Below are 57,671 nucleotides of genomic sequence, written 5' to 3' on the forward strand. Positions count from 1 at the left end.
AATGCGGGATACAGAATATGGGCTGTTTGCCTCAAAAGGTGTTTGTTCATCGATAGGTAATCCTTCGTTTTTAAACTGCATGGCACTACCTGATAAAAACACCTTGGCTGTTGGACAATGTAATCGGACACATTCCAGAATATTAAGGGTACCTGTGCTTATTGAATTGTGATTTTCAAACAGTGCTGAATGAGCTGTAGTAGAATTGGCTGCAAAATGAAAAATGTAGTCTGGTTGGTGACTTGTTATTACCTGTTCTACAAAAGAATAATCTGCGACATCTCCTTTAAAATCACCATGGGTGCGGGATATTCCGATTACATCAACTTTTTTATTGACAAGTAGCTTTGACAGATAATGTCCATCTTGTCCTTTAGCGCCAAATATTATTGCTTTCATATATTCTCTTGATGCCATTTTTGAGTGGATATATCATATATCTGATGATTGACAAATTTCTTTTGAATCCAAAAAGAATCAGATTGGATGCCATCTTCCTGTAATTCAAAATGAATTAATTGAAAATCATTATCTAAAAGCATATTCGATATGTGTGTCCATGTCTTTTGTCCAACCCATATTGGTATATATTCCGATTCGAGTTGAATTGCTTTTACCCTCTTAAGTTCATTACCAAAACCATTCAAAACTTCGTAAGCTGCCCCTTCAACATCAATTTTCAGAAAATCTATTTCATCAATATTATTGATCTCAAAAAAGTCATCCATCCTTATTGTCTCGACTTCAACATCGAAATAGTCATCTTCCTTATTAAATTTATGTTTCTTTAACGAAGAAATACCAGTGTTTGAAGATTCTAATTTAATTGCATGAAATGTGATCTTTTCATTTTTATCTGAAATAGCTAATGGATAGCAATTAAATGAAAAGTATCTTTCAGCCTCTGCTATTATTTCTGGGTGTGGCTCGAAAATATACACGTCGGAGTTTTCCAATCCAAATCTTTTCCTCAAAAATTCAGCATCCTGTCCATAATTCGCACCAATCTCAAAAATATTACTTGGTTTAAAAGTGGCAATTCTATCAATGTAATCTGCAATGAGTGCCAAATAAGAGGCACTAAATTTAGGAGCATACTTTATTTTCTTTGTTTTGTATATTCCAAGTTTAACATATATGCTGGTGCCGGTTATCTTTTCAATAAAAGAATGTAAGTTGTTGGTAAATTTACGCATAAGGATTCCCTTGCTTACTATTTTTATTACCTCTTCAGTTCTCAAACAATCTCTATTTTAGGGAGAGGGAAAATGAACTTGCCACCACGCTCCATATATTCTTTTTCACGTTCCAATATACTATCTTTAAAATGCCATGGTAGCACTAAAAAATAGTCTGGTTTCGTTTCCATTGCCTCTTTTTCAGAAACTATCGGAATGTTAGTACCTGGTGTGAACGAACCGAATTTATCTTCATTTACTTCTGCAATACAAGGTATATGCCTAGTTGTTAAATCACAGAATTGAAGCAATACGTTTCCTTTTGTACTGGCACCATATCCAAGTATCTTTTTACCATCTGCTACTAGAGAATCGATAAGTTCAGTAAGTTCTTTCCTATGCTGGAATACTCTTTCTGCAAAATCAAGGTACGGTTTTGGAGTATCTAATCCCATCTCTTCTTCCTGCTTAAGAACCCTATCAATAACTGTTAAATTTGATTTGTATGGGGCATTTTCTTTGCATGCTGTCACTGCAAAACTTCCACCATTGATTTGGTTCATCTCAACATCGATAATTCTCAATCCACAGTTTTGAAGCATATTCTTTATGACTTTTAATGAGTAATATTCCAAATGTTCATGGCAAATAGTATCATATGAGTTGTTTTGGAGCATGCTAGGCATATAACTTTGTTCAAAATGCCATACTCCATCGTCTTCAAGAACATTTCCAATATCCTTTACAAATGATGCCGGTTCTTCCAGATCATAGAACATAGCAATGGATGTTATTATCTTTGCTTTTTTATCAGGGAATTTATCCATGAAAGTTGCAGCTGAAAAGAAGTCCGGGATCAGAGTTATATCATCGGTATAATATTGCTTAAATTTTTTTCCTGTAGGGTCAATTCCTACTTTTTGGAATTTACCTTTATAGGCCTTAAGTGAAGTTGCATCATTACTCCCGATATCAATTACAAGTTCATCCTCATTTGGTTTTGCTAGTTGTTCTAAAGTTTGGATCTTTTGTTGCAGATGTTTCACCATCGAAACATTAAGACCCGAACGGTAACCATAATTATCGCCATACATCTCCTCTAAACTATATGACTGTTTCATTTGTAATAAACCACTATCAGGACACCATACAAGGTCTATTGGTCCCTTCGTAATTAACTCATCAGGGGAGTTTGGGAACACACCTGTAAGGTATTGATCTCCAAGTGACAATACCGTGATAAGATTTCTGCTACCACTAATGCGGCATTTTTCAATTTCTGTATACATTTTACCTGCCATTCATATTTAGTTGGATATATATCTTGCTCTAAATTTTACTAATAAAGTCAATGGTTTCCTGAACAGTGATCTTATTATTTTATACAATAGTTGTCTGATTTCTTTTAGTGAAAGTTCGTATATGTCTCCATCCTCATAAGAAACAACACCATCCCATCTAGAATAATTTGAATTTATCACAATACCAAGGTAGCCTCTTGCAATATCATCTAGAGTAATGCCTTTTTGTAAGTATTCAATATGGTGGTTCTTATGGTGGAAATATTTAAAAATGTGTTCTCTGAATTGTATGTCAATAGTTTTATCTTTTTGAAGCCACATGTTGTACCAAGAATACTCATAAGGTGATATCTCTATCAAATCTTTATACGTTAAGTTGTTTGGCACGAGGTATTTATTGTGTAGTGATTCCAGGACTTTACAGGAAAGTATTGCAAAACCATGACATGTTAGCATTCTTTTATCAACAAGACCAATCTCTTTTTGTATTGTACGGATTAATTTCTCTCTTTCCACCCAGTATTTTTTGTAGTACTCTGGCTCTACTGCTAATTCATTATCTTCAACAAGGATTGTGTATGGAGTATCGGAATCATACATAAAATCAGAGATGTAAAAATCCCGGACAAATTGTCCATCAGAATCCATGCAAAAATAATTCTCGCATAATTTTTTTTCCCAGAAAGCAAGCTTAATGATTTCCTGATTGATATACCCTAATCTAATGCCATGGATACTGTTGTGAGCTAAATTCTTTGTTATTGCCTCTTCCGTGAATAATTCAATACCATCATCGACGAATTTTTGAAATGCTGTTATATCAGAAGATGGAGTGACAATATACAATGGTATTTTATCTCTGTTATATTTCTTGTAGTTTGGTATTAACCGTTCTACATATTCGATATCCTTAATATATGTCACAAGCAAAATTGCAATTTTATGCATCTATACTCCCTTAAGTTGTTAAATCTTAAATATTCTATGTATTTTTAAACGATGTATTATTTAAATGATATTAATATTTAGTATTTCAACTAATCATCTGTAGCATAACTCCTTTTAGATCAGCATTAATTTTTCGATCGAGTTTTATAATCAGGGTCATATATAATGCTCCACCGAGAGCAACTGGAATTAATGTCAACCATACATTCTCTAGTGGTATTAACATTCTATATCCTATGAGCAGGAATCCCATCACAAATGATGCTTTTAATATATTTAGCAAACTATCGGTCTCAATTCTAATTTGCAGTATCTTCGACAATATTATCATTGCCAAAAAAGCATTCAGTGTCATAGTGGCAAGCGTGGCGATTGCTGCTCCTAGAATTCCTATCAATGGTATCAATAAAGCATTCAATGAAATATTTGCAATTACAGATGCAACAGTGACTGTGAACAGATTTTTGAGTTGATTCATTGCAGTTAGGTATGTTGTGAAGAAATAACAAAATATATTGATAATTTGCACAATAAATAATACATTCATTGTCCAATATCCGTTGTCAAAGTCCCCTCCATAAAAGAAATATAGGAGCTTATCTCCAAGTACAAAACCGCCTATGGTCATTGGTATAGCAAGAATGAGTGAGTATGTGAATGCTTTGGATAATGAAGCTTCTATTGATACAATGTCGCCTGTTTTGTCCCATCGACTTACTCTTGGATAGAGAGTTGAACGAAGTACGACTGTCATGAACGTAGCCAGAAGCGTGAATTGTAGCACAACACGATAAATGCCTACATCAGCATTACTAAGAAAATAGCCTATCATGATAGTATCTGCTGTTGAGAACACAATTGAACCACTTGATATTAAAAATATCCATATTGAAAAATTTGCTAGATTTTTGAGATGTTTCAATTTGAAAGGTACAAAGCGTAAATCAAAAAAATACAGTTGCATCAGTGCACTGACAAATAATCCTACAACAAATCCACCAGCAAGACCTGATATCCCATATCCTAAAGCAACTGCAATGATTTGGAAGATTATTCTTGAAATATTATTTATAAATGATGTAGTTGCAGCAATACCTATTTTTGCGCAGCCCAGTATACCACTTGCAACAGATCCATAGAATATTCCAACAATCAGTGCTAAAATTAGCCATATAAATGTTCCTGAATCATTAAGATCAACAAAATACTTTCGAAATACTATTAATACTAACACTACTATCATTACAAAGAAAAAGCGAAGTATGGTAAATGCGCTGAAATATTCACTTTGTTCTTCCCCTTCACTGATACGTTTGATTGCAGCATCACCAAAACCGCCGTCTGCTACCAGATTTATGACACTAATGTATGCAATGAACAGGAAATATCCTCCCAAGACACTTGCACCTACTGTATGCGTGAAGTATATTGTGCTCAAAAATCCGATGAAGGTAAGTGCAACCTGCCAGATGAAGGATACTATGCTCTGACGTTTGATTGCATCTATGTTCATAATGCGTGAAAAGAAAGTGTTTAATTTGAACATAGTTTTTACTCTTTTATTGAGTTAGGTGCCAAATCTGACCGATTATGTATTTTTCATATCCCCTTCTATCATTATTTTAACCAGTTCACGAAGTCCGATTTTTGCTTCCCATCCTAATTTTTCCTTAGCTTTTGTTGGGTCCCCAATCAGAATATCTACTTCAGTTGGCCTGTAATATTTAGAATCTACTTCTATCAGAACATCACCTGTGGAAACATCCACCCCTACTTCATTTATTCCCTCTCCTCGCCATTCAATTTGAATATCTACTTCTTCAAATGCAAGTTCTACAAATTCCCGTACAGAGCGTGTAGTTCCAGTGGCGATTACAAAATCATCTGGTACATCTTGCTGAAGCATAAGCCACATAGCTTCCACATAATCTCCAGCAAATCCCCAATCTCTCTTTGCATCCAAATTCCCAAGATATAATTTCTTTTGAATTCCTTTCTTTATTTTGGAAACGGCCATTGTGATTTTCCTTGTTACAAATGTCTCGCCGCGGATGGGTGATTCGTGATTGAATAAAATACCGTTGCAGGCAAATATTCCATAAGCTTCACGATAGTTAATGGTAATCCAGTATGAATATAATTTAGCCACTGCATATGGGCTTCTTGGATAGAATGGAGTGTTCTCTTTTTGCGGAATCTCCTGTACTTTTCCATACAGTTCACTTGTTGAAGCCTGGTAGAATTTTGTTTTCTTTTCTAATCCTAGAATTCGTATGGCTTCTAAAATTCGAAGTGTTCCAATTGCATCTGCATTTGCAGTATATTCTGGCGTATCAAATGAGATGTGTACATGACTCTGAGCGGCAAGATTGTATATTTCATCAGGTTGTGTTTCCTGAATTATCCTTATCAAATTGGTAGAATCTGTAAGGTCTCCGTAGTGCAAGAAAAAATTCACATTCTTTTCATGTGTGTCTCTGTAAAGATGGTCTATACGTTTGGTGTTGAAAGATGATGATCGTCTTCTTATACCATGGACGATGTATCCTTTGTTAAGCAGAAACTCGGCTAGGTATGCGCCGTCCTGACCTGTGATTCCTGTTATCAGTGCTGTTTTTGCCATATTATTGACCTTCTGATTTGTGATTTTTAATGTTTTGAACTGCCAGTAATCGAACATTGACTAAATTTTGATATTATTGCTCTTTAAGCTCTTTGAAATAATCAATGGTCTGCTTCAAACCTTCTTTCAATCCTATATTTGGTTCCCATCCAAGAACTTCCTTTGCTCTGCTGATGTCCGGCCTCCTGACTTTTGGATCATCAATGGGAAGATTTTCGAAGGTAATATTGGAATCGCTTTCTATTAGCTTAATAACTTCTTCTGCAAACTCTAACACTGGCATCTCAGCCGGGTTTCCAATGTTCATAGGCTCTGTAAAGTCTGACATCATCAATCTGTATATTCCGTCGATGAGGTCAGACACATAGCAGAAAGAGCGTGTTTGAGTTCCATCGCCATATACCGTTATATCTTCACCCCTAAGGGCCTGATTTATAAAATTAGGAACAACTCTTCCATCATTTGCACGCATACGTGGTCCATAGGTATTGAATATACGCACAATTCTTGTATCAATTCCATGATATCTGTGATATGCCATAGTTATCGCTTCAGCATAGCGTTTTGCTTCATCATATACTCCTCTTGGTCCAATTGGGTTCACATTTCCCCAATATGTTTCAGGTTGAGGGTTCACTAATGGGTCACCGTAGACTTCGGATGTGGATGCAATTAACAACTTTGCTTTTTTCTCTTTTGCAAGTCCAAGCATATTATAAGTTCCCAATGCTCCTACTTTAAGAGTCTGTATGGGCAATTCAAGGTAATCTACAGGGGAAGCTGGACTTGCTAGATGGAATATGTAATCTATATTGTCTCCAAAATATATCGGCTTAGTTATGTCGTGTTTTAAATATGTGAATCTATCTGAGGATATATGATCGATATTTCTTGTATTTCCTGTAACAAGATTATCTATACAAATTACCTCATGTCCCTTTTCAAGCAAAAGGTCACACAAATGTGATCCTAAAAATCCTGCACCACCGGTAACTATTGATTTCATTTGTATCACGCTTTAAAACTCTATTGAAGAAGAGTCTCCTATATTTAATGAGTTATGTTTACCAACAACATTTGCATCATCACCTACGATAGATGATTGCAGGTTCACTTTTGATACATGTGTGCGTGAACCAATAACACTGTCTGATATGATTGAGCTCTCAACGATGGTTCCCTCAGCAATGGATGCATATGGGCCAACTACCGAGTTGATAATTTTCACATTTTTCCCGATTGCTACAGGATGTATTATTACAGAATCAACACTTTCATGATTCGGGCTGATGTTCTCTTTCTCATTGAGAAGTACCTGATTTGTTTCAAGGAGTGAGATTGCATGGCCACAGTCATACCAACTGGAAACCTCGAATGTTTTTAGCCTGCTGCCCCGTTGTATCATTTCCTGAAGTGCATCAGTCAATTGGAATTCTCCTCTTGATCTTGTATTGTTCTTGATCATTTGTTCAAGAACTTCAAATAGGGTCGGTGTATCTTTTATAAAGTATACTCCTGCAATTCCCAGGTTCGATGCTGGTTTTTCCGGTTTTTCTTCAAGTTTTTTGATGCAAGGCGAAGCGTTCTCTAGTTCAACGATCCCATATTTTCTTGGCTCATCTACTTCTCTTACGCCAATAGAACCTGCACATTTTTCATTTTCAGTGTGCATTTCATAGAAATCGCGATATCCAGATTTAAATATCATATCTCCAAGAGCTATCATTATATCTGAACCTTCTGCATATTCTCGTGTTATGTATACAGAATGCCCAAGACCAAGTCTACTGGCCTGTTCTACATATCGGATATTAAATATATTGTGATAATGCTCATCTACATATGCTATCAATTGTTCTTTATGGTACCCGACAACAAGGATGATCTCTTCCGGTTCAAGATCGATAATTCTATCAAGGATGTGTCCTATAATAGGTTTCCCTGCAATGTAAACCATTGGTTTTGGTTTGGTGTGCGTGTGTGGGAATAGGCGTGTTCCGGTTCCAGCAGCGGGGATTATTACCTTCATTATTCTCTCCCGTAATCATCATCAAACCTTATAATATCATCCTCTTCCACATAATCGCCAAGTTGTACTTCAATGATCTCAAGAGGTACTTTCCCAGGGTTTGACAATCTGTGTTTCATGCCTGCCCTGATAAATGTACTTTCTCCCTGCCTTAAAAAGTAATGTTCTTCATCAGCCTGGACACATGCCATTCCCTTTACGACCACCCAGTGTTCACTCCTGTGATGATGTAATTGCAAGCTAAGTTTCTTTTGAGGCAGAACAACTATATTCTTGATCTTATGTCCATCTGAATTCTCAAGTATGGTGTATGAACCCCAAGGTCTGTACACAGTCTGGTGTAGTTCTGCACGTTCGTCGTTGGTATCTTTAAGAGCAGAAACAACATCCTTTACTTTTTGACTACTAGTCTTTGGACATATCAACAATGCATCTGGAGTATCCACAACTATCATATTAGTAACATCAATAAGCGATACTACCTTATCCTGCTTTGAGTAGATCAAGTTACCTGGTGAATCGATAAGTACATCATCACAGTTGTATACTAAATTACTATTGGCATCTTTCTCGAACTCTTCGTATATTGAATTGAAATTGCCCAGGTCACTCCATCTTTCCTGGAGTTTAACAACTGCGATACGGTCTGATCTTTCCATGATCCCATAGTCAATAGATATGGAGTATATCTTCTCATATATTTCCTTTATATCTTCAGAATTCGTGAATTCAGCAGCTATATCAGGTTCATATTTTTCAAGTTCCTCAAAAAAAACATCTGTGTCGAAGAGGAACATTCCGCTATTCCATAAGCATCCTTCTTCAATGTATTTTCTTGCAGTGGTTGCATCTGGTTTTTCTCTGAATTCTGATACCTTGTATCCAATTCCAATTTGTTCAGATGGTTTGATGTATCCATATCCTGTGTGGGGTGAAGTGGGTTCAATGCCAAAGGTCAGAAGATACTCTGAAGCTAATGATTCGGACTCCTTGATAGTCAACATTGCATTTTTATCAAGTATGTGGTCAGATGAGAATATACCAACAACAGCTTTACCAAAGAGCATTTTGATCTCATGCATCCCATAAGTGATTGCAGGAAGGGTGTTCTTGCCAACTGGTTCTAAAAGAATATTCTCTTTTGGAATATCATATCCAAGTTCCTCTATTTGTCCGCTAACAAAGAATTTTTGTGATTCATTTGTCACTACAAATATTTCGGATATTCCGGATATCTCCAGACATCTTATTACTGTATCCTGAAAAAGCGAGGTTTCATTTAACTTCAAGAATTGTTTTGGATATTTTTCCCGGCTTAAAGGCCAAAGACGTGTACCTGAACCACCAGCAAGTATAATTGATTTTATAAAATTCCTCCAATTACATACATTATTATGGGTTTCATGTTTTTTGTCAATAAATGGACATCCAAATATATAAGAGAATGGTATTTTTTTAGAGGACCGCCTGTCGGCAGGATGCATTTTAGTATTTAGTGCTCATTATCTCAATTCTTAAGTACTATTAACTTAATCATATCCCAGAAACCCTATTATTTCTAATTTAAACTTAAACCCATTATGTGATCACATGGCATACCAGATCGTAGAAAAAAAAGAGATTGCACCATCGGTGCACATGATGAAGATCCAGGCACCGGATGTTGCTAAAGCTGCAAAGGCCGGCCAGTTCATTATATTACGTATTGACGAAACCAGCGAAAGAGTTCCTCTGACTATTGCTGATTTTGATGCAGTTGAAGGTACTATAACCATTATCTTCCAGGAGATGGGCAAGACCACAAAGCAGCTTGCAAAGATGTCACCATCAGATGCGCTTCAGGACTTTGTAGGTCCTCTGGGAACACCTGCAGATGTCAGGGAACTGGGTACCGTTATCCTTGTAGGTGGCGGAGTAGGTATTGCTCCTGTATATCCACAGGTCAGGGCATATCGCGAGGCAGGTAACAAGGTAATATCAGTTATCGGTGCAAGGAACGAAAGTCTTCTCATTCTTGAAGATGAGATGGAAGAAGCTTCAGATGAACTCCATGTTGCAACAGATGATGGTTCCAAAGGTCACCACGGTTTTGTCACAGATGTCGTAAAAGGCATCCTTGACAGTGGCGAGAAAGTCGCAAGGGTAGTCGTTATAGGTCCTCCTATTCTGATGAAGGTTGCAGCAGGTATGCTGGAGCCTTATGGAGTAGAGACCCTTGTAAGTCTGAACCCTATCATGGTCGATGGTACCGGTATGTGTGGGGGATGCAGAGTATCCATAGGCGGAGAGACCAAATTTGCATGTGTTGATGGTCCTGAGTTCGATGCTCACAAAGTGGACTTCAATCTCCTGATGAGTCGTCTGGCCCTGTACAGGGACGAAGAATCAAAATGTCTTGATGCTCACAACCACAAGTGTACCTGCAGAGGTGAGAACTGATGGTTGACAGACAGGCAATGCCATTGCAGGACCCTGAAGTAAGAGCAAAGAACTTCAATGAGGTCGCACTTGGTTACACTGATGAGATGGCACTCGCTGAAGCTTCAAGGTGCCTTGAGTGTAAGAACCCGAAATGTGTTGAAGGATGTCCGGTAAACATCGATATCCCTGGTTTTATATCCTGCATAAAGGAAGAGGACTTTGACGGAGCTATCGATACCATCAAACTAACAAATATGCTCCCTGCAGTTTGTGGAAGGGTATGCCCGCAGGAAGTACAGTGTGAACTTCATTGTATCCTGGCAAAGAAGGGTGAACCTGTTGCCATTGGAAGACTTGAGCGCTTCTGTGCTGATTATGAAAGGAAGAAGGGTGTAACACCACCAACGCGCTCAGAGTCCACAGGCAAGACAGTGGCTGTCATAGGTGCCGGACCAGCAGGTCTCACAGCAGCAGCAGACCTTGCAAAGGCAGGTCATTCAGTTACTATATTCGAATCACTCCATGACACCGGAGGTGTCCTGACCTACGGAATTCCTGAGTTCAGGCTTCCAAAGGCAATAGTAAAGGAAGAGGTCGAGTACATCAAACAGCTTGGTGTTGATGTGAAAGTGGATTATGTCATTGGTAAGATAAAGACCCTTGATGAGCTAAGGACCGAGTTCGATGCTGTCTTCCTTGGAACTGGCGCAGGATTGCCTAAGTTCATGGGTATCGAAGGTGAGAACTTAAACGGAGTTTACTCCGCAAATGAGTTCCTTACAAGGGTCAACCTCATGAAGGCTTATCAGTTCCCTGACTACGGTACTCCTATCAAGAGAGGTAAGAAGGTCGTTGTAGTTGGTGGCGGTAACGTTGCAATGGATGCCGCACGTAGTGCACTCCGTCTTGGTGCCGATGAGGTAAGCGTTGTCTATCGTCGTGGTGAAGAGGAACTTCCTGCAAGGAAGGAAGAGGTTGAGAATGCAAAGGAAGAAGGTATTGTTTTCAGGCTTCTGACCAATCCTACAAAGATCCTTGAAGGGGAGAATATGTCCGTCAACGGTGTCGAATGCATCAGGATGGAACTTGGTGAGCCAGATGAGTCCGGACGCAGAAGTCCTGTTGCTGTTGAAGGTTCAGAACATGTCGTCGATGCTGATATTGTCATCATTGCTATAGGTACTTCACCAAACCCTATGATCTTTTCAGGATCAGAAGGATTGGAGACGAACAAAAGGGGAACTATCGTAGTCGATGATTCCGGTAAGACCTCAATTGATAACGTCTACTCAGGTGGCGATGCTGTTACAGGTGCTGCAACAGTTATCAGTGCTATGGGTGCAGGTAAGGTCGCTGCACAGGCAATAAATGAATATCTTTCAAACTGACCATATCCGGCTTTGTCCGGGTATTCTTTCTTTTTTCCGGACATCTTTTTAAGCTGGTGTAAGTTACATGGTATCAATGAAAAAAGGTAGCTCTTTTTCTGGCAGGTCTGAAAGGTCCGGTAGCTCAGGTTCACATCTGAAGAGTGCTAGTCTTCCTTCCTCCATTCAAAAAGGACATTTGGGTAGGATGTCCGGGAAGGGTACAGCTCAAAAGAAACAGGTACAAAGGTATGCCAGCAATGAGAAGGACTACATCTTCTGGTGTATGGATTGCAATGTCCCACTTCTTGAAAATGGCTGCAATACCTGTGGAAAAGAAGGCAAAAGGATCGATCTTTCACAGCCTGCTGATGTAAGGTTCTGTTCTCCATATGAAAGGAGTGTTCTCCATGAACTTCTGATGGCTGCCTTTGAATGTGATCCGTTAGGAGACCGTATAATTCTTCTGAACAAGATCCCGGGTGACGATAAGACCGATGAGATATTGGTCGATGGTCTCTTTTTCGGGATATTTCGTTTTGATATTCAGAAGATGGACTATGTTTTTGAGCCCTCTGTACAGGGTGCGAATATCCTTCTTGAGAACACAACCTGTAAAACCGTAGTTCTGAAAAAGAATTCCAAACACCTCAATGGTAAAAAAGTAAAATATGACCTTGTTGAGTCTGTTTCTCCTGACGTCCGTGAAAACGATGTCGTTCTTGTAAGGTCCGGCAATCTCACGGGCTTTGGAATATCTTATTGTGATGCAAAAGATGCATCTTCCACAGATGGTCCTGTACTAAGGGTCAGGAAGATCGACTCGCAGCATGTTCCATTGAGCTCGAAGGTCCCTGTGATGGATGAGGTGATAGCTGCGAATGTGTCCTATATACGCGCCATTGGCAAGAATGCCATCAATACCATAAAAGGGATCGCGAATCAGAAAGAGTACAAAAAGCTCCCTGTGAATGTGTCATTCAGTGGGGGTAAGGATAGTCTTGTTGTACTTGATCTTACTCTGAGTGCGCTTAAGAACAGGGAGGTCAGAGCTTTCTTCCTCAATACTGGGATAGAATTCCCGGAAACAACTGATTTCGTCAGCAAATATTGCAGTGACAATGGTGTCGAACTCATCGAGAAACGGGCAGTTTCGGATTTCTGGGACAATGTGGATACATTTGGTCCCCCTGCAAAGGATTTCCGCTGGTGTTGCAAGATATGCAAACTGGCACCGGCAAATACTGCAATAGAGGAATGTCTTGAAAAAGCTCCTACTTGCATAACAGTCGATGGAAAAAGGCGATATGAATCTTTTTCAAGAGCGAATATATCAACAAGCGAGAAGAACCCATTTGTGCCAGGTCAGCTCAATATTTTTCCTATAAAGGACTGGAAAGCAATAGAGGTCTGGCTGTATATCTACTGGAGAAAACTCGAATATAATCCTCTCTATGATCTTGGATTCGAGAGGGTAGGTTGTTATCTGTGCCCTGCAGCTCTCTCTGCAGAGTATAAGAGACTCCAGGTCCTTCACCCGGAATTACATGACCGGTGGGAATCCTTCCTTGTCCAATGGGCAAAAAAGAACGGGCTCTCAGAGCAGTTCATAGAACATGGTCTCTGGAGATGGAAAGAACTTCCTCCTAAGATGCTGAAGCTATGTGAGGAGATAGGAATTCCTACTTCTGCAACAGCTAGTGGATCTCCATTTAACGTTAACATCACATCAGGTATCTCTCCGTGCAAAGCGGGAGGATACAGCATTGAGGCTTCGATACATGGTCTCTCTATGAAAAGGACCATGGGTGTCATGAATATCATTGGAAGTATGGTCTTCTCAGAGGAATTGGGTCTGCTCATGATAAAAGCAGAACCTTCAACTGTCAAGATATTCTCATCAGGAAGTCTTGTGGTAAATTCAGAAAGTAAGGATGCTGCAGATAAGTTATTCAGGGAAGTATCACGCCAGTTGCTAAAAGCACACAGGTGCACAGGGTGTGGTATATGCATCAAAGCCTGTCCGGTGAATGCTATCGAGCTAAAAGATGGTTGTATCAATGTGAACGACAGATGTATACGTTGCGGAAAATGTAATGATGCATGTGTGGTCCTGAGGTACGAAGGTAAGTTATCATGACCTTTATGCCGCTTTCACAGTAATTATTAATAGCTTAATATATTATATAAAAACAAAAGAAGGTTTGAAGGATACAAATGGCTACAACAGGAAAGGACGGGATATCCCGTATTATCAATGCAAAATGGGAAATAGCCTCCTTTGCTGCAATGTCACTTCTTTTTATATTGTTCATCTACATACTATTCCCGCTTGCAGACGGTATCGTCCTGGGTCTGGTATTTGCATATATTGCACGTCCGATATTCAATAAACTGAATCGTTTCAGGCGTATTGGTGCACTTGTAGCTACGATGTGTATCGTGGTTCCTGTTATTTTCATAATAGGTTCGGGAATGGTGGAAATATTCCGCCAGATAGTATGGATCATTGAGAATCAGGCATTAGTTCTCAATTCAGCTCTTGATCTTTTAAGATCAATAGATGTTCCTGCAAGATACAGTGAAGATGTACAGCAGATGATATGGAATATATCCACCTCTTTCTTCCCATTGCTGAGCAGGATAGGTTTGATCTCATACGCCCGTAATTTCATGATGTTCGGCATAAACCTGCTTTTAGCGACATTTCTCTGCTATTTCCTGCTGGCAGATGGTGGTCGTCTTTATAAGGCAGTTATGAAGGTAGTACCTGAGGGCCATAGGTGTGTGTTCACACGTTTCCTGTTAAACCTTGATGTGATCTTGCAGGGTGTCTTTGTAGGTAATGCTTCAGCTGCGCTCATAGTAAGTGTTCTTTCTCTGGTCGTATTCTATGCATTTGGTTTCAGCCATGTACTTGCGCTGGCAGCTCTCATATTCGTGGCATCTGTCATACCTATGTTCGCAGGTTATATGGTACTGCTTGCAATGTCATTATATCGTTATCTCGATCAGGGTCTGGAAAGTGCGGCTGTGTTCTTTGTGGTGTCATCTATAGTTATCTATGCTCCACCTGAGCTTGTCCTGCGTCCTTATCTTGCCAGTATTAAGTCTCAGATACACCCTTTCCTTATTCTTCTGGCATTCCTTGGTGGTGCTTTTGTAGGTGGTGTTGCAGGTTTCTTCCTGGCTCCTATGGTACTGGGTGCTATCGTTTCGGCATACAGGGTCTATACAGATGATAATGGGACTTTATGTACTCATGTGGATAAATCATTCTGTGATAAAGAAGAATGAGAATGGTATCAGCCTGTTCTTTGTTTGTTCTCTCTTCCAGATGTGCTTGTCTGAGTTGAAAAAGGTTAATAAGGATTGATCTAATTAAGATAGCAGGATCTAACAGGTGAATTTATGCAATTATTACTTATCCATTCTGATTATATTGAATATGAAGTTAAAAAGAGTACTCCGGTAGCCGAAAAAATAGAGGATTCCTTCAAGCAGGGTAGGCTCGAAGAGGCTCTTACTGCATTCATTGCAGTTGAAAAGGTCGATGAGGCAAATGTCGAAGGCGCTATTTCCAAAGCTGTCGATGAGATAAAGAGCGTGGCTACTCAGGTAAAAGCTGAGAACATCATGGTATATCCGTATGCTCACCTGAGCTCAGACCTCTCTTCTCCTAAAGCAGGCGTTGCTGTCCTGAAAGGTGTGGAAGCGGCACTTTCCGGCGAGTTCACTGTTAAGAGAGCACCATTTGGCTGGTATAAGGCATTCAAGATCAGCTGTAAAGGACACCCGCTTTCAGAACTGTCCCGTTCTATTGTACCAGATGAAGCATCCGTGGAGAATACACCGGTATGTGGCGAGGTAGTCAAGGAAGAGGTTGTTTCTGAGGCTCTCAAAGCTGAGGATACTGCAAAGTCATATTGGCATGTTCTGACCCCTGATGGAGTTCTGCATGATGCAACAACCTTTGATTTCACCGGGCATGATAACCTTGGGAAGTTCGTAGATTATGAGATATCCAAGAAGAGGGCTGTTGAGAAGGCACCACCACATGTGGAGCTCATGCGCAGGTTGGAGCTCGCGGACTATGAGCCAGGATCGGATTCCGGTAACATGCGTTACTATCCAAAAGGCCGTCTGATGAAATCACTTCTGGAGAACTATGTGCTTGAGGAAACTTCAAAGATGGATGCAATGGAGGTTGAGACGCCTCTTATGTATGATATGAACCATCCCACTCTTAAGAAGTACCTTGACAGGTTCCCTGCACGTCAGTATTCCATTGAGTCTGACAAGAGGCAGATGTTCCTCAGGTTCGCTGCATGTTTCGGTCAGTTCCTCATGAACCATGACATGACCATTTCCTACAAGAACCTGCCACTGAAGATGGTCGAGATGACAAGGTACAGTTTCAGGAAGGAGCAGCGTGGAGAACTTGTTGGTCTCAGGCGCCTGAGAGCTTTCACAATGCCTGATATGCACAGTCTTTGTGCCGATATGCAGCAGGCAATAGACCAGTTCGATCAGCAGTACAACATGTGTATCTCTGTCCTTGACAAAGTAGGTATCAAGGTGGATGACTTCGAGGTTGCTATCAGGTTCACCAGGGATTTCTACAATGAGAATAAGGATTTCATTACAAACCTTGCAAAGACCGTGAACAAACCTGTTCTTATTGAGATGTGGGATACCCGTTTCTTCTATTTCGTACTTAAATTCGAGTTCAACTTTGTCGATGCTCTTGCAAAGGCAAGTGCTCTCTCAACTGTGCAGATCGATGTTGAGAATGCAGAAAGGTATGATATCAATTATATCGATTCCAGTGGAAATGCGAACAGACCGGTCATCCTTCACTGCTCACCAAGTGGTGCGATAGAACGCTGTATCTATGGTCTCCTTGAGAAAGAAGCGATGAAGGCTGAAGAGGGTGGAGTTCCAATGCTTCCTCTCTGGCTCTCACCAACGCAGGTAAGGGTAATTCCAATAGCTGAAGCACACATGGATTATGCAATAAAGGTGGCTGATCAGCTCAATTGCCGTGTGGATATCGACGACAGGGAAGACACGGTCGGTAAGAAGATCCGTGAGGCTGGTCGTGAGTGGATTCCATATGTCGTGGTTGTAGGTGACAGTGAGGTAGAGAAAGGCACTATCAATGTGACCATCCGTGCAGAATCAGAACCTAAGAAACCTGTAAAGGTAGAGATGACCCCTGAGGAACTGAACGCAAGGATAGCATCCGAGACTGAAGGTATGCCATATAAGGGACTCTGTCTTGCAAAGATGATATCACAGAGGCCAAAATTCTTATAAGGTTATCCTGCACATCTTATATCATGCAGGATGAAATGTCACATGCAGAGGATATATCCTCTGCAACGATACTTGTTAAGGGTAAGGTTCAGGGTGTATATTTCCGCAGGTTCACTGTGGAACGTGCCCAAAAACTGAACCTTGCAGGTTTTGCACAGAACCTGCCTGATGGCAGGGTCAGGGTATTTGCAGAGGGGAAGGCTACATCTATCCAGAAACTCATTGATTTTTTGCATATAGGTCCTGCTCTGGCAGATGTTGAGAATGTCAGTGTCGAGTGGGCTGAACCCACCTCGGAATATTCAGATTTCTCGATAAAACGTTGATCTCGATGATCACTGATACTATTGTTCCCTTTTTTCTTTTCTTCCAAAAACTTATATTCCTATTATACATATGAACTTTCATGCAGGAAAATGAAACAAGCTCAAATACCTTGTCAGCCGCGACTATATTGGTAAAGGTCAGGAATCTTCGGGGAAGTTTTCATGAGTATGCATCTGAGAATGCCCGACAACGTTCATTGACTGGCTTTTCTCAGGAGTTGTCTGATGATCTGTACAAGATCTTCGTTGAAGGGGAGAAGTCTGATATTAGTGCATTGATCGGCTATCTTGAGGTAAACAAGGCTTTTGATAAGGTCGATGCTTTTGTGGTCGAGGATGTCATAGTTTCCTGGTCTTCGTATTCTGGTAAGTACTCTGATTTCAGCATTAATGAATAGGCCACGACAAACTGTAATTGGCCTTTTTTCACTGCTCTTTTGAATAAACTATTATTTGCCTCTTCCGATCAACTTTAATAGTCTTATAACTGATTTCTAACAATGGAAAACGTTATTATTGTGAGATATGGCGAACTTGCCTTGAAGAGTACAGGTGTTCGCAACTGGTATGAGAGAACCCTCGTTAAAAATATATCTGCGATGCTGGACCATCGTGGTATACCTTATTCCCGTATAAACAGGGAATGGGGCAGGATCTTTATCGAGACAGATGACCAGAGGGCTGCAAAGGCTGCAGCAGATGTGTTTGGCGTTGTTTCTACTTCTTTCGCACAGGTAGCGGATGCTACTATCGAATCAGCAGGTGCTTTATGTGCAAAGCTTGCTGAGGGGTATGTTACTGAAGGTCAGTCATTTGCAATAAGGGCCAGACGTACAGGAAATCATACTTTTTCCTCACGTGATGTTGGTATGAAATGTGGTGATGCAGTATGGAAGATGCTTGAATCCAATGGAATTACTCCTTCTGTGGACCTCAGCTCCCCTGACAGGGAGATATTTGTGGAAATGCGGCAGAACAAAGCATATGTTTTTACAGAGGCGGTAGACGGTGTAGGTGGTCTGCCACTGGGCACCCAGGGAAAGATGATATCCCTTGTATCAGGTGGTATAGACTCGCCTGTTGCTACATGGTTGATGATGAAAAGGGGAGTTGAAGTAGTGCTTGTTTACTGCAATAATTCTCCTTATAGTGATGACCGTGCCCACAAGCGCACTATGGATTGTGTAAAGGCACTTCAGGATTGGTGTCCTGGTCATCCATTGAAAATATATGAGATCCCGCATGGTCCTAACCTTGAACAGTTCATTGGTAAATGTTCCAAGAACAAGACATGTCTTCTGTGTAAGAGAACGATGTACAGGATAGCTCTTGAGATCATGGAAAAAGAAGGAGCTTCAGGTGTGATCACTGGTTCTTCACTTGGTCAGGTAGCTTCCCAGACAACATCTAATATGTATGCAGAACTATACGGTCTTTCGGTCCCTCTTTATCATCCGTTGATAGGTCTTGACAAGAACGAGATCATCGATATAGCGAGAAATATAGGAACTTATGATATCTCTATCCGTCAGACTGGTGGGTGTGAAGCTGTACCGATCCATCCGGAAGTAAAAGCTGCCTGTGATTCTATGCTTGTAGAGGAAAAGAAGATCGATATTGATGAGCTGGTAAAGATGTCAGTGGAGAATGCACAGACATCTTATCCGGGTATATGATATATTCCTGATATTCTCAGTTGTGCACATCAGTTGCACATTTATTTATTTTAATGTTTATATTTTTAATATATAGTTCTTTATTCTATGTATGTGGTAGATGTTGATTTCATAATGTGTTGATGATGTATCGGTTTTTCAACAGTTATGCAAAACTCTTATATATAATTACTAACAATGCACATTTAGGCGCACAAACTCACAGCAAAGTGAATTTTTAGCACAAATTTCATCCTTTATCTCTCGTCCATTCCCTCAATTATTCCCGTGCGCCTAAACCCTTTTTAATATTTAATGTATTTTTCTAATATTATGACATCTTTTGTTGCCGATAGTAACTCTTATATAAAAATCCTGCATATAATATTCTTGAATTTATAATAATCCTTTTTGATAATAGTTGGTTTCTATGAGCGAGCTTCCATGGGAGAATAAAAAAATAGCAGAGATTATGTCATCAGCTGGCGATGAAGCTAAGATATCAGATAGCGATGCCTCTGATGCAAAAAACGGTACAACTCCTCAGATCCCTGATATACTGGCAAATGCATTTGCAGATGTGCCAATGGAAGAGGCAAATATCGAGGTTTCAGAATCTACTCCGGATGTTCCTGAAGTAAAAATGCCTGAATTCAATGCACCGGTATTTGGTGATCTGCCTGATCTTTCAACGATAGGCGAGTTAAAAGAAGAAAAGGTCCAGAATGACGTACCTTCTCCTTCCCCGGCAGATATCCCTCCTTTTATGATGGATATAGCATCATCTGAGCCACTGGCTTCTGCTGAGGTAGATGAGCAGGATACAAAACCTCTTTTTGGTCTGTATTCTCCGGAAGCGGGTGGGATCCCACCTATTGATAGTAAGGTTCCTCAAACGGCCAGAACGTCTCCTCCGCCACTATTCGAACCGTTCCTTCCTTCAGATAAAAGTTCGGAAGGATCATTGAACGCAGAAGTACCTTCCTCTATTCCTGATGAAAGTAATCAGCTGCCTACTGGATCCGTATCACCTGATAATTTACTGTCTGGAACATTTCCTCCTTCTGTGGATGGACCTGTAGATATTGCTTTGGACCCATTTGCTTCTGCTGCTGCTCCTGTTGCTAACCCTTTTAGTGGACCTGCTGGTGTTGCTTCAGACCCATTTGCTTCTCCTGCTCCACCTGTTGCTGATCCTTTTAGTGGACCAGGTGGTGCTGCTTCAGACCCATTTGCTTCTGCTGCTCCCCCTGTTGCTAACCCTTTTAGTGAACCAGGTGGTAGTCCTGTGGACCCTTTTGCTGCATCGGCTCCTGGTGTCGGTCCATTCGGTGAGCCTGCTGGTGGTAACCCCTTCGCTGACCAGCTTCCTGAAGCAGGCATAGCATCCACTGGATCAAGCTCTGATGCCAGAAGCCCGAAGCTCAATATTGATATTGGCGGTCTAAAAAAGAATATAGAAGGAATATCTGTTGTTGCACGTGGTTTTTTGAGGAACCTTACAAAAGGTAAAAGTCTTATAGAACGTATGGAGGATATGGGCAATGTCCCCGGTTCCGCTCTTTCTGATAAAGGGGATAATGTAGTCACAACTGTATCCGAATCTTCCTTTGAAACTGAACCAGTATCTCCTTTCGATACACCTTCTGTTGATCCATTTTCTCCTTCACAGGATGACGTTGGAGAGTTTGGTTTACCATCTGTTCCAGAGATGTCAGATGCACCTTTAGAAACTGGAAATCCTGATGATATCAGGAAGGTGACACCTATAGAGAATCCAATATTAAATTTAGAAGATCAGTCTTTCATTGATGAGCTCAGTAATATTTCCGATGACGATGGACTCTCTGATGAGCCATCGACTTCTTTGTCACTTGATCCTGATCTGGTGGAGTTCGTTCCGGTCGGTCAAGGGGCTGGCAATAATACATTTGATGCAGATTCGGATGACCTTACAGAAATGCCTGGAATGGTTGCAGATAAAATTGAAGGGCAAGATATCTCTCCGTCTACAGCAGAGGGCATTAATGTCTCTGCTGAAATATCATCTGAGCTAAAGGCCATGAAAAAGAGATCAGATGAAAAATTCAACAGGTTAGAGGATAATATCATTGACTTCAAGGATGATCTTGGTAATATTGACTCTAAATTTATTTCAATAAAGGATGATGTGGAAAAGTTCTCTTCGAAGATCTCTGAACTGGATGAATCATTATCTCTGGTTGTCAGGTCCCATGAAGAGGCGATTGCCAGCGATGAAGTAAAATTCAGTGGGTTTGAAGATAAGATCGGCTCTGTGGATGTTAAGATCGGTCTTTTCGAATCCGATATAGCTTCCCTTCGTTCTGACAACGTAACTATCAGGTCTGATCTGTCGCGCATAGAGGATGGTGTTTCAGAACTTGTGGATTCATATACTGCTCTACTTATACAACTGCATGAATCCCTGCAGGAGAATGAATCTAATTTTTCCCGTATTGATGCAATTTCGGTAAAACTTGATGAGATCGGAACAAGGATATCTTCTATGGAAAAGACGCAGGAAGGTACGAAGTCAACATCTATTGAGCTTTCCCGGTCCATTTCTTCAATGGTCGATAATCTTGGGAATACTTCTTCTGCCTTCTCTGAATTCAAACAGGATTCTGAGAAGAAGAATGCAGAAATGCTCAAGAAGATAGATTCTGTAACGGAGTATGTTGAAAGTGAACTGACAAAACTGGGTGCTAAAAGTTACAAAGGATTTGGTCAGAACGTGCACCTTTCTAACATAGTCAAGAACTCGGGTAACATGAAGCTCTGTATGGAATGGTTGGAGTTCCTCATGGGTCTTGTAGGTCGCAACAACCTTCCAGATATACTTTCATATTATGAGGAGCTTGGCTGGATAACCGAGAAGGTACGGATGGAGCTACTTCACTATGCAGATGGTATTGATTTCTATATGGAGAAGCCTGACTGGAAGCTCACTCCAGATGACCACGTGAAATCCATATGGTTCATTGAGAGCCTTGCAGGTATGAAAGTTGACAAGAACCGACTCTCTGTTATAGAAAGGGATATTGAAAAGGTCAAGAAAGGTACCGAGATATACGGCATTTGATCGCAGTTTAATCAAGTTCGAATAAATAAATGTTTGAGGCCGGTTGGCCAGCAAACATCTTGCTATTTATTAAAAATATAATTGTATGTTCTAGAACATTGCTTCCAATTTGTCAGCATATTCTGCAATTACTGGTAATCTGTACATTTCACCTTTAAATGCCATGTACATCAGGTATAACCAGAGTACAAATGCTACTAATCCTATTAGCATTGATATCAGTGAAAATATCATTCCAAGATATGGTATGCTGCTAAGGAATCCAAGGATAATGTTCAAAACGAACAGCCCACCATACAATGCAGTGGACTGTGCTGCATGGAAACGCACAAATTTGTTCTCTTTCTCAATGACCAATAAAATTATGCCGGTAATAAGGCCTAATACATAGGCTATTAATCCAGCTATGTTCTCATCGACCCCTATTTTTGTTTCGCTCATTTAAAAACTCTCCATATAAATGTCTATATTCTAAAATATCCAGTTATATCTGTGACATTAATTCATAATGATATTTGCCACATACTGAGTATAATTATTTACAACCGTCTGTCCATCTAGATGGTATATAAATGTGTCTATAATGTTTACAGACTATTAAAAAAGAAAAAAGATGACGCATGGAGCGTCATTAAGTTTATACTTAGAACCTGACATCCATGTCGCCAATAAGCTGCTGGCTTGTAACGTCAATCAATTTAAGGTTTGCTGTTTCACCTGCTGCGACCACGCTTGATACATTAGAATGTGTTGTGTTCTTGTAATTGTCTAAGTAGTAGTCATCATTGTCACCATCGAGACTTACATACATTATTTCACCAGCATCAAATGACTGATTAGTCTCGTCAAGGGCAAGTATTACTTCGTTACCATCAAGTGTGACCTTTGTTCTGGCATCTGTTAATACAATTGCATCTCCGCCCTGATGCTCAAGTTTAATACCTGTTGCACCAGTTTCAATGGTGTCAGCGCTTGCTCTCAGACTTGCCTGTGGTGCCTGTTCTGGTGGTCCCATGCCGAATACGAACGCTGCGATAACTGCAGCAAGGATAACAGTGATAGCGACCATCAGGATAACTCCAATGACCGGGGATACTGCATCCTCTCCCTTAAGGAATTGGTTTGCTTTGCTCATAGTTTGTTCCTCTCTTGTTCAGAAGTTATAATTTCTTCTGTTTCTTCTTTTGGACCACTTTTTCAAGTTTCTTGGTCCACATTTTATCGTCGAGGTCGGTATACTCGCACTCGAGATAATGTTGCACTGCCATACTCAGGGCTTCTTTTGTTGACGACTCATTACATTTCTTCTTTAAAGCCGCCAGTTCATCTTCCGTGAGGACGGTTTGTGCATGTACAATTTTAACCATTGTATCTCCTGATTGTTTGAATCATATGATGAACTTAGTCGTTCAAACCATCATCATAATAATCATAATGAAAATTCTATATAAACTTTATTACCTGAAGCTCACTTCTATAAGTAAAAATCTTAGTTTTGCCTGCCTTATTATATATTTGTATCAATATTTTCTTTGTAATATCATATTGTTTCATACAAAAATAATATGCTCTTGAATTATGATTTATATATGATTTTTATATAATATGCATGTTTTTACTCTTGTTTTGTGTATGTTTGCCTTCGTGGTGCTAGTACCAATTTCCCCCTACTTTTATTAGTGTGCTTTTTATATGTATCTTTTTATCATGATCTTGCCACCGGCAAAGTCAAAATAGTATCTCTCCTATTATGCTACCTTATACTATCATCTAAGTTCAATATATGAAGGAAATATCCATGTCATCCAGCCGTTTTATGATCACTGTTATTGGTATAGATAAAGTTGGTATTGTTGCGGGCATTACTCAAGTTATGGCACAGTACAACGTTAATATTGTGGATATAAGTCAGACCATTATGGATGACCTGTTCACTATGATAATGCTTGCACAGGTGAAAGATGAGAGCTTCGATCTTTCGGCTTTCCAGCAGGCTATGTCTGAAAAAGGTTCTGAGCTGGGCGTTGAAGTAAAGGTCCAGCACGAAGATGTTTTCCGTTTCATGCACAGGATATGAGGTGTCCGTTTATGATGATCCATCCTGAAGAGATCCTTGAGACAATTAACATGGTGAGCAATGAGCACCTTGACATAAGGACCGTCACCATGGGTATAAGTCTGCGTGGATGCAGTCATCCTGATATAGACACTTTCAATGAGAATGTCTACAACAGGATAATGTATTATGCAAAAGACCTTGTGAAAACCACCAATGATATCCAGAATCTCTATGGTATCCCCATAATCAACAAGCGTATATCAGTGACTCCTATCGCTATTGTTGCTGAGAGTTGTGATGCTACAGACCTGACATCAGTTGCCCAGACACTTGACAGGGCTGCTGCGGATGCGGGTGTAGACTTTATCGGTGGTTTCAGTGCGCTTGTTCAGAAAGGTATGACACCAGGTGACCTTAAGCTTATCAACTCCATTCCCAGGGCACTTGCAAGCACGCAGAAGGTCTGTTCTTCTGTGAATGTGGCAACCACCAAGGCAGGAATTAATATGGATGCTGTTGCTCTGATGGGCAGGGTCATCAAAGAGACAGCTGAGATGACAAAGGATAACTCGGGTATCGGTTGTGCGAAACTTGTTGTCTTCGCCAATGCACCTGAGGACAATCCTTTCATGGCAGGTGCCTTCCATGGTGTAGGTGAGCCAGACTGTGTTATCAACGTAGGTGTGAGTGGTCCGGGTGTTGTCAACTCTGCGGTACGCGCGCTAAAAGATCCGACTCTTGGTGACATCTCAGAGTGCATAAAGAAAACAGCATTCAAGATCACCAGAATGGGTGAGATGGCAGGTATGGAAGTTGCACGCAGGCTTCATGCACAGTTCGGTGTCCTTGATCTTTCCCTTGCTCCTACTCCTGCTGTAGGTGATAGTGTTGCTGCTATTCTTGAGGCCATGGGTCTGGAGAGTTGTGGAACTCATGGTACTACTGCCGCACTTGCGCTTCTCAATGATGCTGTCAAGAAAGGTGGAGCTATGGCATCATCTTCAGTAGGTGGCCTGAGTGGTGCATTTATTCCTGTAAGTGAGGATCAGGGCATGATAAGGGCTGTACAAAGAGGTTCTCTTTCTCTGGACAAGCTTGAGGCAATGACCAGTGTTTGTTCTGTTGGCCTTGATATGATCGCTGTACCGGGTGATACACCATCGTCAACCCTGTCTGCTATAATTGCAGATGAGATGGCAATAGGTATGATAAACAAGAAGACAACTGCTGTAAGGGTTATACCTGCACCTGGGACTAAAGTAGGAGATATGATAGAGTTCGGTGGTCTTCTTGGAAGTGCTCCTGTTATGCCGGTACATAATTTCAGCTCAGAGCAGTTCATTTCAAGAGGTGGACGGATACCTGCTCCTATACAATCCCTTACTAACTAAGTAACTACAAAAGTTTCACAAAGAGAATAGTGGTCGTATGATAATTACTCTGATCGGTATGCCGGGGGCAGGCAAAAGTTCTGCCGGACACAAACTTGCATCTATACTGGGATACGACTTCATCGATACGGATAAACTTGTCATTGATGGATCAGGTACGGGTTTGCAGAGCATTGTCAACGACCTGGGTGATATGGCCCTTGTCAGGGCGGAAGAGCAGAGCATACTTGGGCTCGAACTGAAGGACAACTGTATAATTGCAACTGGTGGTAGTGTCGTTTATTCTGAAAAAGCGATGCAGTTCTTTAAAGAAAGATCAGTTATAGTGTATCTTGACGTCCCGTTCGGAACGATCGTTGCCCGACTGTCCAATCTTTCAACAAGGGGTGTCGTAGGCCTCAAGGAAAAAGGGTTGCATGGTCTGTATGAAGAACGTACGGTCCTTTACAGGTCATTTGCAGATCATACTATCGAAGTTGGGAGGAAGGACAAAGTGATGGCCGTTGTAAGAAAGATCATTGAAACTGTTCTTCCGGGATCAGATGTAACGAGCGAATTATGACATTTCTCACTTCTTTTGCGTATTCCACCACATCTTTACTCTTGTGGAACGTGAATCGTAAATGTAATTCCCATTCTCTTTTCTGAGCTTCTTTTCCATATATTCTTCGAGTATTTTCCGCTGTTCTTCTGTTGTCAGTGAGAAATGGTTTGCCACATCATTGATGACCTCATCCATTGAGGAGTATACATCATTCCTTCCAAGTGTAAAGGTTTCCATGTTCGGATAGATGGCCATCTGGTACAACAGATTATAGATAATATCGCATTTTGGTGTGGAATGGTACGGTCTTCCATGTAACAGTGGCCATATTTCCTTTGAATGCATGTCCCATGAAGTGTCTCCGGCAAACCAGTAAAGGTAGATATATCCTGAAGCCACTGCACGCATGTCCTCTATTGCCTTGCGGATGTCGGGCATTCCAAGTGAGAATGAGGCTATGACCACATCATATGGTCCATCAAGGTCTTTTTCAATATCTATGTCCTCCCATCTCTTTTTGACAATGGAGATGTTGTCACGGTTATACTCTGACATGTTCTCTTTCAGGACCTCTATCATGCCCTTTGAAGGTTCCACGGCAGTTATGTGTTTCACTTTTTCTGAAAGTGGGATCGCAAGTGTCCCCGGACCTGCGCCAATATCAAGGACATGTGACTGTGAGGTTATATTAAGGCCTTTGATAGTTTCCCTTGCTCTTTTCTGATCGTCCTTCAGTGACATCTCCCAGAACCTTTTTGCGCTCTCTTTGTCTTCCCATATTGATGTCTTTTCTTTCTTTCCACTCTGGAGGTGTTGTTCCATCTGTTCGATCCACACTTTTCCCCAATCTATGTTCCTGTATTCCATATGGTCCTCTCTTTTTCTTGTGTCCTGCCTTATAGTTGGGCCTTCTAATATACTGGCATTACCATTGATGATCTGGAATTCTTCAGATCGTATCATATTGTTGAAACAGGTCTTCAGTATGGTCTCTGTACCGGACCTGTGTGGGTCTATTGGTCTATTTTGAGCGTCAGGATCAGGTTATTATACACAACTGAATTATTTTTGGATTATCCTGTTTTGTGTCAATTTAGCATGAACTTGAGTCTGATTCTAGATAATATTAATTAGTATTTAATAGTGTGTTATATGTATTTATATTTCACACATAATTGACATACAAATCAATCATTTTCAAAAATACTAAATATTATTAGTTATTTTACTATCATCGCCTTATGGTCAAAGAAAAATATAGGAGATGAAAAATATGTTATGGGGATTTTCCGTACTCAAAGATGAGCAGATGAAAGCCATTGCAGAGCTTGAAGAAAAAATGAATATCACTTTACTTGCATTCTCTGGTATCAATATCAGTAATGCAGAGATCACAAATGGTGACCTTGAACAGATAAGGAAATTGGAAGCTGACCTGGGTCTGTCTCTGGTTGCTGTGAATGTGGAGTAAGATCTGGTAACTTTCCTTCCATTTCCTTTTTTGTATTAAATGAGCAGGTGATATTTCATCTGCTCAAAAACTTCCCTTAACAATTCTCTTTGATATTCTTGTTTTGCATGGTATTTCTGCATCTATAAATTCTACCTTTACCCTCTCATTCACAGATATCTCTCTAATGATCTCTGTGGATATGATCGCCTTTGATGATGCTACCTACTGTAAGTGTCTATGACAGGTCCAGAGCCGGTATAACTGTGGAATTGATGGCATTTCAAAATCTGGGCCTATTTTTGAATTTGCAATGTTTAGGCAGAATAAGAAATAAATTCAGGAGGACTGTGTATTTTTTAATAAACATAAATACAATTATATATTATTAATGCATTTTTTGTGACAGTAAATGTGCAAAAACGCACCATTTGCAGTTATAGAAGATAATTCGGGTTGAAGTGTCACTAAACGGTGATCACAGTCCATGACATCATACTTCATAGGGGGATGTCCTGGGCTGAATAGGCCCATCAAGGTTGATTTTAGATGGATCTAAAAAAAATAACTATTAGTCAAAAGATAATCGCAGTTTCATTATTGCTTACTATCTTACCGGTCACGCTCGTTGGCTTTTATGCTTATGAACAAACATCTTCAGGTACATGGGAGCTATTACAGGAAAGTCTTGAAAATCAGGTATTTCTTGAAAAGCAGTACGTGGAATCCATATTTACAGTTGCCTACGAAAATCTGGATACCAGTATTAAACTTGCAGACAAGGATCTCTATTCCTATGGTGAAGCAAGTATCATCAATGGGGAGCTGGTCCTTGGTGGGGACCATGTGGTCAATAATGACTTCTCACTTGTTGATAATATCAAGAAAGACATCGATGGTGAGATCACTGTATTCCAGGTAAGTGATGATTCTGCAGTGCGGATAAGTACTACCATCACTGACCAGGAAGGTGAACGTATTGTAGGTACCGCTCTTTCTGAAGAGGTCTATGAAACGGTCGTCACTGAAGGTCAGATCTATAAAGGAAGGGCTAATGTACTTGGTTCGGAACATCTTACTATCTATGAACCAATAAAGAACAATGATGGGGAGATCATAGGCATCCTTTCCGCTGCCATTCCGGAAGAACATTATCGTCTCGGCATTAAAGATGAGATGTCAAAGATAACGGTCGGTGAGACGGGTTATGTGTACGTAATGGATTCAAACGGTGATTTCATCATCCATCCTACCAGTGAAGGTGAGAGTGTCATTGATCATGATTTCACACAGGAGATCATTGAGACGAAAGAAGGTACTGTCAGATATGACTGGGAAGGTAGTGAGAAGATCGCCAGTTACACTTATTATGAACCTAATGACTGGTACATTGTATCAAGTAGCTACACAGAAGAGTTCGAAGGCCCTCTGACTGCTATCAGGAACAGTCTTGTGATGGCTATTCTTATCTTTGTGATACTTGGAAGTATTGTTGCATTCCTGATAAGCAGGTCCATATCCGGTGGTATCAGAAAGATAGTTGATGATTTTGAGGATATTTCGAATGCAACACTTCAAGGTAAACTTGACAAAAGGGCAACCACTGATGTATCTATTGATTTTGAAGCTATACCAAAAGGTTTCAACCAGGTACTGGATGCTGTAATACATCCGCTCAATGTTGCCGCTGACTATGTTGACCGTATCTCCAAGGGTGATATCCCTCCTGTGATCACGGATGAGTATCATGGTGATTTCAACGCCATCAAGAACAATCTCAACCAGTGTATCGGTGCGATCAATGCTTTAGTATCTGATGCCAATATGTTATCTGCAGCGGCAGTCGATGGTAAGCTCGATACTCGCGCTGATGCTTCAAAGCACACTGGTGATTACCGTGCTATCGTTGAAGGTGTCAACGATACTCTTGATGCTGTCATCGGTCCCCTTAACGTTGCTGCTGAATATGTTGATCGCATTGCTCATGGTGATGTTCCTCCTCATATCACTGATGATTACAGTGGTGATTTCAATGAGATCAAAGACAATCTTAACCGCTGCATCGATGCTATCAATGCTTTAGTATCTGATGCCAATATGTTATCTGTAGCTGCTGTTGAAGGTAAGCTTGATACCCGTGCCGATGCTTCAAAGCACGCCGGAGATTATCGTGCTATCGTTGAGGGTGTCAATGGTACTCTTGATGCCGTTATCGGTCCTCTTAACGTTGCTGCTGAATATGTTGATCGCATCGCTCATGGTGATGTTCCTCCTCATATCAGTGATGATTACAGTGGTGATTTCAATGAGATCAAGGACAATCTTAACCGTTGTATCGATGCTATCAGTGCTCTTGTATCCGATGCCAATCTTCTTTCTGCGGCTGCTGTTGAAGGTAAACTTGATACTCGTGCCGATGCTTCTAAGCACGATGGTGATTTCCGTGCCATCGTTGAAGGTGTAAATAGCACTCTTGATGCTGTCATCGGTCCCCTTAACGTTGCTGCTGAATATGTTGATCGCATCGCTCATGGTGATGTTCCTCCTCATATCACTGATGATTACAGTGGTGACTTCAATGAGATCAAGGACAATCTTAACCGTTGTATCGATGCTATCAGTGCTCTTGTATCCGATGCCAATATGTTATCTGCAGCTGCTGTTGAAGGTAAGCTTGATACTCGTGCCGATGTTTCAAAGCATGATGGTGATTTCCGTGCCATCGTTGAGGGTGTCAATAGCACTCTTGATGCTGTTATTGGTCCCTTGAATGTGGCAGCTGACTATGTTGACCGTATTTCCAAGGGTGACCTTCCTTCTGAGATCACTGATGATTACAATGGTGATTTCAACGCCATCAAGAACAATCTCAACCAGTGTATCGCTGCCATCAATGCTTTAGTTTCTGATGCCAATATGCTTTCAGTGGCTGCTGTTGAAGGCAGGTTGGATACTCGTGCCGATGCCTCAAAGCACTATGGTGATTATCGCGCTATTGTAGAGGGTGTCAATGGTACTCTTGACGCTGTCATTGGTCCACTGAATGTGGCAGCTGACTATGTTGACCGTATCTCCAAGGGTGACCTTCCTTCTGAGATCACTGATGATTACAATGGTGATTTCAACGCCATCAAGAACAATCTCAATCAGTGTATCTGTGCCATCAATGAGCTAGTTTCTGATGCTAATATGCTTTCAGAGGCTGCTGTTGAAGGCAGGTTGGATACTCGTGCCGATGCTTCAAAGCATTATGGTGATTATCGTTCCATTGTTGAGGGTGTTAACAATACGCTTGATGCTGTCATTGGTCCTTTGAACGTTGCTGCTGACTATGTTGACCGCATCTCTAAGGGTGACCTTCCTTCTGAGATCACTGATAGTTACAATGGTGATTTCAACACCATCAAGAATAATCTTAATCAGTGTATCTGTGCCATCAATGAGCTAGTTTCTGATGCCAATATGCTTTCAGAGGCTGCTGTTGAAGGCAGGTTGGATACCCGTGCCGATGCTTCAAAACATAATGGTGATTATCGTTCCATTGTTGAGGGTGTCAATGGTACTCTTGATGCTGTCATCGGTCCTTTGAACGTTGCTGCTGACTATGTTGACAATATATCGAAAGGTAATATTCCTTCAAAGATCACTGATAGTTATAATGGTGATTTCAACACTATCAAGAACAATCTCAACACCTGTATCGATGCTATCAATACTCTGGTCGCTGATGCAAATACTCTTGCACAGGCTGGTGTTAACGGTCAGCTTGATACTCGTGCTGATACTTCCAGGCATCAGGGTGATTATCTCCGGATCGTTGAAGGTGTCAATGAGTGTCTGGATGCCGTTGTGGGTCCTGTGAATGAAGCTGCCAGGGTTATCACTGCATATGCAGAGGGTGATCTGGGCACAAGGGTCACAATAGATGCGAAAGGTGATTTCAAGGTACTTGGTGATACTCTTGATGGCTTTGGTGATACATTACAGGATATCATCAATGATTCCTGTGAGGTCCTTGATTCGATCTCATCGAACGATCTTACAAGGAAAGTTCGTATTCATGGTGTAGGGGATTTCATACAGCTCACAGAAGGTGTTGAGAATTGCAGGCGTTCTTTGAACGATATCGTTACCCTTGTGACCGGGAACGCTGAGAGTATAGCTTTTACTGCTCAGGAGATGTCCTCATCCAGTGAGGAACTGGCAGCAAGTGCAGAACAGATCACCAGTACGGTAACTGAGATCTCGCGGGGTACTCAGGTCCAGTCCGTCAAGGCGGAGGATGTGTCGAATGCGATGAATGATATGGGTCGCACTGTTCAGGAAGTAGCGACCAATTCAGAGATGGCTGCACAGAATGCGGTCGAGTCAAATACTCTTATACAGGGTCTTGGTGAGATGTCCCGTGAACTTAAATTCAAGATGGAAGGGATAAGGTCTGCAGTAAGTGATTCATCAGATGTTATCAATGACCTTGATGCTAAATCGAACAGGATCGGTGAGATCGTGAACCTAATTACGAGCATTGCTGACCAGACCAATCTGCTGGCCCTGAATGCTGCCATAGAGGCTGCAAGGGCAGGGGAACACGGTCGTGGATTTGCTGTGGTGGCGGATGAAGTGAGGAAACTTGCTGAGGATTCCGGAAATGCAGCTAAACAGATCGCAGATCTTATAGGCCAGATGCAGGAAGGTACCCGGGATGCAGTCTCATCCATGAAGAAAGGAGCTGAAGAGGTCGATACAGGTGCAGAGTCCCTTGAAAGATCGGTCCTTGCTATAGGTGATGTTGTAGAGGCCGGAAACACCATTGTAAAGATGGTGCAGGAGATCGCTGCTGCTGCTGAGGAACAGTCAGCTTCCATAGAAGAGGTAACTTCCTCTGTAGAAGAAGTATCTGCAATATCAGAACAGTCTGCAGCAGGTGCTGAAGAGGCTTCCGCATCTGTGCAGGAACAGACTGCTTCGATGCAGGAACTCTCAAGGGCAGCTCAGGAGCTTGCAGGTGTGGCTGCCAGTATGCAGTCCGTGGTTTCAAGGTTCAAGCTGGATAGCACTGGTACTGGCAGTACCGTAGGGGTGGATGAGGTATTTGATGATAGTGTGGAAAGCGTCATCTCATCAGGTATGGAGGAGATACTTTCCGATCTTTCAGGAGATGCGTTGGTCTGATGCTTGGTATCTCCCGGATGATCCATTTATAGCAGCCCGTTTTTTAGGGCTGCATCAGCCTTTTTTTATGATGAATTGTTATTTTCTGACTTTCAGTAGACCGGAACATTATCATTGAGGTTTACCAGCCGACAGCAAATAGTTCAAAACTGGTAGGTCAAACGAACAGCACAGGAAGTCTGCAACTTGGCACGAACTATGCATGTGTTCATCATTCTGCCTGCAGAAATATCGACTTCAATATATTTCTATGGGGTTAGAATCTATCAAATTAAAAAGCTAAATGCTGGTTAGCGTTGATTATTGAATGGAAAAGTAGAATAGTGCTCCGATGGGGATGGATGGTCTCACACTTATAATTATGAGACCTATCACCATTGCACCTGTCTTCGATTATTGTAATTTTGGACAGAGCGGATTCGATAGAAAACCCTGTCCATTAAACCTGTTAGCAGCAGGTTTACAACTTTCAAAGTGGTATTTAATAATAGAGTTTTTATCTATATAGTACTTTTTATTCTTGGCATTAGTCTACTTTTTGTCGTCGCTTGTCATAATTAACTATTTTAAATATTTCTGACCAACATTAAAGTATATATACTAGACAACGATACTAATTTTTGTTGAGTTTAGCAGACTCAGCAAAAAGCAAGAAGGATTCGATAATGAAGGACTTACAAACTAATAGCGATAGCTCTGGCTGTACAAAAGCTAGTGCTTGTATAGTGAATAATGAACATGATTCTCCACATGATGATATTTCCTATAAGCATTCTCGCAAGGATGTTATTATCCAAATCCAGGGAGAACTGGAGAAAGCTGAGAAAAGTTACAGGAGCATAATTGCAGTATCTGATCCAGGTAAACAAAGTAGTCTGGATATCTATTTCTCAGGCAAGAAAGCAGCTTATGGTCTGGTTCTTGAACTTCTGGCAGAAGTGCCAGATAATGAAGATGATACGACAGGAGACAACTCAGATAACGCAGATCACCAACCCCTTCGTTGTTCTCCTGTCAGTTCTAAACAAACAGGGCCAGAGGCTCAGGAGGTGAACTGATGAAGTGGCGATACAAGAAAATAGAGGTCCATGGTGATGAAGAGGTCACTGTACCTATGGGTTCCAAATGTCTCCAGATAAGACCTCTTGGAAGGCGGAACGTGAGCTTTGTTGAATGGCTGGAACCGGCACAGGAGGAAGATAACTGATGTGCTGTTGGACCAGAGTAATTGAAGCTTTTAATGCTGCAGAAGAGAAGGCTAGATATGTACACCCTTCAAAGTCTACCTCCACTCACTCTTCTGCAGTATCATCACAAATCGAGTCAGAGGCTCAGGGGGTGAGTTTGTGAAAAAGCCATTCTTGAAAACCGAGCTTAAAAGAGTGATAATTGAGCCAGAGGAGGGACTTGATGAGATAAGTCTCGTTCCTGGAATGAATCCCGAATACATCAAAAATGCTGTTGTTACTGTCTCTGAGGATGGTTATGCATTTGTTTCTTGGCTGCAGCCTATCAAGGATTGGAAATATCATCTAGCTGGATTTGCCTGGGGTTGCCTTTTCTGGTTCATAGTGATTCTAATCAGTATCGTTTTCTGGATAGTATGTGGAGATATTGCGACAATATATCTGCAGGAATGGGGTGTTATCTGATGTCTGGTCCGAAGTATGCCGTTAAAGATCATATAAGACCCGACAGACAAACTCCTTTATGTCTCTCTCATAAGTATGCAGGAAGGCGCAGATTGTCCAGTACAAGGCTCCCATGGGCTCGGACAATTGCTTCTGTCAGACCTATAAGACAAAAGGTAAAGCTCATCTGCGGGGTGCTCTAAATGCCCAGAGCATCAATTATCACTGTAGATGATAAAGGAGCACGTGTCTGCAGGGAAGTTGCTAGTGCATCTTATGATGATGGCGGTTTTCTATACATTCATGGCAAACAGGCTTATGAGATTGATGAAATCATCAATATGAGAAGTCCTGCTTTTTGTTCTGTTCGTTTCCTTCATGATAGTATAGAGAAGTCCCTGGATAAGATTCCGTCTGGAGTTGTCCTGGCATGACCGGACAACTTAACGGCTCAAAGCCCTCCTCATCCTTGTGTAGAAAGGTTGAATCCGCTGTTCGTGTATGTCCTAGAAAAACCTTGACTCGTCCTACCCCATTTGGTCCTATGGTTAGGAGTAACCTTCCAATGAGAGTACATCGCAGACCTGGCAGGATGTTCCGGATAGCAAAGATATGGAGGCGTGAGATTAACCTTCCCAATCAGCCAAACCTTAGGTGTTGATAGCTTGAAATTCACGATATCATCCGGACCTTTTAATGTTCCTCTTGTTAATCACGTAATCATTGTCTATGGTGAATCTCCTGCAGAGGTCAGTTGGAATTGGGAACTTCTCAGGAGCCAGCTGTATACTGCATTTCCTACTCTTCAAAAATGTAAAGCCTATGCAATGGCTCCTGAATTTGACAATGGGTCAAGTATGTACCTAGAGAACATTCTGGTCTTTATTGAATGTGGTGAGGATACCCTCAAGAACATCTGTGATGAGCTCGGAGGCAAGTACATATGAGCTGTTTCAAGAACGTTATTTTTGATGATGTCCAGAAGGATTTCCTTGATTTCTTCTGGATTTGCTCAACTGATGTAGGAGTGTGATTTTCGAGAATCAAATACTAATACGTACCCATACGTACGCCAAAAATCCCCGGGCCCCTACTCCGTATCGCTATGCTGCGGTTTAGCCTAAGAGGTAACTGAGCCGAGGCTCTGTTGCCTTGGCATACGTACGTACCCATACGTACGTATGCGGCTCTCGGTTTTTGATGGGTATTATACAATTTGAAACTCGACCAGAAATGCAGGAGGATGTTTACATGCAAATGAAAGTAACAACTTCTATTGATCCGTATCTTAAGGCCTCATTTGAGGCTACTAAATCTGTTCACAAAAAATCATTCTCGGAGGTTTTAGAGGATGGTATCAGACAAATTCTGGACGAAGTCTCTCCTCTGGAAGCTGTCAAGCTTACGATTTCACAAAGAGAGCAGGAACTGTCTGAGTTCAGATTAAAGCTCGCTGAACTGGAGGTTCTAGAGAAGCAAAGGAAGGCCAGTAAGAAAGAGGAAACAGAGGCAAATCCCGAGATGGAGGGATACTTGGAAGACTTCCGGAGCAAGAAGTTTTCAGAACATATTGATTCAGCTGTTAAAATGCTGAAAAGTGGTACTCAACCTAACTGGAAGCATATGGCTCCTATGTATCAATTTTCAAATGAAAGGGAGTTTAAGAAATGGTTTTTCAAAAAGATGAATCATGAGGGTATTTTGTGTAATTATTAGTATGTTTAATATGGTCGGATTAACTTTATTGAACTTATATAATGCTATTTTTAAAATCAACAACAAAAAACCATTTATTATTTTTTTTAAATCATTAACATATGAATCATATTGTATATTTTGTAGCGTGATTATTTCAGATACTTATTTATACGGTAGGTTTAGATTTAATGCATATCGGATTTTTGAGTTTATATCTTCAATTTTAGGCAGGAAGCTACATAATGTCAGATGAATTAAAACAAATATTTATGGCTTTTAGGCCAGAACAAGCTTTAAAAGATGAATATTTGAAAAGGTATTACGTAGGAATAAATGAAAACGAGAAGAGAATTGCAAAACTAAAAACAATTCTTGATCTTGGTTTAAATGAACCTATGAAACTGCTATTTATGGGGCACAGGGGATCAGGAAAAACAACTGCTTTAAATAGATTAGTTTCAGATTTGGACGGCACTTATTTAGTAATTTTTTATGATGTAATTGATTTATTAGATCCAAATGATGTTAATTATACAGATGTATTATTCTCAACACTCGCAAAACTGATAGAGGCTGCAGAAAAAGAAAATGTCACATTGAGTTCTGGATTAAAAAACAGAATTGAAAAATGGGGCAGTAGTATTGTAAAAATAGAAACTGAATCTGAAGCAGCTTCAGTTTGGGTTGGTGCAGGTATTTCCACTGTATTGCTTAATCTATTTGCAAGGATGAAAAGTGAAAGTGAAACTCGATATGAAATTCGAAAAAATATTACACCTAAAATCTCCGAATTAATTAATATAATAAATGACACTATTATTGAGATTGAATCTAAATGTAAGCCTATACTGGTTGTAATTGATAATCTTGAAAAAACAGAGCAATCTAATGCAATGGATATTTTTGTAAATCATAGTACTCAGATTACTCAACCGATTTGCAAAATAATATTTACTTTTCCAATTGGGCTGCGAAGCTGTGATCAATTCAGTCAAATACGAAGCAGTTTTGACTATGACATAATGTATCCTAACATAAAAATACGTGGCAGAGGTCAAGATATAAAGGAAGATGAGCATTTCTCAGAAGATGTTTTATCTAATCGCAATTTCATGAGAAATATATTTGAGCTTCGTGGAAATTTAGAATTGATTGACCCTAAAGCACTTGACTATATTATTGATATAAGTGGTGGCGTACTTAGGGAATATATTAGGATAATTCGTGATGCTTCTTTGAATTCAATTTCATCAGGCAAAGATATTATAGATTTAATAAGTGTTGAGGAAGTTGTTAACGACTTAAAAAATACATATAGGTCTCAGTTAGACGATGAAGATTACGAAACCATCTTGGATATTATTAAGGATCAAAGATTAAAAAGAGATAGCAAGTTAGTTCGCCTTCTTCATAATTTAAGTGTTTTAGAATATGCCAATGGAGAAAATTGGTGTGATGCGAATCCTGTTGTGCGATTAATTTTGAAAGAACAATCATTGCTGGGCGAAGATGGATAATCTTATTGAATTATCAATTGATCATTTTGCAAAAATTGACAAAATGATTTCTTATTTGGAAATCTCAGAAGGGTTTTCTTTATCCTTTTTAATTTGTAATGAGCCCATATTATGTGATGCTGTAATTAGTGAAGTTGAAGATAAATTAAGTTTGAACATTAGTCTTTATGGCATACATCTTGATTCACAACATCTCGATTTATTGGATATGATAAAAAAAGCTCAACAATCTAAGGAATATCAAGATAATATCCAAAAAAAAATCAAGACCGTATTCTTTGTCACCGGTTTCGATGAAGCAGTCGAATGCAAAACTGATGAGGGCTTGTCAAAAGTTCTTCTGACAATAAATATTATGCGTGAAAAGTTTCTTGAAATACAGAACACGATATTAATAAGATTAAATGTAGGTTCTTTTTCCCAGTTGCTAAATGAAGCTCCTGATTTTTATTCGTGGCGCACTTCAATATTTGAGTTCAAGTTACATACAGATGAGGATTATACAGAACTTATTAATATTGAGGATATAAAGACAGGCCATTTTAGTATATTTGACAACCATACACTCTCTCAATTATTTGAATCATATAATGGTTTGATTGAAGCCGATACCACTCTTGAATCAGAATCTCCTCATAAAATTGCTTATTGGTATCAGAACCTTGGTATGATTGAATCATTGAGGGGATATGATGAGAAAGCTATTGAATATTTTACGAAAGCACTTTCGATTTATAACTCCCTAGATGAGCAAAACGAAAAAATTAATATTATACCGTTTTTAATGTTAGCTTATCATCGGCGGAATCAATATGATAAAGAATTAGATATTTCAGAAGAACTTATGTCTATCTTTAATCAAAATGATGATATGGATGGTAAGGCTGCTCTTCTAAGGTTGCTTGCTAATGTTTATTCGGCTACTGGGGACTCTGAAAAAAGAGATCAATCTTTAAAGGAATCTCTAGAATTGATGCTGAAAGTTAATTCTGAAAACTCAGATAATATTGACAGAATAAGGGATATTGGATCTGTTTATTCTGAGTTAAAAAATTATAATGAAGCCCTCAAATATTATAATAAATCATTATCATTAGTACAAAAAAAAGGCGACTATTTCTCTGAAAAGGACATTTTATCAGATATAGGATCCCTTTATAGAGTAAAAGGTGACCTTTCCAAGGCACTTGATTACTACAAAAAAGCGGTTTATAATCATTCTGATCTATCTTTCCGTGAGAATGCCATTGTATTTGACAGAATTGGTGACATATATAAAGAGCTAGGTTATATGGATAAAGCAATAGATTCATTCAAAAAAGCTTTATCTCTACATATTTCATATGGTGATGGTATAGGTCAAATTTCGTCGATGATTTCTCTTGGGCATACTTATTTTTCCATAGGGAAATATGATGAATCACTCTCATATTATGCCGGTGCTCTTGAATTATCTAAAGATATAGATTCGCCTCAATTTGTTGATTTCTGTAGTAGGCAGGTTTCTAAGATAAAGAGGCATATGGAAAATTCAAATTGAAAATAGATTTTAATTGATATTGTTGATAGCGCAAATTTTAGTTGTGTGCTTTATGCAGGATTTATTATAGTAATAATTAATTCCACCCTGCCAACCTTCTCCTAATCTCAACCTTTTCCCCATCCGTGAAAGGCAGGCCTTGGTAATGCATCATTGAAGTCAAACTATCATGTCCCTGGCGAAGACAAATTACATTAAGAGGCATATCTGCGGTAATCATCCAGGACTCTATACTTTTCCTGGTGGTCTTACTACTCATTCCCAATGGGTCCAGCCCTGCTCTTTTAGTCCATCTCAAAAGGTTCTCGTTCCAGGCAGATCTTGAAGGTGGCTTTTTGTTCCTGAAGAAATAGTCCAGGACATTTTCCAGCTGTGCAGGAATGGGATGCACATATCTCTCAAGTTGCTTCCTTTTGGCCTTTTTCTGGGCTTCCTCCGGAAGGTGTATTGTCCTTCTGACTTTCCACCACCATTCCGGATGAGAGTGTAACCTCTGGACCTCTACGTATCTCATTCCAGACCAGAAACAGACATCAAAGATAGTTTTAAGATATATCTGAGGGATACTATCCCTTAACTGATCGATCTCGTAAGGTCCCAGGACTCTTACACCATTGACCAGGACAGGCTCAGTTTTTAACATGTTCTTTTGATATTACGACAAGATTTTGTTATGTTTTCTGGTCGGTTATCTGGGAATATCCTTGGGTTCTGCAGGAGAAACTTGTCGTTATAGGGTAAAATGACAGGGTAGTTTACTATACAAATGAAGAGATTTGCATGTATACTATAAAATAGCAGCTCAAATAGAGCAAACAATAACTGAGGGCTTAGAATTTATCATTTCTTTGTATACGGAGATAGTTTTCAAATACACTTGTTCTAACTCTATCGACTAATATATGTTGTATGTCACATTATGTGTATTATCAGTTTACTTAATGGCCATAATTGTTATATACAGTAATCTGAAACATGACATGTTCACATTAGTAAAATGTGGAGTGGGGTCCAATGTAAACTTACAGAGTCGGATTGAACCCCGAAACGCCCTAAGGCAAGGTTATGGTTGGTTTTGATATGGTTTAAAGCTTGCCTAATCTTGCCTCAGGAGTAAGTCAAAAGAGGTAAATAAAGAATGAAAAGAACATTTTCAATATTCTTGAGTATGCTTATCGTATTAATCATGCTTGTGGGATATGCAGGAGCTGAATCAACGGATTCAACTCAAGACGAACTGATTGAGGATGAGTACTATTTCCCGGACTATGGGACAAATACATTTGAAACACTAAAATTAGAATCAAATGTAGTAGAAACTCGTGGGAATGTACCTGAAATTAAAGAGGATAAAGAAAAAATAGAGTGGTTGAATACGATAAAGAGCTGTATTCACGGTTCTGAAAGTGAGCTTCACCCTTATATGAAGGAATATGGAGGTCCTCTGGTTGGTTTTGGAACTAATTATGGAGGTTATCTATTTATAGAATTTGACCCCGAATTAAACAAAACTATAGATACCGATACTATTGAAAAATTCTATGATATCATCAATTCACATGCTAATAAGGAAGGAATATCGGATATTCCAGTTGTCTTTAGGATAGGAGAAAAAGAAGTTCTTGAATCTCGTTCATCTTATTGGAGACCTATAATTGGTGGAATTAAAATAACAGATTTGCTAACAGTTGATTCAACAATATGCTTCACAGCAGTTGATGATGATGGAAATGAAGGTTTTGTAATGGCAGGTCATGCTGCTGTTGATGCTGAAAATTATGGGGGTAATATCTTCCAAGCAGGAGGTCTAGTTGGGGATGTCACTCTCATAGGAGGATACTTTTCAGATTCTGCTTGGGTAGAATATAGCAATGTAGATCCAGAAGTTTACTATGATGATACAAATGACGTAAGAGAAGTACATGATTACTATGACCCTTCTTTAGGTAATAAAGTCTATAAATCAGGTGAAGAAACCGGTCTTACATATGGATATGTTACCGATGATTATGATGATAAATACAGTAGTTATTTTGGGACCTTACATGATCAGTTCCTTGCTAGCTATGATTCTGACTCAGGAGACAGCGGAGGGACAATCTTCAAAAAATATGGAAGTGAGATTGATATAGTCGGTATACATGTCGGACGTTACGGATCTAATGCTGAATTCTCACCAGTAAGTGGAATTATTGCTGATTTAGATGTTGAACCTATAATTGCCTGATGCATAAACAATAAGTAACTTTTTAAGCCAAATTATCATAGTATAATTTGGTATTTTTTTAGAAATATTTGATATTTTTATTAGTTGATGATTTTGTGAGGATACGATAAAATGGTTAAAAAGTACATAATTAGGGATGTCATGGTTATTATTTTAGCAATCTTATTATCCTCTGGCTATGCAAGCACAGCAACCAATACGTTAGAGGAATATACAGATGACATTCATTTTATAGCCAGCAGAGGAAACTTACCTGATACTGTAGATCAGGAATGGAAAATTGTAATTCAAGATTGTTGGCTAAATATCACTTCTCCCTCATACGACAACTTTGACGAGTCCATAAAAAGTATTGGAAACAGAAATGGAGTATTAACAGTATATCTTAAATCTGCATATAAGAAAGAAATCAATGATTCACAAATCGATGAAATTTATCAGAAAATAGAATCATATTGTGAAGAGAATAGTGATATCAGTAATGTACCGGTAGTTTTTATGTGGGCAGAAGATGAAGAAGATTTGACGTTTGAATACAATCCAAATGCATTTGAAAGCATAAAAAAAGATTCGGATTATATAGCATCTCGTGGAACAGTGCCTGTATTCGAAGATGAAAAAGAATGGATGAAATGGTCTGATGCTGTTTTTGAAGCACGGCATATTAATGAATTAGATCAATATTATGCATCACAGGGAGGGCCTCTACTATCATATGGTTTTAAGAAATATAGTGGATACATTGAAGTAGGAGTCAATAAAAATACTCCTGAAAAAATAACTGATTCTTCAATAGATGAAGTATATCAAATAATTGCAGAACATTATGAAAAAGAAGGTATTAGTGATATTCCAGTAGTTTTCATGCTGTATTACCCTCCTACTGAGGAAAGTACTGGTTTCACGTCAGTAATGCTCATTTTATGCATATTGATATTAATCAGAATTAGAAGGTAAGCTCAATCGATAATTGAAAAAGAAAATGTAGTTGTTAAAACCAGCCTTGGAACCCCTTGCAACAATTCCGCCTGGGAATGGTGTGATAGTGCCTTCGATCTCCTTGATAGCATCTACTGCAACTTCTGCTGCAGTGAGTGCGGTCATCTGGTACTCGATTCTATTTTTCTAGTTTCAATAATTTATTAAAATTGAATAAACACTTGAACCATTAGTTTTATGGATATTTAGTAATTTATTTTTGAAAAAAAGTGATTCTAAAAAAGAATCGTTAAAATCAACAATATTGATAAAATTACATTGTTTACTTGTTAAATTTAGCCAGTTTAAAGAATGCTAGTACATTTTAATGTAGAAAACAGAATTGTATTGATAAATTACTTTACTTCTGTTGAAAAACACACAGTATACTTTTTTGTACATGTATATAATACGATATGGAAGTGTGCACTAATATATTAATGATGATTATGAATTCGAAGATTACGGAAATGTTAATTCTTGCCGTATATTCGGAAGTTCTAGTTACTGCTTAAACTAAGGAGAAATAATTATGAAAATCACACACATTCTCATAGCAATTTTACTACTAACTGCAATGACAATAATTGGATCAATAGCCTCCGACCAAGAATGGATTATTACGACAAAAGAAGAACAATCAAGCCATTCAAAGTACCTTGACCCTAACACCGCAGATGTAAAAGTAAGTTTTGAAGAAGCAAAAAATATATTAAATTCAAAAAATACTGATTTGAAAGCTGATTCCATTAATGGAAAACTCATTAATGATAGTGATTTTGGAATTATATGGCGTCTTACATCTAAAACCAGTAATGATGAAAGTATCATTGTTGGAATAGATGCTGATGATGGAAACATACTCTTCATTTATGATGACTCAAAAGAGACACGCGCTGACAACAAGATAAGCAAAGAGGAAGCAATCAAAAACGCTGAAAAGTATATGGAAAATGAACTCTCAGATGAACAACAAAAAGAAGTTCAGTTTGAAACTGCTTTCTACCTTGAACCTGTAGCTGATGATCTTCCAGGATCCTATCATGTAAGCTATGATAGGATGATTAATGGAATAGCTTCCCTATCAGATGGAATAGTGATAATGGTAAATGCTGAAACAGGCTATGTTACAAGCTATACTGAATTATGGAATATGCCTGAAGAAGATACTTATGTCGTAAATAAGGAAGTGATTTTGACTGAGAAAGAAGCTGCTGAATATTTAAAACAGTTCATTGGAAATGAAGCGTATGATGGCAAAGTTTCAAGCACTACAGAAGTGATTAAATCAAAACTTGTCTGGAAATATACTGGAAAGAATGAAATTCGTCTTGCATGGTGGATGCAGTTTACTGATCCAAAACTTGGGCTTGATGGAAGTCTTCCTGGACTTGTGTGTATTGATGCGAATACTGGTGAAGTGCTCATAGCAGACTACATTATTGGCTGATTTTGTATCAGCTTTTATTTTCTTTTTTGTAGGCTGTACTAAATATTACTTATTATTGAGTATTTTCTAATTTGGATATTTTTTGTGGAAATATGTCTATGTATATCTAAGCAGCAGAACCAAGTGAACTAGGATGCAGTATAATATTTGAAATGAAAATAATAGTCATGTGGTGATTAAAGATTAACATCATGCCTGAGGAATATATCTTCTTATTCAAAAGTTAGTTGTCTTTTCATTAGAAAATCCGCAAGGATACTGCAGGAAAACTTGTTCTTATAGGATAAAATAGCAGCATTTAGGGTGGGTTAATACTTACGATAGATTTTACTTCGATGACCAGCTTCAATGACGAAAATGATCATTTTCTCGTCCTCGATGCTCATGATTACTCGGTAGTCACCAACTCTTAATGAGTATAATGGTGTTTTAGGGAATCCTTTGAGCTTTTTAACATGTGTTTTAGGATTATCGCTGATCCCCTTAATGGACGATACTAGTTTTTTTGCAATATCTGCGGGAAGACTTTTAATATCCTTCAGTGCTCCGGAGGAGTAGAGAATTGAATACATTGCTTAAAGCCCCAGTTCGGCCTCGACTTCTTCCTGGGTGTAGTATTTCCCGCGCTTAAAGTCCTTCAATGATTCTTCTATCCTTTTAAGAGTATCATCACTTATAGGTTCAGAATCATATGCCATATCAACCAGGCGTGAAACCACGTCATTATAAGTTTCCCTGGGAGATAATTTCAACTTGTCAAGATTGTCTTTTAAGTGTGGATCTACCTTTATGGTTGTAGTTGCGGACATATACTGTAGTATACGCATGTATACTATTTATCAATAATCCTTTACACACCTTTCTGCATCCATGATAGCAGGCTTCTAAGATATACCTGGGAATTCCCATAAGTCTGCATCATTCCAGACGGGCTTTATGGGAAGGCTTGGAATGCTCCCCTGGCTCCGGCCGGAGGCGGCAAAATACTCTTTTTCATTCTATTGCTCTTGTTTTCTCCCATTCCTATTAATTTCCGGTGTAAGTATGTACATACTTTAATGAATCATATTAGATAGTGTCAAAGGTGGCACTTTCTTTCTGTTTTTAATATGTATCTGTATAATTTGGTATCTAGTGCCAAAAGTGGCAGTTTCTACGGCTTATAAATAAATTGTACATTAGACACTGAATCCGATCACTATGGCTAAAGCGAACCAATGTATAAGCAACGTGCCTTCAGAAGGCAGTACAGAAAAGAAACAGAATGCAATGTGGAAAACAAGAGCCCTGTTCTGGTTGGGTAGTTGTCTCCTGGTATCAATGGCTATGATAGGCTGTGCATCTGCATCAACGTCCATTAACTGGACTGAGATGACAGACATGGTTGACGGTCTGGCAACGGTCCTTCCGAGCTTTGGAAACTTGATCATGGCAGCAGTGCCTATCATCCTTGTCCTGGCGGTTGTCGGGTTTGCAACAGGAATGTTTGATTCTATCCTGGATGGTATCAGCAGCGCATTCAAGGTCTTCAAACGGTAAGATAAGGAGAGGGTAACACGAAGAAATACACCACCTTTCTATTTTCCATACTGGCTGTTACCCTCTTGATAATTCCTGCATCTGCAGAGAATATCACTATTTCTTTTTCAGATCTCCAGTTAGGCAGGAACATTGACATTGAGGTTTACCAGCCGACAGCCAACGGTTCAAAATTGGTAGGTCAAACGAACAGCACAGGAAGTCTGCAACTTGACACGAACTATGATTATGTGTTCATCATCCGGCCTGCAGAGGATATCTGGTTTCAGAATCCTTTGAATGGTCTTGAGTTGCTGAAGCTGGAGATGCCTGTTCTTCTCACCTGGTTGTTGTGGTTCATGGTGATATTTGGATCGGTGTATGTTGTCTATCGGAGGTTATAATGAAAAGAATAGTATTGGTTATGTTAGCTCTTTGTTTGTTGGTGCTGCCTGCATCAGCATCATCACATACGTACACTGATTCTTTTTACTGCAGAGAGGCATCATCTGAGGGGTACTCTGACAGTTCCTATTCTTATGGTAGTACTGTTCATCATCTTGTAGGTGACTGTAACATCAGTTACACTGTGACGACTTCAAAATATATAGGAACTCCAGACAATGCCTATGGAAGTGCTGGCTTGTATAACATTGAAACCGGAGGAAAATATTTCTTTGTCACTCGTCAGAACGTTTACAATACATATTATGGTACATCAACGATTTCTAACCTTCCCGAAGGGGACTACAAGCTTGTACTGTATGTTTATGCTTATGAGTACAGTGATGATAGCAGAGGTATGCAAATCACTATTCAGAATGGAACAGTTGTAACAGATTCAGCAGTGGAAGAGGAAGAAGCAAAATACATTGATTGGGATCAGTCCACATATTCATCAGGCGATATCGCTCTGATCAACTACACGTATCCTACTTACGTAGAAAGCAATGAGAATTTCATTGATGTCAGATCCTACAATCCCACCAGCTCTGTATGGGAACTTGAAGAAAGACAATTTGTCTATTCAGAGTCTGGTTCTGTACAGTATTCAGTTCCTTCCTATTCATCCCGCCAGTTCCGGGCAGAGCTCATGACAAGAGCTGGAGTCCTTTATTCTGCAACTGAGATAGCAAACGACACTATGCAGATGACCTCCTCAGGAGCAGCTCTGGAATTTACTAAATATATCTATGACCGGGATGAGAACATGACCTTCAGCTATTACAATATGCCTGAAGGTGCTACTATCCAGTTCTACTCAGGAACAACTCCAACCGGAGCCACATACTTTCAGCAGTATTCTGTAGAGGGTAATGGTACAGCAGGATATCAGCTTCCAAGTAATGGACCCTATGGCGAATTGTTCTATATCAGGGCCTATGACAGTAGCAGTAATGAATTAGGTTATGATTATGCATACACAGAGGATGCACCTACAGGGGAAGCTACACTTCATGGTCGTGTAAGGGATGCAGAAACGGAGGGAGTAATATCTGGTGCTACTATCACCGTGGCAGGACAGACAACCACAACAGACAGTAGCGGAGATTACAGTTTAACGATTCCTAAAGGGACCTGGGATATCACAGTATCAGCCTCCAACTATGTTACAAAGACCGTCTCTGATTTCACATTCTCCGGGTCCTCGTATACTTATTATCCTTACTTGCAGCCAAGTCCTGCAGCATCGACCACTCTTTATGGTACTGTCTCATCCTCCACTTCCGGAGCTGCGATCACAGGTGCAACGGTGACTGTCTCGGATGGGAGTACTACTAAAAGTGATGTGACAGCAAAAGGCTATTTTGAGATATCAGGTCTGACAGATGGAGATACCTATACAATAAAGGTACAGCAAACCTATTTTGAATCCTATCAGGCAACTTTCACTTTCGATAGTTCCGACAATATCTATACTGTTCTGCTTGTGCCGAAGGCAGATGATGAAGAAGCAGACGAGGAAACCGAAGAGGGAGAATCCGGAGGCCTGTCTGATGAGGAAGACGAGGATGATAGTTCCAGCAGTTCTGATGATGACTACCGGCCGGGGAGAGCTGCAGCAAGGAGTACATTGGAAAATGCTGAAGAGACAGTACCGAATCTGATCCCTACTCTTATACTTGTGGTATTCGTGGCAGCTGTCAAGAAGGGATTAAAGTGATATGAAACTCAGGTGCATTGTCGTTTGTTCTCTTCTTTTCCTTTGTATTGTCTCTATAGCATCAGCTGAGGAAACCTATGAGAAAGATAATCTATTGTATGTAGATTATGAAGTTCCAAACGATTACTACATAGTAAGCGTCAATCTTGACAACATAGATGCAAACTTCAACAGCACAACTGTGCTTGATGCATTTGGAAAAGAGTATTTTATATATGTTAATAATACTAAGTCGCGGGGTTGGTGGGTCTATGATGTAACTCTTGTGTATCCCAACGGCACCTCTGAATCTTATACAATAAGCGACCTTCAACCCATTGCATTTGATACGGACATCAAGATACAGTACTATTATTCAGAGGCTTCAGCATCGGATTTCAATCTTGATGTAGATGTTTATGTCGGGATATTACCTTTGTCAGCAACCTTTGAAAATATAGGCCTTTTTGGTGAGGTTGTTGTATTCGATAATGTTCAGTCGTCATGTGATAATTATTTTGACATTAAAGTAACCTATGTTGACGCAGAGGAATATGAAGAGATACAAGGTTCTTCTATTACTGATTATTTTTCATCCTTTGATGAATTGTTCTCATGGGCGTGGAGTTCCATACTTTCATTTGTAGAAAAAGTTCCTGGAGTTGGGCCTTATCTGTCTGATAGTCTTGAGATAAGTGTGCTCATTATTGATGATGTATTCTTTTACTTCAACTTGTTCTTTGTGGAATATCTTGAAACAACGATACTGACCATTGAGTTCTTCATCCTCTCAGCCTCAATAATCAAGACGCAAAAGGATGACAATATCTTTGTGATTATTGATACAATCCTTTCTACACACAAGAATGTTATTGAATTTGTTTTCAAAATTGCAGTTGGGAGTGTATCCATTTTTATTGATATCATCAAGATGATCGCTGCAATGGTCAGCTCAATAAAACCATTATGAGGGAATGCTATGCAATTTGGAAAGAAGAAATCAAAAGGAAAGAATGAGAAGATCAAGGCTCTAAGGGTAAGACCTGGACTTGATGGTATCGATCTTGTGAGTCTTGATGTAGATGATGAAACAGCCAGGGATCCTAACTACAATAAGGAGTACGTTCTGTCAGAGGCTACCATTCCTTTCAGTATTAATGGTAAAAAGCCTGAGCATGTCTACCTTCTGGATGGCGGAAAAGGTGTATCTTTGAAGATGGAACGGTCTGATAAGGAGGAATCTGTGGGTGAAGGTGAAGATGCCAGGAAGGTATCCTTGCTAACTCTCAGGACCAGTCCTGCAAAGGTCTCTGCCATCCTGGACACCACACTGATGCAGAGGGCATACACACTAAAACCTGATAGGAGGACTATATTCATTGCCTTCTTTCTGGGAATTGGTGTTGGTTTCTTCACAGGGATCTTGTTCTGAGGTGAGCTGATGGAATCTGATAAAGCACAGGATCTTCTCCGGACATCTGCCAGCCAGTTCTCAAGTGATGCTCAAAAGAACCTGGAGATATCAAAGCTCATCACTGATGATTCTGACTCGATGCAGGACCTATCGGAGCAGCAGATAATAGTAACTGCGATGCTCCGGTCTTTCGATAAGTGTGTACTTCCACTTCCTCAGACTATGGCATTCCTGGGGAACTATGGAGGACTTAGCAGGTCCCGGGATCGTATGGGTCGTCAGGAGTTTGTCGAGTGTCATGCTCGAAGGCCAACTTACATATTCAACCCTCATGACTCCGAGGCCGAGCAGATCGAGAAGATAAGGCCACAGAAAAAGAGTGCCTGGGACAGGTTCCGGAGAAACAAGAACAATTGAGGTGATCATATGGTAAAGTCTGCATTATCGTTTCATCTTTCAGAGGCCCTGATGTCACTGATCTATAATTCTAACGGTTCTTTATATCAGAGGACGAACCTGATCGCTATTATATTCTCAGATGTAGAAGCCATGCTGGACGGTAAAGAGGATTTAATCAAACCGATCAGGGAGAAGATGCAGCTACTCAGGGAGAGCTATGAGCCTATTATGGACCATGATACTGCAGTGATGGCGAAGAGGCTGGCATATGAGCAGGTCCTGGACGATACCAGAACAGAACTGATCAAGGTGATAGACAAGCAGAACCTTGTTTCACAAAGTAATCTGATGACGGTCAAAGCTACAAAATGGAGTGATAGAAGTGAGTGAATACATTATGATCACATGGTGGGATTATAAAATGGCCTGCCTGTTCGTTGGAGGTGTCTGCATGGCCTGCGGTCTGCTTATTGGTGAGCTCAAGTATAATCGTAGAGGTCTGTCAGAGAAGGTAAGGAAGTTCCTGGGAGAATTCTAAGCTATGAGCTGGCAGGAACGATTTAAGAGGGAGTTCATTCAACACCCGGGAGAGCACCTGCTCAATCTGGGAATAACTGGAAGTGGTAAGACTCAAGATCTGATCTGGATCCTTGATGCTCTAAGGTCCGGAGCTCCTGAGGAAACCATTCTCTGGAACGATGCAGGAAAGTCCAATGAGCTCCTCTTGGTGGGACAGTTCGGACCACTTCATATTCTCCTTCCAGAAGGGATGGATATCGATATCACTTCTGATTCAGTGGAATATACAAAAACATGGTTCACTGATCCTGCAGATGTCTGGAGATCCCTGGAACGAGGTATGATCAATATCCTTTGCATCGAGCCTTTCATCCGGAAACCTCAGTACTTCACTCCTGTGATCACATCAATATTTTCCAGGCTCATTGATATGGCACATGACCATCGTTTACCTGTTCCTCTTTCTATTTTCTATGATGAGTTTCATCGGGTAGCTCCGGGGAAAGGCCAGGCATATGATTCTAAACATGCTGCTTTTGGTGCTGAGATACAGTATAACATTGAAACATTAAGGTCCCTAAGAGTCCGTTTTGTGGCCAGTACTCACGGATGGACAAAGCTCCGAAAAGGTGTAAGATCCTCTTTTAATTGGTTCATGATCAATAGGGGTGGCTCTTTTACGTCAGCTGAACAGCCCAGGTTATCCCGGTATAACAAAAAGTTCGAGACACTGGAGAATAATGAGGCCATAATTGCATTTCCTGATAAGGTTTTCACAGACATAATGCAAATTCCTTATTATGGAGAAGGATGGCACTATGGATCAGTTCATTATAGCGGGAAGATCACACCACAGAATTCTCCATTCATTAAGAAAAAGGATGATATCAACAGGTCGGACCTGCAGACTATCAAAGATATGTTGCTGAAGGACTTGATGAATCCTGTCAAATTATAATGAGATTTGCAGATATATATTCCAGTCAATCTATATATAGAAAGAATACTATCAATATAGTGGTGTTATAGGTGGCGTCTTCCATTGTCATGCGTAGATTAACAGGTCTGGAACCTAAGAAAAGGATAAGGCTAGATGTTCGTATGGAGTCTGAGCTGGTGGATATCATCCGTAAGAATGCTTTGAACCCCTCGGACCTTGTGAACATAGGCACGGAAAAAATATTGATCAGCCAGGGATACATCCCAGAAGTAGCTGTAAAAGTTGACCCTTATTTATTACTTGATCCGGAAATCATTAGTACGATCCAGGAGAATCGGATGAACGTTTCTACAATCCTTAATACGGGTGCAAGGATGGTATTGAGGGAGAAGGGCCTGCTTGCTTAATCAAGCAAAGCAGGTACACACGACAAATATTCCTTTCTTACCAATTCGGGATCGAACTCAATGTAATTACTAGCCCATGTTTTCTTTTTCAGAGAATCCCCTCTGAGCCATTTGATGTAAACTTCCTGCATTCCTGCTCTCTGCATCTGTGTGGTGAAAAAGCCACGTAGGCAATGGCAAGTAAGTTTCTTATGCAGGGGTCCGTTGGGATTGTGAAGTCCTAGGGGTTCAGCATAGTATGCAAGGATATTGTTAGTATCATCCTTGTGGATCCTTCCTCCACGGTTCGAGATCCAGAGATAGTCTGTCTTTGCTCTTGGAGCTCTCCATTCAAGGTATTCTTCTAATATATTGTGTAGTTCGTTGTCGATAAAACCCAGTCTAATCCTGCGTTTCTTTTTTGAAGGCCAGTATATCTCATCCCTTTCCAGGTCAATATCTTCTTCCTTGAGTTCAAGATATTCGCCTCTGCGACTGGCTGTCTTTGCCAGGGTGCTGATCATAGCTACCTCTCGTATCATCTCATCTTCATCATGCTGGATCGCTCTAAGGAGTCGTTTCATATCCTGCAGTTCAGGTATGAATCTCCTGTCTGGCTCGTAGTTCTTTTCCAGATATCGACTTCGTATCTGCAGGACAGGATTGTTCGTTACGAGATCCATGAATCTCATGTACTCATAAAGGCCAGATATGGCTGAAAAATCGCGTTGTATAGTGCTTGGTCTTTTACCTCTTTCCTGCAGGTGCTGGAGGTATTCGACTAATAAGAACTTATTCACTGCTTCCGGTTCAGGGAAATAATCAAGGAACTCTTTGCAACTACTTTTATAACTTTGGATTGTGCGCAACTCTAGTCCACGTACTTTACAGTCATCAAGATATGCCTTTAACAGCTCCATTTTTCACGCCACCGGCTTCTAGAAAGAATGGAACTTCTATATAATTGGTTTATCTATAAAATCTATAGATGTATATATAGAACAGTCTCAAAAATCTATCTATATAAAATTATATATTGAGTTTTAGAAAAGTTAAAAGAAATGAAGACAGATGCTCCGATGGGGATTCGAACCCCAGTCGCAGGAGTGAGAGTCCTGCATGATTGGCCGTGCTACACTATCGGAGCATTCTGAATTGCCTAACAGCACCCTTGAAAGTCACTTAAACAATATAAAGCTTTCGTCTCGGATAAAAAGGAGTATGTTTGTGTTTTTATACAAACATACTGTGAGGTGAAGTTGTTTCCTCTTCTTCTGAGACAACCTTGTCGTATGCCTCCATGAGATCCTTCATTGTGATGCTCTCACCACGTCTTCTCAGGACGAACATACCGGCTTCCTTGGTAATAACCTTGATATCTGCGCCACTGAGGCCACTTGTGATCCTTGCCAGTTTCTCAAAGTCCACATCTTCATCAAAGTTCATCTTGCGGGTGTGGATCTTAAATATCTCTGAGCGTCCCTTCTCATCTGGAAGTGGCACTTCGATGACACGGTCGAAACGTCCTGGGCGAAGCAGGGCAGGGTCAAGCAGATCAATTCTGTTGGTTGCTGCAATTACCTTTACATTCTGAGTTGCGTCAAAACCGTCCATCTCCGCAAGTAACTGGAGCATTGTACGGTTCACTTCAGCAGAACCTGTGGTTCCATCATGGGTACGCATGCCGCCCACAGCATCTATCTCATCAATGAAAAGGATGGATGGGGACTTGTCGCGAGCCATCTGGAAAACGTCCTTCACAAGGCGTGCACCTTCTCCTACGAATTTCTGTACGAGGTCGGATCCGGACATTCTGATGAATGTAGCATTTGCCCTTGAAGCCACGGCCTTTGCGATAAGTGTCTTACCTGTTCCGGGCGCGCCGTACATCAGCACACCGGTTGGTGGTTCGATACCTATCTTCTCAAAGAGCTCTGGTTCAAGCAGCGGAAGTTCTACGGATTCGATAACTTCCTTTAGCACATCGTCCAGGCCGCCTATCATATCATAGTCGACTCCTGGAGAATTGATAAGCTCCATAACCTGTGCGCGCACGTCCGCAGCTCTGGAGATTATAGATATTATAGAGAATGCGGCATTAACACAAACCCTCATTCCTGCCTCAACATTAATGTTGGCAGGGATCCTTGTCACAACTTCCTGATTGTTGCCGTGCTGTCTGATAAGTGCCTGGTTATTATCGACTTCCATAACCGTGGCGATGAAAAGTGGTGGGGTGGTGAGCTGCTCTATCTGTCTCTTGAGCTTGTTCGTCTCTTCAAGGTAATTGTTCGCCAGCATGCTAGCTTCAAGTAGCTTGGCGCGCATGTTCTCGTTATTGACTTTAAGTAATTCGATCTCGTGAAGTAATGATTCTACATCTTTTTCGTCAAGACTATCAGATTCTATCTGGGTCTTTATCTTTGAACTAATAGTGTCAATTGGTGATTCGGCACTGCTATTTGACATAGGGACCTAATATGGGCATCATCGGATATAAAACCCACTGCGATGATAGGTGGTGTTTTTGTTTGCTGCATGCCTTTTTTTCTTCGATGATCTTGGAATTATTGGTGTTTTTGGACTTTTTCTTTCTTTCACAGAAAACACGATTTGTTCGGGTTTTCGAGCTTTATATTTAGAATAAAGTGTTTTAAGCTACTTATTTTGTATATTATGGTCTAAAATCAGTTTTCAGTACATGGATACGATGATTTCATCCCGAAATTCGACAAAGAACGAAATATTTATTAACTATTATCTCAATTCTTGTATTGTAGGCATGTACCTCTACATAATTAGTTTGTGTTGATGTCTTAATTATCAAAAATAAGCTATATTAAAGCTTAGATTTGTTTTAAGACAATTGCAGACAATTATTAGAGCAAATATTTATATAATATTAAAAACATGTATGTAATTGTGAAGCACTGAGAAACACTGTGTTCCTGATGTGTTCACAATACAACGGATCACGATTAAAAGAGCAACACCATTGTCTGAGGGGATAAATGGTTTTGTGAATCCATCAATATCTGAGGGGATGAATGGATCCGCAAAGAGGCAAAAGGATGAAGGTTCGGCTTGAGATCATCGATGACGATGGCACTGAGAGCGCAAATGTCGAATTTGCGGGAAGGCACTGGAAAAGGCGCCTTCTTGCATTTATAGACACAGTCGAAGACGAGACCGACAACATAACCGAACCTTCGTCCATTTCATCTAATTCTAAGATGCATGTGGCTGATCAGAGTGCATACCATCCTCAATTCGTTCAGCAACAAGTATCTTCTAATATACAACCTGGCCAGCAGACAGCTCCGCCACAACAGTTCCAGCCTGTACAGCAACAACAGGCTCAACCTGTTTACCAGCAACAGCAGTTCCAGCAGCCAATTCAACAGGTCCCTGTGCAGCAACAGTATCAACAACCGATGCAACAGCAGCAGATGCCTGTAATGACAAATTATCAACCACCACAACAATACGTGCAGCCAAACCTACCTCCTGTGGGGCCGCAACAGTATGGATATGGGCAGCCGGCACACTCTACATCTACGGTCCATCCTCCTGTAACTCCAAACATGCAACATCAGCCGGCTGTTCCACATCTGGATCAGGCAATGCATCGCAGGACTCCGAGATTGCAGGAAAGGCTGAACGAGTCTCTTACTATTAATGAGAGGCTTGAACTCTTCCTTAGATATGAGTATCCTCGTGTGTGGTTCTCTTCCCAGGATGTTCAGCAGCATTATGAGAGGATCTACGGTGCGATAAAACAGAGTACAGTATCCACATATCTGTCCCGTATGTATCGCAAGAACCTTCTTGAACGCAGGGGTAACAGGACGCAGCGTGAATATCGTTACATTGCTGACGAACCTGAACCAACATACAGGATGGAAGAAACTACTGATGCACCTGCGTATCACAGGCTTCAGTACTGAACAGACTTTTAATTTACTTTTTCTATATCAATTCCTATGCGTCAGCAGGGTATTCTTAATTCCGGAATTGTCCTTGTAGTTCTGGGCTTTATTTTCGTTCTCATGGGGACGATCTCTTTATCATCAAATGGTAGCGATGGCTTTGGAGGAGTTGTTCTCATCGGTCCTATTCCGATAGCATTTGGCTCCTCGCCTGAGATCACATCATCGATGTTCTGGGCAGGTGTGCTCATTGCTCTCGTTTACATTCTTGTCAGGAGGAGACTCTAATGTCTGGCCTTATTCTTGTTGTCCTTGGGCTGTTCATGATATTTGCGGGCTTCCTCCTGATCTCCTCTACAGGTGCTTCAGGAAAGGATACTTCAAAGAAGGATGCCGGGCATGAATATGTTTCATCCTTCGGTGGGGGCAGTGAGTATTCAGAGAATATGGGTCATGGGGTCGGCAGGGATCCTGCAGAAAACAGGACAGAGGTCAGAGGTGGAGGTATCATCATGCTCGGACCGATCCCTATCATCATCGGTTCTGACAACAAGAGCACTCAGACATTGATCATACTGGTCATAGTTCTCATGGTATTATACTTCGTGTTCTTCTGAACACGATGTGTGATCCGCATTTTGTCCTGTTGTGGTGAAGTAGTGATTCTGTGATAATGTGTTTGGATGTATTTGAGCTTGTAATACGTATGCATCGAAGTTGTGAATATGTTTATACGCATTCGGTCCAATACAGATATTGATGCGTCCTTTCAAACTAGTCTCAGAGTATAGTCCGAAGGGTGACCAGCCAAAGGCAATTGCCCAGTTGACCGAAGGTATGCAGTCTGGAAAAAAACACCAGACATTGCTCGGTGTGACAGGTTCGGGGAAGACATTCACAATAGCCAATGTGATAAAGAATGTACAGAAACCGACACTTGTTATAGCCCATAACAAGACGCTTGCGGCACAGTTGTTCTCTGAGTTCCGGGATTTTTTCCCTGACAATGCGGTGGAGTATTTTGTCAGTTATTATGATTACTACCAGCCTGAGGCTTACATTCCCACCACGGATACATATATAGAGAAGGATTCATCCGTTAATGAAGAGATAGACCGCCTGAGACTTTCGGCTACTAAATCATTACTTGAACGCAAGGATGTAATTGTGGTTGCCAGTGTTTCATGTATCTATAACCTCGGTTCTCCTGAGGAGTGGAGGGCAATGTCTGTGATGATCACTCCAGGGATGGAAATTGACAGACCTTCTTTTCTGGAGTCTCTCATTAACATACAATATGAAAGGAATGACATCGACTTTACTCAGGGTACTTTCCGTTTGAGGGGAGATACCATTGAGATATTCCCTGCTCAGGAAAAGCATGGTATCCGTATCGAGCTATTCGGTGATGAGGTGGACAGGGTGGTTTACTTTGATCCTGTAAGCGGGAAGGTGCTGGAAGAGGTGCTTCCGGGTGAATCTATTGGTATCTATCCTGCAAAGCATTTTGTTATGCCGGAGGAATATATTGAAAATGCCCTCAAGACCATTGAGGCGGAAATGCACGATCGTTTAGCTGTGCTGAGGTCTGAGAATAAACTGCTTGAGGCACAGAGGCTTGAGCAGCGTGTCAAATTTGATATGGAAATGATAAGGGAACTTGGTTTCTGTAGTGGTATTGAGAATTACTCCCGGCATTTTGACGGCCGCCGTCCCGGCGAGCCTCCATCTTCATTACTGAACTTCTTTCCGGAAGACTATCTTGTTGTTATCGATGAGTCCCATGTGACCATCCCGCAGGTGCGTGGAATGCATAATGGGGACAGGGCCAGGAAGCAATCTCTGGTAGAGTATGGTTTCCGCCTGCCATCTGCTCTTGATAACAGACCGTTGCGTTATGATGAGTTCGAGCGAAGGCTCAATGATGTGATCTACGTGTCTGCGACACCTGCGGAGTATGAACTTGAGAAAAGCAAGGCTGTGGTAGAGCAGATCATTCGTCCTACGGGACTTGTTGATCCTGAAGTTACCATTCGTCCGGTGGAGAATCAGGTGGATGACCTTATAGGTGAGATCCGCAAGGTGACCGGGGAAGGTTTCAGGACCCTTGTGACCACGTTGACTAAAAGGATGGCCGAGGACCTTACGGATTATTTATTGGAACTTGGTATCAAGGTCCGGTATATGCACTCTGATATCGATACTCTCGAAAGGGCACAGATAGTCAGGGGTCTGAGAAAGGGTGATTTTGATGTGCTTGTGGGTATCAACCTGTTGCGAGAGGGACTTGATATTCCGGAGGTTGCTTTTGTTGCGATACTGGATGCTGATAAGGAGGGTTTCCTGCGTTCCGATCGCTCACTTATACAGACCATCGGACGTGCTTCCAGAAATTCAGAGGGGCGTGTCATTCTGTATGCTGATAATATAACTGGTTCCATGGCACGCGCTATTGGTGAAACTGAGAGGCGTCGCAAGCTTCAGGTGGAGTTCAAC

At 40.4% G+C, this 57,671-nt stretch carries 57 protein-coding genes, 1 tRNA gene and 1 pseudogene (2 of these 59 cut by a window edge); 39 read left to right on the top strand and 20 right to left on the bottom strand.

Annotated features, from left to right (window positions below):
- The 9 genes from BM008_RS13480 to BM008_RS13520 form a co-directional block, all read right to left on the bottom strand.
- On the bottom strand, window positions 1–417 hold the 5' portion of the coding sequence (locus tag BM008_RS13480) for a GDP-mannose 4,6-dehydratase (protein WP_245748052.1). Its footprint begins 477 nt before the window's first position; only the first 417 of its 894 coding nucleotides appear in the window; the start codon lies at window positions 415–417; its stop codon lies off the left edge, out of view.
- Window positions 396–1,241 (bottom strand): FkbM family methyltransferase, encoded by an 846-nt coding sequence (locus BM008_RS13485; protein ID WP_091937913.1) that lies wholly within the window; start codon window positions 1,239–1,241, stop codon window positions 396–398. The genes BM008_RS13480 and BM008_RS13485 overlap by 22 nt, the downstream gene beginning before the upstream one ends.
- Window positions 1,238–2,479 carry a class I SAM-dependent methyltransferase gene (locus BM008_RS13490; RefSeq protein WP_245748053.1) on the bottom strand — a complete coding sequence of 414 codons (1,242 nt, stop codon included), beginning with the start codon at window positions 2,477–2,479 and terminating at the stop codon, window positions 1,238–1,240. The genes BM008_RS13485 and BM008_RS13490 overlap by 4 nt, the downstream gene beginning before the upstream one ends.
- A 6-nt stretch (window positions 2,480–2,485) precedes the next feature.
- The gene (locus BM008_RS13495; RefSeq protein ID WP_091937918.1) at window positions 2,486–3,427 is read right to left on the bottom strand and encodes a DUF6492 family protein; all 942 of its coding nucleotides are present in this window, start codon (window positions 3,425–3,427) and stop codon (window positions 2,486–2,488) included.
- An 85-nt stretch (window positions 3,428–3,512) separates the two neighbouring features.
- Window positions 3,513–4,940, bottom strand: coding sequence for a flippase (locus BM008_RS13500; protein ID WP_245748054.1), 1,428 nt, complete (start codon window positions 4,938–4,940; stop codon window positions 3,513–3,515).
- 75 nt (window positions 4,941–5,015) lie between these two features.
- A complete protein-coding gene (gene gmd / locus BM008_RS13505) occupies window positions 5,016–6,050 on the bottom strand; it encodes a GDP-mannose 4,6-dehydratase (protein ID WP_091937922.1) in 1,035 nt (344 codons plus the stop codon).
- 73 nt (window positions 6,051–6,123) lie between these two features.
- On the bottom strand, window positions 6,124–7,056 hold the full coding sequence (locus tag BM008_RS13510; RefSeq protein ID WP_177188086.1) for a UDP-glucuronic acid decarboxylase family protein: 933 nt from the start codon (window positions 7,054–7,056) through the stop codon (window positions 6,124–6,126).
- Window positions 7,057–7,068: 12 nt separating this feature from the next.
- Entirely contained in the window at window positions 7,069–8,079 is a 1,011-nt protein-coding gene (locus BM008_RS13515) for a sugar phosphate nucleotidyltransferase (protein ID WP_091937926.1), read from the bottom strand.
- Window positions 8,079–9,446 carry a mannose-1-phosphate guanylyltransferase/mannose-6-phosphate isomerase gene (locus BM008_RS13520; protein ID WP_245748060.1) on the bottom strand — a complete coding sequence of 456 codons (1,368 nt, stop codon included), beginning with the start codon at window positions 9,444–9,446 and terminating at the stop codon, window positions 8,079–8,081. Before BM008_RS13520 ends, BM008_RS13515 begins: the two co-directional genes overlap by 1 nt.
- A gap of 223 nt (window positions 9,447–9,669) precedes the next feature.
- Between BM008_RS13520 and BM008_RS13525 the strand changes: the two genes are divergently transcribed.
- The 9 genes from BM008_RS13525 to BM008_RS13570 all read left to right on the top strand — a co-directional run bounded on the left by BM008_RS13525 (window position 9,670) and on the right by BM008_RS13570 (window position 22,270).
- Complete coding sequence (locus BM008_RS13525; protein ID WP_091937931.1) at window positions 9,670–10,518, top strand: sulfide/dihydroorotate dehydrogenase-like FAD/NAD-binding protein; 849 nt, start codon at window positions 9,670–9,672, stop codon at window positions 10,516–10,518.
- A complete protein-coding gene (gltA, locus tag BM008_RS13530; protein ID WP_091937933.1) occupies window positions 10,518–11,888 on the top strand; it encodes an NADPH-dependent glutamate synthase in 1,371 nt (456 codons plus the stop codon). Before BM008_RS13525 ends, gltA begins: the two co-directional genes overlap by 1 nt.
- Before the next feature lie 67 nt (window positions 11,889–11,955).
- Window positions 11,956–14,007, top strand: coding sequence for a phosphoadenosine phosphosulfate reductase domain-containing protein (locus BM008_RS13535; protein WP_245748055.1), 2,052 nt, complete (start codon window positions 11,956–11,958; stop codon window positions 14,005–14,007).
- A gap of 77 nt (window positions 14,008–14,084) precedes the next feature.
- Window positions 14,085–15,164 (top strand): AI-2E family transporter, encoded by a 1,080-nt coding sequence (locus tag BM008_RS13540; protein WP_091937935.1) that lies wholly within the window; start codon window positions 14,085–14,087, stop codon window positions 15,162–15,164.
- Window positions 15,165–15,278: 114 nt separating this feature from the next.
- Window positions 15,279–17,186: a threonine--tRNA ligase gene (locus BM008_RS13545; RefSeq protein ID WP_091937936.1), complete on the top strand. Its 1,908-nt coding sequence runs from the start codon at window positions 15,279–15,281 to the stop codon at window positions 17,184–17,186.
- Window positions 17,187–17,209: 23 nt separating this feature from the next.
- Entirely contained in the window at window positions 17,210–17,512 is a 303-nt protein-coding gene (locus tag BM008_RS13550) for an acylphosphatase (RefSeq protein ID WP_245748056.1), read from the top strand.
- 80 nt (window positions 17,513–17,592) lie between these two features.
- Window positions 17,593–17,910, top strand: a complete 318-nt coding sequence (locus tag BM008_RS13555; protein WP_091937939.1) for an acylphosphatase — start codon at window positions 17,593–17,595, stop codon at window positions 17,908–17,910.
- Window positions 17,911–18,012: 102 nt separating this feature from the next.
- On the top strand, window positions 18,013–19,188 hold the full coding sequence (thiI, locus tag BM008_RS13560; protein WP_091937941.1) for a tRNA uracil 4-sulfurtransferase ThiI: 1,176 nt from the start codon (window positions 18,013–18,015) through the stop codon (window positions 19,186–19,188).
- Window positions 19,189–19,597: 409 nt separating this feature from the next.
- A complete protein-coding gene (locus BM008_RS13570; RefSeq protein ID WP_143072361.1) occupies window positions 19,598–22,270 on the top strand; it encodes a FlaD/FlaE family flagellar protein in 2,673 nt (890 codons plus the stop codon).
- Window positions 22,271–22,360: 90 nt separating this feature from the next.
- Here the strand turns inward: BM008_RS13570 and BM008_RS13575 are convergent, their stop codons facing one another.
- The 3 genes from BM008_RS13575 to BM008_RS13585 form a co-directional block, all read right to left on the bottom strand.
- Complete coding sequence (locus BM008_RS13575; RefSeq protein ID WP_091937944.1) at window positions 22,361–22,711, bottom strand: DUF4870 domain-containing protein; 351 nt, start codon at window positions 22,709–22,711, stop codon at window positions 22,361–22,363.
- Window positions 22,712–22,913: 202 nt separating this feature from the next.
- Window positions 22,914–23,405, bottom strand: coding sequence for a type IV pilin domain-containing protein (locus tag BM008_RS13580; RefSeq protein ID WP_091937946.1), 492 nt, complete (start codon window positions 23,403–23,405; stop codon window positions 22,914–22,916).
- A 25-nt stretch (window positions 23,406–23,430) separates the two neighbouring features.
- Window positions 23,431–23,637 (bottom strand): DUF5371 family protein, encoded by a 207-nt coding sequence (locus BM008_RS13585; protein ID WP_091937948.1) that lies wholly within the window; start codon window positions 23,635–23,637, stop codon window positions 23,431–23,433.
- Between the two features lie 431 nt (window positions 23,638–24,068).
- Here BM008_RS13585 and BM008_RS13590 point away from each other — a divergent pair, with 431 nt between their 5' ends.
- Genes BM008_RS13590 through BM008_RS13600 form a run of 3 tightly spaced genes read left to right on the top strand, consistent with a single transcriptional unit; the run spans window position 24,069 to window position 26,282 of the window.
- On the top strand, window positions 24,069–24,347 hold the full coding sequence (locus tag BM008_RS13590) for an ACT domain-containing protein (RefSeq protein ID WP_091937950.1): 279 nt from the start codon (window positions 24,069–24,071) through the stop codon (window positions 24,345–24,347).
- Between the two features lie 11 nt (window positions 24,348–24,358).
- Entirely contained in the window at window positions 24,359–25,720 is a 1,362-nt protein-coding gene (locus BM008_RS13595; protein ID WP_091937951.1) for a PFL family protein, read from the top strand.
- Window positions 25,721–25,757: 37 nt separating this feature from the next.
- The gene (locus BM008_RS13600) at window positions 25,758–26,282 is read left to right on the top strand and encodes a shikimate kinase (RefSeq protein WP_091937953.1); all 525 of its coding nucleotides are present in this window, start codon (window positions 25,758–25,760) and stop codon (window positions 26,280–26,282) included.
- Window positions 26,283–26,288: 6 nt separating this feature from the next.
- Here BM008_RS13600 and BM008_RS13605 read toward each other — a convergent pair whose 3' ends face one another.
- Entirely contained in the window at window positions 26,289–27,227 is a 939-nt protein-coding gene (locus BM008_RS13605) for a class I SAM-dependent methyltransferase (protein ID WP_245748057.1), read from the bottom strand.
- Window positions 27,228–27,537: 310 nt separating this feature from the next.
- On the opposite strand from BM008_RS13605, the gene BM008_RS13610 reads away from it, so the two are divergent.
- The 10 genes from BM008_RS13610 to BM008_RS13650 all read left to right on the top strand — a co-directional run bounded on the left by BM008_RS13610 (window position 27,538) and on the right by BM008_RS13650 (window position 39,272).
- Complete coding sequence (locus BM008_RS13610) at window positions 27,538–27,735, top strand: hypothetical protein (RefSeq protein WP_091937955.1); 198 nt, start codon at window positions 27,538–27,540, stop codon at window positions 27,733–27,735.
- A gap of 528 nt (window positions 27,736–28,263) precedes the next feature.
- On the top strand, window positions 28,264–32,886 hold the full coding sequence (locus BM008_RS13615) for a Cache 3/Cache 2 fusion domain-containing protein (protein WP_091937957.1): 4,623 nt from the start codon (window positions 28,264–28,266) through the stop codon (window positions 32,884–32,886).
- A 725-nt stretch (window positions 32,887–33,611) separates the two neighbouring features.
- Window positions 33,612–33,944 (top strand): hypothetical protein, encoded by a 333-nt coding sequence (locus BM008_RS13620; protein WP_091937960.1) that lies wholly within the window; start codon window positions 33,612–33,614, stop codon window positions 33,942–33,944.
- Window positions 33,944–34,093 (top strand): hypothetical protein, encoded by a 150-nt coding sequence (locus tag BM008_RS14980; RefSeq protein ID WP_177188089.1) that lies wholly within the window; start codon window positions 33,944–33,946, stop codon window positions 34,091–34,093. Before BM008_RS13620 ends, BM008_RS14980 begins: the two co-directional genes overlap by 1 nt.
- A 139-nt stretch (window positions 34,094–34,232) precedes the next feature.
- Complete coding sequence (locus tag BM008_RS13625) at window positions 34,233–34,538, top strand: hypothetical protein (protein WP_091937962.1); 306 nt, start codon at window positions 34,233–34,235, stop codon at window positions 34,536–34,538.
- A gap of 182 nt (window positions 34,539–34,720) precedes the next feature.
- Entirely contained in the window at window positions 34,721–34,951 is a 231-nt protein-coding gene (locus BM008_RS13630) for a hypothetical protein (protein ID WP_091937965.1), read from the top strand.
- 231 nt (window positions 34,952–35,182) lie between these two features.
- The gene (locus BM008_RS13635) at window positions 35,183–35,464 is read left to right on the top strand and encodes a hypothetical protein (RefSeq protein ID WP_091937967.1); all 282 of its coding nucleotides are present in this window, start codon (window positions 35,183–35,185) and stop codon (window positions 35,462–35,464) included.
- Between the two features lie 304 nt (window positions 35,465–35,768).
- Complete coding sequence (locus BM008_RS13640) at window positions 35,769–36,233, top strand: hypothetical protein (RefSeq protein ID WP_091937969.1); 465 nt, start codon at window positions 35,769–35,771, stop codon at window positions 36,231–36,233.
- Window positions 36,234–36,457: 224 nt separating this feature from the next.
- The gene (locus BM008_RS13645) at window positions 36,458–37,732 is read left to right on the top strand and encodes a P-loop NTPase fold protein (protein WP_091937971.1); all 1,275 of its coding nucleotides are present in this window, start codon (window positions 36,458–36,460) and stop codon (window positions 37,730–37,732) included.
- Window positions 37,725–39,272: a tetratricopeptide repeat protein gene (locus BM008_RS13650; RefSeq protein ID WP_091937973.1), complete on the top strand. Its 1,548-nt coding sequence runs from the start codon at window positions 37,725–37,727 to the stop codon at window positions 39,270–39,272. The genes BM008_RS13645 and BM008_RS13650 overlap by 8 nt, the downstream gene beginning before the upstream one ends.
- A gap of 76 nt (window positions 39,273–39,348) precedes the next feature.
- Here BM008_RS13650 and BM008_RS13655 read toward each other — a convergent pair whose 3' ends face one another.
- Window positions 39,349–39,915 carry a site-specific integrase gene (locus BM008_RS13655; protein ID WP_091937975.1) on the bottom strand — a complete coding sequence of 189 codons (567 nt, stop codon included), beginning with the start codon at window positions 39,913–39,915 and terminating at the stop codon, window positions 39,349–39,351.
- A gap of 495 nt (window positions 39,916–40,410) precedes the next feature.
- On the opposite strand from BM008_RS13655, the gene BM008_RS13660 reads away from it, so the two are divergent.
- Together BM008_RS13660 and BM008_RS13665 are read left to right on the top strand one after the other, a co-directional pair.
- Complete coding sequence (locus tag BM008_RS13660; RefSeq protein WP_091937977.1) at window positions 40,411–41,499, top strand: chymotrypsin family serine protease; 1,089 nt, start codon at window positions 40,411–40,413, stop codon at window positions 41,497–41,499.
- A gap of 111 nt (window positions 41,500–41,610) precedes the next feature.
- Window positions 41,611–42,456, top strand: coding sequence for a hypothetical protein (locus BM008_RS13665; protein WP_091937979.1), 846 nt, complete (start codon window positions 41,611–41,613; stop codon window positions 42,454–42,456).
- A 21-nt stretch (window positions 42,457–42,477) separates the two neighbouring features.
- Here the strand turns inward: BM008_RS13665 and BM008_RS14770 are convergent.
- Window positions 42,478–42,606: pseudogene (locus BM008_RS14770) on the bottom strand (formylmethanofuran--tetrahydromethanopterin N-formyltransferase); the annotation flags it as partial.
- Window positions 42,607–43,009: 403 nt separating this feature from the next.
- On the opposite strand from BM008_RS14770, the gene BM008_RS13670 reads away from it, so the two are divergent.
- Entirely contained in the window at window positions 43,010–43,927 is a 918-nt protein-coding gene (locus BM008_RS13670; protein ID WP_091937981.1) for a YcdB/YcdC domain-containing protein, read from the top strand.
- Between the two features lie 308 nt (window positions 43,928–44,235).
- Here BM008_RS13670 and BM008_RS13675 read toward each other — a convergent pair whose 3' ends face one another.
- The gene (locus BM008_RS13675; protein ID WP_091937983.1) at window positions 44,236–44,499 is read right to left on the bottom strand and encodes a type II toxin-antitoxin system RelE family toxin; all 264 of its coding nucleotides are present in this window, start codon (window positions 44,497–44,499) and stop codon (window positions 44,236–44,238) included.
- Between the two features lie 3 nt (window positions 44,500–44,502).
- Entirely contained in the window at window positions 44,503–44,736 is a 234-nt protein-coding gene (locus BM008_RS13680; protein ID WP_091938081.1) for a DUF7557 family protein, read from the bottom strand.
- A 391-nt stretch (window positions 44,737–45,127) separates the two neighbouring features.
- On the opposite strand from BM008_RS13680, the gene BM008_RS14775 reads away from it, so the two are divergent.
- The 10 genes from BM008_RS14775 to BM008_RS13725 all read left to right on the top strand — a co-directional run bounded on the left by BM008_RS14775 (window position 45,128) and on the right by BM008_RS13725 (window position 51,267).
- Complete coding sequence (locus BM008_RS14775) at window positions 45,128–45,466, top strand: hypothetical protein (RefSeq protein WP_143072362.1); 339 nt, start codon at window positions 45,128–45,130, stop codon at window positions 45,464–45,466.
- 65 nt (window positions 45,467–45,531) lie between these two features.
- A complete protein-coding gene (locus tag BM008_RS13690; protein ID WP_091937987.1) occupies window positions 45,532–45,849 on the top strand; it encodes a hypothetical protein in 318 nt (105 codons plus the stop codon).
- On the top strand, window positions 45,849–47,609 hold the full coding sequence (locus tag BM008_RS13695; RefSeq protein WP_091937989.1) for a carboxypeptidase-like regulatory domain-containing protein: 1,761 nt from the start codon (window positions 45,849–45,851) through the stop codon (window positions 47,607–47,609). Before BM008_RS13690 ends, BM008_RS13695 begins: the two co-directional genes overlap by 1 nt.
- A 1-nt stretch (window position 47,610) precedes the next feature.
- Window positions 47,611–48,558, top strand: coding sequence for a hypothetical protein (locus tag BM008_RS13700; protein ID WP_091937991.1), 948 nt, complete (start codon window positions 47,611–47,613; stop codon window positions 48,556–48,558).
- Window positions 48,559–48,567: 9 nt separating this feature from the next.
- Window positions 48,568–49,020, top strand: a complete 453-nt coding sequence (locus tag BM008_RS13705) for a hypothetical protein (protein WP_091937992.1) — start codon at window positions 48,568–48,570, stop codon at window positions 49,018–49,020.
- Window positions 49,021–49,029: 9 nt separating this feature from the next.
- The gene (locus tag BM008_RS13710; RefSeq protein ID WP_091937994.1) at window positions 49,030–49,419 is read left to right on the top strand and encodes a hypothetical protein; all 390 of its coding nucleotides are present in this window, start codon (window positions 49,030–49,032) and stop codon (window positions 49,417–49,419) included.
- 9 nt (window positions 49,420–49,428) lie between these two features.
- Window positions 49,429–49,791 (top strand): hypothetical protein, encoded by a 363-nt coding sequence (locus tag BM008_RS13715; protein ID WP_091937996.1) that lies wholly within the window; start codon window positions 49,429–49,431, stop codon window positions 49,789–49,791.
- A complete protein-coding gene (locus tag BM008_RS14985) occupies window positions 49,784–49,939 on the top strand; it encodes a hypothetical protein (protein WP_177188090.1) in 156 nt (51 codons plus the stop codon). Before BM008_RS13715 ends, BM008_RS14985 begins: the two co-directional genes overlap by 8 nt.
- Before the next feature lie 3 nt (window positions 49,940–49,942).
- The gene (locus tag BM008_RS13720) at window positions 49,943–50,878 is read left to right on the top strand and encodes a hypothetical protein (protein ID WP_091938000.1); all 936 of its coding nucleotides are present in this window, start codon (window positions 49,943–49,945) and stop codon (window positions 50,876–50,878) included.
- A gap of 89 nt (window positions 50,879–50,967) precedes the next feature.
- Window positions 50,968–51,267 (top strand): hypothetical protein, encoded by a 300-nt coding sequence (locus BM008_RS13725; protein WP_091938002.1) that lies wholly within the window; start codon window positions 50,968–50,970, stop codon window positions 51,265–51,267.
- On the opposite strand, the gene BM008_RS13730 is transcribed toward BM008_RS13725, so the two are convergent.
- The 3 genes from BM008_RS13730 to BM008_RS13740 all read right to left on the bottom strand — a co-directional run bounded on the left by BM008_RS13730 (window position 51,264) and on the right by BM008_RS13740 (window position 53,715).
- Window positions 51,264–52,166 carry a tyrosine-type recombinase/integrase gene (locus tag BM008_RS13730; protein WP_091938004.1) on the bottom strand — a complete coding sequence of 301 codons (903 nt, stop codon included), beginning with the start codon at window positions 52,164–52,166 and terminating at the stop codon, window positions 51,264–51,266. The two genes, BM008_RS13725 and BM008_RS13730, sit on opposite strands and share 4 nt — an antisense overlap.
- Before the next feature lie 152 nt (window positions 52,167–52,318).
- Window positions 52,319–52,393: transfer RNA gene (locus BM008_RS13735), tRNA-Glu, on the bottom strand.
- Between the two features lie 86 nt (window positions 52,394–52,479).
- Entirely contained in the window at window positions 52,480–53,715 is a 1,236-nt protein-coding gene (locus BM008_RS13740; protein WP_091938006.1) for a proteasome-activating nucleotidase, read from the bottom strand.
- A 578-nt stretch (window positions 53,716–54,293) separates the two neighbouring features.
- Between BM008_RS13740 and BM008_RS13745 the strand changes: the two genes are divergently transcribed.
- The 4 genes from BM008_RS13745 to uvrB form a co-directional block, all read left to right on the top strand.
- A complete protein-coding gene (locus tag BM008_RS13745) occupies window positions 54,294–55,193 on the top strand; it encodes a hypothetical protein (protein WP_091938008.1) in 900 nt (299 codons plus the stop codon).
- A 36-nt stretch (window positions 55,194–55,229) separates the two neighbouring features.
- Window positions 55,230–55,463, top strand: coding sequence for a TIGR00304 family membrane protein (locus BM008_RS13750; protein ID WP_091938010.1), 234 nt, complete (start codon window positions 55,230–55,232; stop codon window positions 55,461–55,463).
- The gene (locus BM008_RS13755) at window positions 55,463–55,792 is read left to right on the top strand and encodes a TIGR00304 family membrane protein (RefSeq protein ID WP_091938012.1); all 330 of its coding nucleotides are present in this window, start codon (window positions 55,463–55,465) and stop codon (window positions 55,790–55,792) included. The genes BM008_RS13750 and BM008_RS13755 overlap by 1 nt, the downstream gene beginning before the upstream one ends.
- Before the next feature lie 142 nt (window positions 55,793–55,934).
- Window positions 55,935–57,671 carry the 5' portion of an excinuclease ABC subunit UvrB gene (uvrB, locus tag BM008_RS13760; RefSeq protein WP_091938014.1) on the top strand. 246 nt of this gene lie beyond the right edge of the window, so the window shows 1,737 of its 1,983 coding nt (coding positions 1–1,737); it begins with the start codon at window positions 55,935–55,937; the stop codon falls past the right edge of the window.

The sequence above is a fragment of the Methanolobus profundi genome (assembly GCF_900114835.1).
GTDB lineage: Archaea > Halobacteriota > Methanosarcinia > Methanosarcinales > Methanosarcinaceae > Methanolobus > Methanolobus profundi.

Bases quoted from the DNA above. Each gene is read 5' to 3' on its own strand.
- BM008_RS13525 (WP_091937931.1), top strand. From the start codon at position 9,670: ATGGCATACCAGATCGTAGAAAAAAAAGAGATTGCACCATCGGTGCAC.
- BM008_RS13490 (WP_245748053.1), bottom strand. From the start codon at position 2,479: ATGGCAGGTAAAATGTATACAGAAATTGAAAAATGCCGCATTAGTGGT.
- BM008_RS14775 (WP_143072362.1), top strand. From the start codon at position 45,128: ATGGCTAAAGCGAACCAATGTATAAGCAACGTGCCTTCAGAAGGCAGT.
- BM008_RS13545 (WP_091937936.1), top strand. From the start codon at position 15,279: ATGCAATTATTACTTATCCATTCTGATTATATTGAATATGAAGTTAAA.
- BM008_RS13510 (WP_177188086.1), bottom strand. From the start codon at position 7,056: ATGAAATCAATAGTTACCGGTGGTGCAGGATTTTTAGGATCACATTTG.
- BM008_RS13600 (WP_091937953.1), top strand. From the start codon at position 25,758: ATGATAATTACTCTGATCGGTATGCCGGGGGCAGGCAAAAGTTCTGCC.
- BM008_RS13570 (WP_143072361.1), top strand. From the start codon at position 19,598: ATGAGCGAGCTTCCATGGGAGAATAAAAAAATAGCAGAGATTATGTCA.
- BM008_RS13615 (WP_091937957.1), top strand. From the start codon at position 28,264: ATGGATCTAAAAAAAATAACTATTAGTCAAAAGATAATCGCAGTTTCA.
- BM008_RS13750 (WP_091938010.1), top strand. From the start codon at position 55,230: ATGCGTCAGCAGGGTATTCTTAATTCCGGAATTGTCCTTGTAGTTCTG.
- BM008_RS13655 (WP_091937975.1), bottom strand. From the start codon at position 39,915: ATGTTAAAAACTGAGCCTGTCCTGGTCAATGGTGTAAGAGTCCTGGGA.
- BM008_RS13670 (WP_091937981.1), top strand. From the start codon at position 43,010: ATGAAAATCACACACATTCTCATAGCAATTTTACTACTAACTGCAATG.
- BM008_RS13745 (WP_091938008.1), top strand. From the start codon at position 54,294: ATGGATCCGCAAAGAGGCAAAAGGATGAAGGTTCGGCTTGAGATCATC.
- BM008_RS13535 (WP_245748055.1), top strand. From the start codon at position 11,956: ATGGTATCAATGAAAAAAGGTAGCTCTTTTTCTGGCAGGTCTGAAAGG.
- BM008_RS13610 (WP_091937955.1), top strand. From the start codon at position 27,538: ATGTTATGGGGATTTTCCGTACTCAAAGATGAGCAGATGAAAGCCATT.
- BM008_RS13605 (WP_245748057.1), bottom strand. From the start codon at position 27,227: ATGATACGATCTGAAGAATTCCAGATCATCAATGGTAATGCCAGTATA.
- gmd (WP_091937922.1), bottom strand. From the start codon at position 6,050: ATGGCAAAAACAGCACTGATAACAGGAATCACAGGTCAGGACGGCGCA.
- BM008_RS14980 (WP_177188089.1), top strand. From the start codon at position 33,944: ATGAAGTGGCGATACAAGAAAATAGAGGTCCATGGTGATGAAGAGGTC.
- BM008_RS13705 (WP_091937992.1), top strand. From the start codon at position 48,568: ATGCAATTTGGAAAGAAGAAATCAAAAGGAAAGAATGAGAAGATCAAG.
- BM008_RS13550 (WP_245748056.1), top strand. From the start codon at position 17,210: ATGCAGGATGAAATGTCACATGCAGAGGATATATCCTCTGCAACGATA.
- BM008_RS13645 (WP_091937971.1), top strand. From the start codon at position 36,458: ATGTCAGATGAATTAAAACAAATATTTATGGCTTTTAGGCCAGAACAA.
- BM008_RS13500 (WP_245748054.1), bottom strand. From the start codon at position 4,940: ATGAACATAGATGCAATCAAACGTCAGAGCATAGTATCCTTCATCTGG.
- BM008_RS13540 (WP_091937935.1), top strand. From the start codon at position 14,085: ATGGCTACAACAGGAAAGGACGGGATATCCCGTATTATCAATGCAAAA.
- BM008_RS13515 (WP_091937926.1), bottom strand. From the start codon at position 8,079: ATGAAGGTAATAATCCCCGCTGCTGGAACCGGAACACGCCTATTCCCA.
- BM008_RS13640 (WP_091937969.1), top strand. From the start codon at position 35,769: ATGCAAATGAAAGTAACAACTTCTATTGATCCGTATCTTAAGGCCTCA.
- BM008_RS13715 (WP_091937996.1), top strand. From the start codon at position 49,429: ATGGTAAAGTCTGCATTATCGTTTCATCTTTCAGAGGCCCTGATGTCA.
- BM008_RS13585 (WP_091937948.1), bottom strand. From the start codon at position 23,637: ATGGTTAAAATTGTACATGCACAAACCGTCCTCACGGAAGATGAACTG.
- BM008_RS13755 (WP_091938012.1), top strand. From the start codon at position 55,463: ATGTCTGGCCTTATTCTTGTTGTCCTTGGGCTGTTCATGATATTTGCG.
- BM008_RS13595 (WP_091937951.1), top strand. From the start codon at position 24,359: ATGATGATCCATCCTGAAGAGATCCTTGAGACAATTAACATGGTGAGC.
- BM008_RS13580 (WP_091937946.1), bottom strand. From the start codon at position 23,405: ATGAGCAAAGCAAACCAATTCCTTAAGGGAGAGGATGCAGTATCCCCG.
- BM008_RS13665 (WP_091937979.1), top strand. From the start codon at position 41,611: ATGGTTAAAAAGTACATAATTAGGGATGTCATGGTTATTATTTTAGCA.
- BM008_RS13725 (WP_091938002.1), top strand. From the start codon at position 50,968: ATGCGTAGATTAACAGGTCTGGAACCTAAGAAAAGGATAAGGCTAGAT.
- BM008_RS13495 (WP_091937918.1), bottom strand. From the start codon at position 3,427: ATGCATAAAATTGCAATTTTGCTTGTGACATATATTAAGGATATCGAA.
- gltA (WP_091937933.1), top strand. From the start codon at position 10,518: ATGGTTGACAGACAGGCAATGCCATTGCAGGACCCTGAAGTAAGAGCA.
- BM008_RS13555 (WP_091937939.1), top strand. From the start codon at position 17,593: ATGCAGGAAAATGAAACAAGCTCAAATACCTTGTCAGCCGCGACTATA.
- BM008_RS13710 (WP_091937994.1), top strand. From the start codon at position 49,030: ATGGAATCTGATAAAGCACAGGATCTTCTCCGGACATCTGCCAGCCAG.
- BM008_RS13740 (WP_091938006.1), bottom strand. From the start codon at position 53,715: ATGTCAAATAGCAGTGCCGAATCACCAATTGACACTATTAGTTCAAAG.
- BM008_RS13675 (WP_091937983.1), bottom strand. From the start codon at position 44,499: ATGTATTCAATTCTCTACTCCTCCGGAGCACTGAAGGATATTAAAAGT.
- BM008_RS13720 (WP_091938000.1), top strand. From the start codon at position 49,943: ATGAGCTGGCAGGAACGATTTAAGAGGGAGTTCATTCAACACCCGGGA.
- BM008_RS13695 (WP_091937989.1), top strand. From the start codon at position 45,849: ATGAAAAGAATAGTATTGGTTATGTTAGCTCTTTGTTTGTTGGTGCTG.
- BM008_RS13660 (WP_091937977.1), top strand. From the start codon at position 40,411: ATGAAAAGAACATTTTCAATATTCTTGAGTATGCTTATCGTATTAATC.
- BM008_RS13680 (WP_091938081.1), bottom strand. From the start codon at position 44,736: ATGTCCGCAACTACAACCATAAAGGTAGATCCACACTTAAAAGACAAT.
- thiI (WP_091937941.1), top strand. From the start codon at position 18,013: ATGGAAAACGTTATTATTGTGAGATATGGCGAACTTGCCTTGAAGAGT.
- BM008_RS13700 (WP_091937991.1), top strand. From the start codon at position 47,611: ATGAAACTCAGGTGCATTGTCGTTTGTTCTCTTCTTTTCCTTTGTATT.
- BM008_RS13730 (WP_091938004.1), bottom strand. From the start codon at position 52,166: ATGGAGCTGTTAAAGGCATATCTTGATGACTGTAAAGTACGTGGACTA.
- BM008_RS13590 (WP_091937950.1), top strand. From the start codon at position 24,069: ATGTCATCCAGCCGTTTTATGATCACTGTTATTGGTATAGATAAAGTT.
- BM008_RS13575 (WP_091937944.1), bottom strand. From the start codon at position 22,711: ATGAGCGAAACAAAAATAGGGGTCGATGAGAACATAGCTGGATTAATA.
- BM008_RS13630 (WP_091937965.1), top strand. From the start codon at position 34,721: ATGCCCAGAGCATCAATTATCACTGTAGATGATAAAGGAGCACGTGTC.
- BM008_RS13650 (WP_091937973.1), top strand. From the start codon at position 37,725: ATGGATAATCTTATTGAATTATCAATTGATCATTTTGCAAAAATTGAC.